This is a genomic window from Shouchella miscanthi, assembly GCF_007725405.1.
Taxonomy (GTDB): Bacteria; Bacillota; Bacilli; order Bacillales; family Bacillaceae_D; genus Shouchella; species Shouchella hunanensis.
The window spans coordinates 2584505-2642175 of sequence record NZ_CP042163.1; the positions used below are offsets into that span (position 1 = coordinate 2584505).

At 40.5% G+C, this 57671-nt stretch carries 62 protein-coding genes (2 of these 62 running past the window's edge); 15 read left to right on the forward strand and 47 right to left on the reverse strand.

Going from position 1 to position 57671, the window contains the following annotated elements; all coding sequences use genetic code 11:
- The 17 genes from sigE to FPV17_RS13075 all read right to left on the reverse strand — a co-directional run.
- On the reverse strand, positions 1-49 hold the 5' end (the start) of the coding sequence (gene sigE, locus FPV17_RS12995; RefSeq protein ID WP_038480945.1) for an RNA polymerase sporulation sigma factor SigE. It extends 665 nt beyond the left edge of the window; 49 of the gene's 714 nt are visible here — the first part of the coding sequence; the start codon lies at positions 47-49; its stop codon lies beyond the left edge, outside the window.
- A 10-nt stretch (positions 50-59) separates the two neighbouring features.
- Complete coding sequence (spoIIGA, locus tag FPV17_RS13000; protein ID WP_144559206.1) at positions 60-944, reverse strand: sigma-E processing peptidase SpoIIGA; 885 nt, start codon at positions 942-944, stop codon at positions 60-62.
- 194 nt (positions 945-1138) lie between these two features.
- Positions 1139-2248: a cell division protein FtsZ gene (gene ftsZ / locus FPV17_RS13005; protein ID WP_060703961.1), complete on the reverse strand. Its 1110-nt coding sequence runs from the start codon at positions 2246-2248 to the stop codon at positions 1139-1141.
- A gap of 42 nt (positions 2249-2290) precedes the next feature.
- The gene (gene ftsA / locus FPV17_RS13010) at positions 2291-3586 is read right to left on the reverse strand and encodes a cell division protein FtsA (RefSeq protein ID WP_144559207.1); all 1296 of its coding nucleotides are present in this window, start codon (positions 3584-3586) and stop codon (positions 2291-2293) included.
- A gap of 296 nt (positions 3587-3882) precedes the next feature.
- Positions 3883-4644: a cell division protein FtsQ/DivIB gene (locus FPV17_RS13015; RefSeq protein ID WP_052007993.1), complete on the reverse strand. Its 762-nt coding sequence runs from the start codon at positions 4642-4644 to the stop codon at positions 3883-3885.
- 232 nt (positions 4645-4876) lie between these two features.
- A complete protein-coding gene (gene spoVE / locus FPV17_RS13020; protein ID WP_035395170.1) occupies positions 4877-5974 on the reverse strand; it encodes a stage V sporulation protein E in 1098 nt (365 codons plus the stop codon).
- 216 nt (positions 5975-6190) lie between these two features.
- Positions 6191-7546: a UDP-N-acetylmuramoyl-L-alanine--D-glutamate ligase gene (gene murD / locus FPV17_RS13025; protein WP_144559208.1), complete on the reverse strand. Its 1356-nt coding sequence runs from the start codon at positions 7544-7546 to the stop codon at positions 6191-6193.
- Entirely contained in the window at positions 7543-8520 is a 978-nt protein-coding gene (mraY, locus tag FPV17_RS13030; RefSeq protein ID WP_144559209.1) for a phospho-N-acetylmuramoyl-pentapeptide-transferase, read from the reverse strand. The genes murD and mraY overlap by 4 nt, the downstream gene beginning before the upstream one ends.
- 3 nt (positions 8521-8523) lie before the next feature.
- Positions 8524-9882, reverse strand: a complete 1359-nt coding sequence (locus FPV17_RS13035; protein WP_144559210.1) for a UDP-N-acetylmuramoyl-tripeptide--D-alanyl-D-alanine ligase — start codon at positions 9880-9882, stop codon at positions 8524-8526.
- Complete coding sequence (locus FPV17_RS13040) at positions 9879-11342, reverse strand: UDP-N-acetylmuramoyl-L-alanyl-D-glutamate--2,6-diaminopimelate ligase (protein ID WP_035395172.1); 1464 nt, start codon at positions 11340-11342, stop codon at positions 9879-9881. The genes FPV17_RS13035 and FPV17_RS13040 overlap by 4 nt, the downstream gene beginning before the upstream one ends.
- 88 nt (positions 11343-11430) lie before the next feature.
- Positions 11431-13365, reverse strand: a complete 1935-nt coding sequence (locus tag FPV17_RS13045; RefSeq protein ID WP_144559211.1) for a stage V sporulation protein D — start codon at positions 13363-13365, stop codon at positions 11431-11433.
- A 162-nt stretch (positions 13366-13527) separates the two neighbouring features.
- A complete protein-coding gene (locus FPV17_RS13050) occupies positions 13528-15720 on the reverse strand; it encodes a penicillin-binding transpeptidase domain-containing protein (protein WP_144559212.1) in 2193 nt (730 codons plus the stop codon).
- A 48-nt stretch (positions 15721-15768) separates the two neighbouring features.
- A complete protein-coding gene (locus tag FPV17_RS13055; protein ID WP_060703954.1) occupies positions 15769-16083 on the reverse strand; it encodes a hypothetical protein in 315 nt (104 codons plus the stop codon).
- A gap of 24 nt (positions 16084-16107) precedes the next feature.
- Positions 16108-17037 (reverse strand): 16S rRNA (cytosine(1402)-N(4))-methyltransferase RsmH, encoded by a 930-nt coding sequence (gene rsmH, locus FPV17_RS13060; RefSeq protein ID WP_035395174.1) that lies wholly within the window; start codon positions 17035-17037, stop codon positions 16108-16110.
- Positions 17038-17073: 36 nt separating this feature from the next.
- Positions 17074-17505, reverse strand: a complete 432-nt coding sequence (gene mraZ / locus FPV17_RS13065) for a division/cell wall cluster transcriptional repressor MraZ (RefSeq protein ID WP_035395175.1) — start codon at positions 17503-17505, stop codon at positions 17074-17076.
- 152 nt (positions 17506-17657) lie between these two features.
- On the reverse strand, positions 17658-19280 hold the full coding sequence (gene bshC / locus FPV17_RS13070; RefSeq protein ID WP_144559213.1) for a bacillithiol biosynthesis cysteine-adding enzyme BshC: 1623 nt from the start codon (positions 19278-19280) through the stop codon (positions 17658-17660).
- Between the two features lie 82 nt (positions 19281-19362).
- Positions 19363-20274: a 2-dehydropantoate 2-reductase gene (locus tag FPV17_RS13075; protein ID WP_035395177.1), complete on the reverse strand. Its 912-nt coding sequence runs from the start codon at positions 20272-20274 to the stop codon at positions 19363-19365.
- A gap of 153 nt (positions 20275-20427) precedes the next feature.
- Here FPV17_RS13075 and FPV17_RS13080 point away from each other — a divergent pair, with 153 nt between their 5' ends.
- Entirely contained in the window at positions 20428-20922 is a 495-nt protein-coding gene (locus tag FPV17_RS13080; protein WP_035395178.1) for an N-acetyltransferase, read from the forward strand.
- 33 nt (positions 20923-20955) lie between these two features.
- On the opposite strand, the gene FPV17_RS13085 is transcribed toward FPV17_RS13080, so the two are convergent.
- From FPV17_RS13085 to FPV17_RS13095, 3 genes are all read right to left on the reverse strand, one after another.
- A complete protein-coding gene (locus FPV17_RS13085) occupies positions 20956-21510 on the reverse strand; it encodes an RsfA family transcriptional regulator (protein ID WP_144559214.1) in 555 nt (184 codons plus the stop codon).
- A 147-nt stretch (positions 21511-21657) separates the two neighbouring features.
- A complete protein-coding gene (gene rpmF, locus FPV17_RS13090; protein ID WP_035395180.1) occupies positions 21658-21831 on the reverse strand; it encodes a 50S ribosomal protein L32 in 174 nt (57 codons plus the stop codon).
- 40 nt (positions 21832-21871) lie between these two features.
- Positions 21872-22387, reverse strand: a complete 516-nt coding sequence (locus FPV17_RS13095) for a YceD family protein (protein WP_035395181.1) — start codon at positions 22385-22387, stop codon at positions 21872-21874.
- Between the two features lie 179 nt (positions 22388-22566).
- Here FPV17_RS13095 and FPV17_RS13100 point away from each other — a divergent pair, with 179 nt between their 5' ends.
- Positions 22567-23787: a nucleotidyltransferase gene (locus FPV17_RS13100; RefSeq protein WP_144559215.1), complete on the forward strand. Its 1221-nt coding sequence runs from the start codon at positions 22567-22569 to the stop codon at positions 23785-23787.
- 23 nt (positions 23788-23810) lie between these two features.
- Here FPV17_RS13100 and FPV17_RS13105 read toward each other — a convergent pair whose 3' ends face one another.
- Together FPV17_RS13105 and FPV17_RS13110 are read right to left on the reverse strand one after the other, a co-directional pair.
- A complete protein-coding gene (locus FPV17_RS13105) occupies positions 23811-24833 on the reverse strand; it encodes a SepM family pheromone-processing serine protease (protein ID WP_035395183.1) in 1023 nt (340 codons plus the stop codon).
- Between the two features lie 3 nt (positions 24834-24836).
- On the reverse strand, positions 24837-25619 hold the full coding sequence (locus FPV17_RS13110; protein WP_035395184.1) for a patatin-like phospholipase family protein: 783 nt from the start codon (positions 25617-25619) through the stop codon (positions 24837-24839).
- A 131-nt stretch (positions 25620-25750) separates the two neighbouring features.
- Here FPV17_RS13110 and spoVV point away from each other — a divergent pair, with 131 nt between their 5' ends.
- Positions 25751-26968, forward strand: a complete 1218-nt coding sequence (gene spoVV, locus FPV17_RS13115; protein WP_144559216.1) for a dipicolinic acid transporter SpoVV — start codon at positions 25751-25753, stop codon at positions 26966-26968.
- On the opposite strand, the gene coaD is transcribed toward spoVV, so the two are convergent.
- Together coaD and rsmD are read right to left on the reverse strand one after the other, a co-directional pair.
- Entirely contained in the window at positions 26965-27450 is a 486-nt protein-coding gene (gene coaD / locus FPV17_RS13120; protein WP_144559217.1) for a pantetheine-phosphate adenylyltransferase, read from the reverse strand. The genes spoVV and coaD overlap by 4 nt on opposite strands.
- Positions 27434-28009, reverse strand: coding sequence for a 16S rRNA (guanine(966)-N(2))-methyltransferase RsmD (rsmD, locus tag FPV17_RS13125; protein WP_144559218.1), 576 nt, complete (start codon positions 28007-28009; stop codon positions 27434-27436). Before rsmD ends, coaD begins: the two co-directional genes overlap by 17 nt.
- A gap of 270 nt (positions 28010-28279) precedes the next feature.
- On the opposite strand from rsmD, the gene FPV17_RS13130 reads away from it, so the two are divergent.
- Entirely contained in the window at positions 28280-28651 is a 372-nt protein-coding gene (locus tag FPV17_RS13130) for a DUF7147 family protein (RefSeq protein ID WP_144559219.1), read from the forward strand.
- 25 nt (positions 28652-28676) lie between these two features.
- On the opposite strand, the gene FPV17_RS13135 is transcribed toward FPV17_RS13130, so the two are convergent.
- Together FPV17_RS13135 and FPV17_RS13140 are read right to left on the reverse strand one after the other, a co-directional pair.
- Complete coding sequence (locus FPV17_RS13135; protein ID WP_060703942.1) at positions 28677-28955, reverse strand: YlbG family protein; 279 nt, start codon at positions 28953-28955, stop codon at positions 28677-28679.
- Positions 28956-29037: 82 nt separating this feature from the next.
- Positions 29038-29478 carry a YlbF/YmcA family competence regulator gene (locus FPV17_RS13140; RefSeq protein WP_035395187.1) on the reverse strand — a complete coding sequence of 147 codons (441 nt, stop codon included), beginning with the start codon at positions 29476-29478 and terminating at the stop codon, positions 29038-29040.
- Positions 29479-29599: 121 nt separating this feature from the next.
- On the opposite strand from FPV17_RS13140, the gene FPV17_RS13145 reads away from it, so the two are divergent.
- Entirely contained in the window at positions 29600-30355 is a 756-nt protein-coding gene (locus FPV17_RS13145) for an ATP-grasp domain-containing protein (RefSeq protein WP_144559220.1), read from the forward strand.
- A 4-nt stretch (positions 30356-30359) separates the two neighbouring features.
- On the opposite strand, the gene FPV17_RS13150 is transcribed toward FPV17_RS13145, so the two are convergent.
- Positions 30360-30626, reverse strand: coding sequence for a YlbE-like family protein (locus FPV17_RS13150; RefSeq protein WP_035395188.1), 267 nt, complete (start codon positions 30624-30626; stop codon positions 30360-30362).
- Between the two features lie 9 nt (positions 30627-30635).
- Positions 30636-31106, reverse strand: a complete 471-nt coding sequence (locus FPV17_RS13155; RefSeq protein WP_035395189.1) for a YlbD family protein — start codon at positions 31104-31106, stop codon at positions 30636-30638.
- 143 nt (positions 31107-31249) lie between these two features.
- Between FPV17_RS13155 and FPV17_RS13160 the strand changes: the two genes are divergently transcribed.
- Positions 31250-31732: a PaaI family thioesterase gene (locus tag FPV17_RS13160; RefSeq protein ID WP_035395190.1), complete on the forward strand. Its 483-nt coding sequence runs from the start codon at positions 31250-31252 to the stop codon at positions 31730-31732.
- 69 nt (positions 31733-31801) lie between these two features.
- On the opposite strand, the gene FPV17_RS13165 is transcribed toward FPV17_RS13160, so the two are convergent.
- Complete coding sequence (locus FPV17_RS13165) at positions 31802-32887, reverse strand: CAP domain-containing protein (protein ID WP_144559221.1); 1086 nt, start codon at positions 32885-32887, stop codon at positions 31802-31804.
- A gap of 178 nt (positions 32888-33065) precedes the next feature.
- On the opposite strand from FPV17_RS13165, the gene FPV17_RS13170 reads away from it, so the two are divergent.
- Complete coding sequence (locus FPV17_RS13170; RefSeq protein ID WP_038481033.1) at positions 33066-33419, forward strand: YugN family protein; 354 nt, start codon at positions 33066-33068, stop codon at positions 33417-33419.
- Positions 33420-33473: 54 nt separating this feature from the next.
- On the opposite strand, the gene FPV17_RS13175 is transcribed toward FPV17_RS13170, so the two are convergent.
- The 6 genes from FPV17_RS13175 to coxB all read right to left on the reverse strand — a co-directional run bounded on the left by FPV17_RS13175 (position 33474) and on the right by coxB (position 38699).
- The gene (locus FPV17_RS13175) at positions 33474-33953 is read right to left on the reverse strand and encodes a TcaA NTF2-like domain-containing protein (protein ID WP_144559222.1); all 480 of its coding nucleotides are present in this window, start codon (positions 33951-33953) and stop codon (positions 33474-33476) included.
- 64 nt (positions 33954-34017) lie between these two features.
- On the reverse strand, positions 34018-34563 hold the full coding sequence (locus FPV17_RS13180; protein WP_035395193.1) for a DUF420 domain-containing protein: 546 nt from the start codon (positions 34561-34563) through the stop codon (positions 34018-34020).
- 223 nt (positions 34564-34786) lie between these two features.
- Positions 34787-35134, reverse strand: coding sequence for a cytochrome C oxidase subunit IV family protein (locus tag FPV17_RS13185; RefSeq protein ID WP_035395194.1), 348 nt, complete (start codon positions 35132-35134; stop codon positions 34787-34789).
- Position 35135: 1 nt separating this feature from the next.
- Positions 35136-35759, reverse strand: a complete 624-nt coding sequence (locus FPV17_RS13190; RefSeq protein ID WP_035395195.1) for a cytochrome c oxidase subunit 3 — start codon at positions 35757-35759, stop codon at positions 35136-35138.
- 1 nt (position 35760) lies between these two features.
- Positions 35761-37635, reverse strand: coding sequence for a cytochrome c oxidase subunit I (ctaD, locus tag FPV17_RS13195; RefSeq protein ID WP_144559223.1), 1875 nt, complete (start codon positions 37633-37635; stop codon positions 35761-35763).
- A gap of 29 nt (positions 37636-37664) precedes the next feature.
- A complete protein-coding gene (coxB, locus tag FPV17_RS13200) occupies positions 37665-38699 on the reverse strand; it encodes a cytochrome c oxidase subunit II (RefSeq protein ID WP_035395196.1) in 1035 nt (344 codons plus the stop codon).
- A gap of 360 nt (positions 38700-39059) precedes the next feature.
- Here coxB and FPV17_RS13205 point away from each other — a divergent pair, with 360 nt between their 5' ends.
- Positions 39060-39977 (forward strand): COX15/CtaA family protein, encoded by a 918-nt coding sequence (locus FPV17_RS13205; RefSeq protein ID WP_349775493.1) that lies wholly within the window; start codon positions 39060-39062, stop codon positions 39975-39977.
- A 36-nt stretch (positions 39978-40013) separates the two neighbouring features.
- Here the strand turns inward: FPV17_RS13205 and pyc are convergent, their stop codons facing one another.
- The gene (pyc, locus tag FPV17_RS13210; protein WP_144559224.1) at positions 40014-43460 is read right to left on the reverse strand and encodes a pyruvate carboxylase; all 3447 of its coding nucleotides are present in this window, start codon (positions 43458-43460) and stop codon (positions 40014-40016) included.
- Between the two features lie 119 nt (positions 43461-43579).
- Positions 43580-43858, reverse strand: coding sequence for an Fpa/YlaN family protein (locus tag FPV17_RS13215; RefSeq protein WP_035398491.1), 279 nt, complete (start codon positions 43856-43858; stop codon positions 43580-43582).
- Positions 43859-44018: 160 nt separating this feature from the next.
- On the opposite strand from FPV17_RS13215, the gene FPV17_RS13220 reads away from it, so the two are divergent.
- Positions 44019-44531 carry a hypothetical protein gene (locus FPV17_RS13220; protein WP_035398493.1) on the forward strand — a complete coding sequence of 171 codons (513 nt, stop codon included), beginning with the start codon at positions 44019-44021 and terminating at the stop codon, positions 44529-44531.
- On the opposite strand, the gene FPV17_RS13225 is transcribed toward FPV17_RS13220, so the two are convergent.
- Positions 44528-45847: a PhoH family protein gene (locus FPV17_RS13225; protein WP_035398512.1), complete on the reverse strand. Its 1320-nt coding sequence runs from the start codon at positions 45845-45847 to the stop codon at positions 44528-44530. The two genes, FPV17_RS13220 and FPV17_RS13225, sit on opposite strands and share 4 nt — an antisense overlap.
- A gap of 217 nt (positions 45848-46064) precedes the next feature.
- On the opposite strand from FPV17_RS13225, the gene FPV17_RS13230 reads away from it, so the two are divergent.
- Positions 46065-46268, forward strand: a complete 204-nt coding sequence (locus FPV17_RS13230; RefSeq protein WP_060703933.1) for a YlaI family protein — start codon at positions 46065-46067, stop codon at positions 46266-46268.
- Here FPV17_RS13230 and FPV17_RS13235 read toward each other — a convergent pair.
- A complete protein-coding gene (locus tag FPV17_RS13235; RefSeq protein WP_038481058.1) occupies positions 46265-46615 on the reverse strand; it encodes a YlaH-like family protein in 351 nt (116 codons plus the stop codon). The genes FPV17_RS13230 and FPV17_RS13235 overlap by 4 nt on opposite strands.
- A gap of 23 nt (positions 46616-46638) precedes the next feature.
- Positions 46639-48477, reverse strand: a complete 1839-nt coding sequence (gene typA, locus FPV17_RS13240) for a translational GTPase TypA (protein ID WP_035398496.1) — start codon at positions 48475-48477, stop codon at positions 46639-46641.
- Between the two features lie 194 nt (positions 48478-48671).
- Here typA and FPV17_RS13245 point away from each other — a divergent pair, with 194 nt between their 5' ends.
- Positions 48672-48854 (forward strand): DUF5325 family protein, encoded by a 183-nt coding sequence (locus tag FPV17_RS13245; RefSeq protein WP_038481064.1) that lies wholly within the window; start codon positions 48672-48674, stop codon positions 48852-48854.
- A gap of 19 nt (positions 48855-48873) precedes the next feature.
- Here the strand turns inward: FPV17_RS13245 and FPV17_RS13250 are convergent, their stop codons facing one another.
- The 3 genes from FPV17_RS13250 to FPV17_RS13260 form a co-directional block, all read right to left on the reverse strand.
- A complete protein-coding gene (locus FPV17_RS13250; RefSeq protein ID WP_144559225.1) occupies positions 48874-49773 on the reverse strand; it encodes an NAD(P)-dependent oxidoreductase in 900 nt (299 codons plus the stop codon).
- The gene (locus FPV17_RS13255; protein ID WP_060703932.1) at positions 49770-50567 is read right to left on the reverse strand and encodes an inositol monophosphatase family protein; all 798 of its coding nucleotides are present in this window, start codon (positions 50565-50567) and stop codon (positions 49770-49772) included. The genes FPV17_RS13250 and FPV17_RS13255 overlap by 4 nt, the downstream gene beginning before the upstream one ends.
- Before the next feature lie 109 nt (positions 50568-50676).
- A complete protein-coding gene (locus FPV17_RS13260; RefSeq protein ID WP_144559226.1) occupies positions 50677-50865 on the reverse strand; it encodes a YkzI domain-containing protein in 189 nt (62 codons plus the stop codon).
- Positions 50866-51026: 161 nt separating this feature from the next.
- On the opposite strand from FPV17_RS13260, the gene FPV17_RS13265 reads away from it, so the two are divergent.
- The gene (locus FPV17_RS13265; protein WP_035398502.1) at positions 51027-51653 is read left to right on the forward strand and encodes a DUF1054 domain-containing protein; all 627 of its coding nucleotides are present in this window, start codon (positions 51027-51029) and stop codon (positions 51651-51653) included.
- Between the two features lie 135 nt (positions 51654-51788).
- Here FPV17_RS13265 and FPV17_RS13270 read toward each other — a convergent pair whose 3' ends face one another.
- A complete protein-coding gene (locus FPV17_RS13270) occupies positions 51789-52046 on the reverse strand; it encodes a UPF0223 family protein (protein ID WP_035398505.1) in 258 nt (85 codons plus the stop codon).
- Positions 52047-52159: 113 nt separating this feature from the next.
- Between FPV17_RS13270 and FPV17_RS13275 the strand changes: the two genes are divergently transcribed.
- The gene (locus FPV17_RS13275) at positions 52160-53638 is read left to right on the forward strand and encodes an aminotransferase class I/II-fold pyridoxal phosphate-dependent enzyme (RefSeq protein ID WP_144559227.1); all 1479 of its coding nucleotides are present in this window, start codon (positions 52160-52162) and stop codon (positions 53636-53638) included.
- A gap of 37 nt (positions 53639-53675) precedes the next feature.
- Here the strand turns inward: FPV17_RS13275 and FPV17_RS13280 are convergent, their stop codons facing one another.
- Both FPV17_RS13280 and FPV17_RS13285 read right to left on the reverse strand, forming a co-directional pair.
- On the reverse strand, positions 53676-53813 hold the full coding sequence (locus tag FPV17_RS13280) for a GapA-binding peptide SR1P (protein ID WP_412766065.1): 138 nt from the start codon (positions 53811-53813) through the stop codon (positions 53676-53678).
- A gap of 281 nt (positions 53814-54094) precedes the next feature.
- Positions 54095-54919, reverse strand: a complete 825-nt coding sequence (locus FPV17_RS13285) for a polysaccharide deacetylase family protein (RefSeq protein ID WP_035398507.1) — start codon at positions 54917-54919, stop codon at positions 54095-54097.
- Positions 54920-55189: 270 nt separating this feature from the next.
- On the opposite strand from FPV17_RS13285, the gene FPV17_RS13290 reads away from it, so the two are divergent.
- Positions 55190-56839 (forward strand): glycine betaine uptake BCCT transporter, encoded by a 1650-nt coding sequence (locus FPV17_RS13290; RefSeq protein WP_144559228.1) that lies wholly within the window; start codon positions 55190-55192, stop codon positions 56837-56839.
- Between the two features lie 218 nt (positions 56840-57057).
- Complete coding sequence (locus tag FPV17_RS13295) at positions 57058-57444, forward strand: thioredoxin domain-containing protein (RefSeq protein WP_035398756.1); 387 nt, start codon at positions 57058-57060, stop codon at positions 57442-57444.
- Between the two features lie 39 nt (positions 57445-57483).
- Here FPV17_RS13295 and opp4C read toward each other — a convergent pair whose 3' ends face one another.
- Positions 57484-57671, reverse strand: partial view of an oligopeptide ABC transporter permease gene (gene opp4C, locus FPV17_RS13300; protein ID WP_035398754.1) — the 3' portion only. The gene runs 724 nt beyond the window's last position; 188 of the gene's 912 nt are visible here — the last part of the coding sequence; the start codon falls outside the window, past its right edge; its stop codon occupies positions 57484-57486.

The following is a 57671-nucleotide window of genomic DNA, read 5'->3' on the forward strand; positions in this document are numbered from 1 at the left end:
ACTTTCTTAATAGGCGATAGATGAACAATCTCCATTTCATTTTTATCATCGCGTCCTCCTTAGCTCACTTGTGATATAACAAGCTGTGGATGAATAATTGTTTGATAATGCCCTTCAGGCGACAATGCTTCCCCATACAGCCCTAACAGCACACGCTTTGTTACGAATTGTTCACCGTCGTAATAGATCGTTACTTGATCAGGTTTAAAAGCTGTTAAGTATGGTTGTTTTTGACCAACAGCCTTAAACGGTACTAATCGAATTCGATGCATAAAGGGATGATTCTCTTTCGTTGACATTGTTAGCATGTCATCTGTTTGTTGTTTACCAAGCAACGGATGCAGAAGATCTGCTTCCATAATCATGACGGGTGTTCTTGTTAACGGATCTTTTAATTGATTTCCAGTGTCGACTAGCCCCCTCGTTTCAAATCTAAAGTCATCAATAACAATTTCCACTGTTGCTAGATCGTTTGCTTGCACTTTCTTTATCTTGAATGTATCAACTTGTTGTTTGCTAAACCAATAAACGAGAGGAAAACCAATCAGAACGAAAGTCCAGCTGATTGTACTTCCACCAAACCCTGGCAGATGACTCGTTAAATCTAATTCACTTTGAAAAAAGTAATGCATGGCAAAAAGCCCGCCACCAGTAACAAAAGTTAGGAAAAAGAAGCCTGCTAGATTTTGAACAAAATAAGTAAAGCGTATGTATCCAAAAGCAATGAATACAATCATACAAGAATAAAAAAACTTTACAATCGGGTTCATAAAAAACGTCACGTACGGCGTAAACATAAAGAAAACAACAATGGACGCAACGAGTGATGCCATGCCTATACGAACATAGTTTTTCTTTCTTTTTAACAATAATGCAGTACCACTAATAAGGAGAAAATCAATGCCTAGATTCAGTAGCCAGATTAAGTCTAGATATACAATCATGATCGTTCCTCCTGTATTCATAAAACTTAGTATAGTAGATAGAAAGAAGGAAGTCTGTCACTTCATGGCAAAGACAAGCCTGTTATTTTGAAAGCTTTTGACAAACGTTGTCCTTTCTCTTTTCACCTTTAAAAAAGGAAAACAAAAAAAGATCCACTACCATATAGGTAGCAGATCTTTTCCAATGCACGCGTTTAGCGATTTCTTCTATTTCGGAGGAATGTTGGAATATCAAGTGTATCTGTTTGTTCCTCTGAATTGGCTTTTTGCTTTGATTCTACTGATTTTGATTCAGCTGGCTTTGACGACGTTGGCTTTTGAGTCGATGGACGTGATTGTGGCTTTCTTTCTGCTTCTTCAAAGCCTGTCGCAATAACCGTTACGACAATCTCATCCTTTAGATTCTCATTAATAACAGAGCCAAAGATCATATTAACCTCTTCGTCACAAGCTTCAGACACAATTTCTGCCGCTTCATGCACTTCGTAAAGGCTTAAGTTCGTTCCACCTGTAATGTTCATTAACACGCCTTGAGCACCATCGACTGATGTTTCAAGCAATGGACTGGAGATCGCTTTTTTTGCTGCCTCTGCAGCACGGTTTTCACCAGTAGCAACACCAATACCCATTAAAGCAGAGCCCTTTTCACTCATAACCGTTTTGACATCAGCAAAGTCAAGGTTAATTAATCCAGGTGTCGCAATCAAGTCAGAAATTCCTTGTACCCCTTGTCGAAGGACGTTATCCGCTTCACGGAACGCTTCAAGCATTGGAGTGTTCTTATCAACAATTTCTAGTAGACGATCGTTTGGTATAACGATTAACGTGTCAACTTTTTCTTTTAATGCGACGATACCAGATAACGCTTGATTTTGACGCTTACGTCCTTCAAACGTAAATGGTCGTGTCACAACACCTACCGTTAGTGCACCAATTTCCTTTGCAACTTCGGCGATAACAGGAGCTGCACCTGTTCCAGTGCCTCCACCCATTCCAGCTGTAATAAATACCATATCTGCGCCATCAAGAACTTCTTCTAACTGTTCACGGCTTTCTTCAGCCGCTTTCTTACCGATATCAGGGTTTGCCCCTGCACCTAGACCTCTCGTAAGCTTTCCACCTAGCTGTAGTTTCTTTTCAGCTTTTGAAAGGTGCAATGCTTGTGCGTCCGTATTCACAGCGATAAATTCTACGCCTTGTAGGCCGTTTTCAATCATTCGATTAACAGCGTTCGAACCGCCGCCACCACATCCAATGACTTTTATTTGTGCTAATTGTTCCATGTCCATTTCAAAATCAAACATTTCGTTGTCCCCCTAACCATACTGGCAGTCAGCTTCTCTTCATTAATCAAAAAATGTCTTAAACCAAGACTTCATCTTGGACTCTTTTTTCTCTTCTTGCGGTTGCTCTACTTCTTTACGCTTGCTTCTTTTCGAAGTTGAAGCTGCGTTTGTTTCTTCTTGATTGACTTCTGACTGGGAAAAAGCTGCTGCAATTTCCTTGCCTTGCACACGTCCATTTTTGTGTGCAAAATGAATTAACCCAATACTTACTGTATAGCGCGGCTCACGCACCCCGATATAATTCGGGATGGCGACTCGAACATTTCCTTCAAGCATGTCTTTCGTTAATTCAAGAACGCCTGGCATCATCACAGCTCCACCAGTCAATACAAAGCCACTTGGGAACTGCTTAAATCCTAACCGAACCAATTCTTTTGCACATAGTTCAATAATTTCTTCTACTCTTGGTTCAATAATGCCTGCTAATTCTTGTTGTGTGATCGTATGTCTTTCATTTGACCCGATTTTTTGGATGGTAATCTGTTCTTCTGTTGATGCTTCTGGTACAAAGGCATGTCCATGTTTGCATTTTACACGTTCTGCCTCTTCTGTTGTGAGCTTTAAACCTACGGCTAAATCGTTTGTAATATGATCGCCGCCGATCGGTAATACAGATAACGCAACAAGTGAACCTTGTTCAAAAACGGATACGGTTGTTGAACCGCCTCCAATCTCAAGCACACAAACACCCAGACTTTTTTCATCTTTTGAAACAGCTACAGATCCTGTCGCTAAGGAATTTAAACTAATCTCAGCTATTGATAGACCAGCACGCTCCACACACCTTAACAAATTATGTAAGACGGTTTTCGAACCTGTAATTAACGTTCCTTCCATTTCAAGACGAACGCCAATCATTCCACGAGGGTCTGTAATCTCATCAAGCCCATCCACGATAAATTGTTTTGGAATCACATCAATCACTTCCCTTTCAGGAGGAATTGACATGACTTGGGATGCATCGATGACTCTACGAACATCCTCTACGTTAATTTCTCGATCTGGACTAGAGACAGCGACGACCCCATGGCAAGGAGTTAATTCAATATGACTGCCATTTACTCCAACCACAACATGTTCAATTTGTATGCCAACCATGCGTTCCGCTTGCTCAACTGCCCGCTTAATTGACTTAACCGTCTCATCTATATCGACGACGGCTCCTTTCTTTATTCCTTCAGAAGGAACACTACCGACACCTAAAATGTTAATTGACCCTCCAGCAATTTCCGAAACAACGACTTTTACTGAAGAAGTTCCAATGTCTAAACTTACATACGTTTCATTACTCACCAATGGCACCTCCTCATCTGCACAATCATGGTGTTCAACTTTAATAGTTTCATTTTTTTATCACACAAGCAGTATTCGACAAGTGTTAATAGAATCCTTTAATTCTCGTAGCATTATGTATGTTTTAAGGCTCTTGCTCTTTAGTCTACACCATGTTCTTACAGGTGAAAAGGCAAAACCTCTAGCAATCCTTTATTAAGAATGTGTTACATAGAGAAATGAAGCTGGTCACGAAAGCTTTTAACCGTAAAAACAGCAGAAACACAAGGAAACAAGAGTAGAAAAATCCATCAAAACTCCTACTCCTGAGCCGTATCATTTTCCCTAAAATAGGGACTCATTTTCATATAGAGGACGCCTTCCTGTGCCCTATCAATTTGTGCATGCACTTGTGGATAAGGCTGCATATACTCTGCAAATGAAGATAAATCCGTACGTACTTCCATTCCATCTGTCATGTATAGTGTTAATTCCTCCGGTGCATCCTCAGTCGGCGTATACATAATTTCTGAGATTCGACTAACGATTTCTGGTGCTGTTTGCATTAATTGTTCGCCGATTGTCTCTCTCAACGACTCTTCAGTAAAGTCTACTAATATTGGTGCGTCTCCAACAAGTTGACTATCATGAACGGTGTCTAAGATTTGTCCGTTTTTTAAAAGGGGCAAATACCCATCATCACTGTACACATATGCAACTCGCGGATACTCCTTTACTTGTATAGAAAGAGAAGATGGCAAGAGACGGTTAATCTCAATTGACTCTACTTCTTTTAATTGTGCAGTTTGCTCAATTCGTGTATTTCGATCGATATTCCAAATATTCATGCCTTCACGTAAACCACTTGCTTCGAGAATCTCTTCATCTGTTAACAGTTGATTACCACTTACTTGTATTGATTTCACTTCACTCAATGGACTTTGGAAGTACACAAGTACCATAATTAAGACAAAGAACAATACGACTATACTTAATAAACGCTTGTTTGCTTTGCGCCGTCGCTTTTCCTGTAGAGTCGGAATTCTCTCGTTTACAGAAATGACTTTCTCATCATGACTCACATTCATTCCTCCAACTACTTCATTCAGCTGATGAGTGAATACAAGCAAATACTTTTTTAATCCCAGACTTGCTTCTATTCCCTATTTAATTTTTTTAAAACCTGTTTTACTCTTGTTTTCTGCATTTTATCATATATTTCCTTTACAATTCTATGAATAATAAATAGAGAGTTCAAAAAAATGAACTCTCTACATGTATCGACACGTTTTAAACAATTGTTTACGTGAGCCTTTAACGATTATGCCTACTTATATTAATTAATAGACCAATGGACATCAACATGAGTGTCAATGACGAACCACCGTAGCTTAAAAGCGGTAACGTAATGCCGGTAACGGGCATTAATCCAGTAACAACGCCGATGTTTATCATCACTTGAATAACGATCATCGTCACAATACCTGCAGCTAAGAAACTACCAAATAAATCTGGAGCTCCTAAAGCGATTCTTACGCCACGCCAGAAAATAATACCAAATAAAAGCAACACAAATAGACCGCCTAAAAACCCTAGTTCCTCAGCTAGAATAGCAAAAATAAAATCCGTTTGCGGCTCTGGCAAATAAAAATATTTTTGCCTACTTTCGCCTAATCCCATACCAAGTAACCCTCCAGGACCAATGGCTAATAGGGACTGAATAATCTGAAAGCCACTTTCCATTGGATCTGCCCACGGGTCTAGAAAAGAAGTAATCCGTTTAATACGGTATGGAGCGCTAATGATTAACACGACAAATCCTGCTACGCCAATTAAAAACAGGCCCATAAAATGCTTGACCCTTGCTCCTGCAATAAAAATCATAGCGACGCATGTCCCTACCATAACAGTACCAGTTCCTAAATCTGGCTGGAGCATAATCATCCCAAAGGCAACCATTACAAAAGCGAGTGCAGGGAGTAATCCTTTTTTAAACAAAACAATCCGCTTTTGATTCATTGCTAAAAAGTTTGCAAGAAAAATAATCATAGCGATTTTCATAAATTCTGATGGTTGAATTGAAAATGCGCCGATCCCTAACCAACTTCTCGCGCCACCTCTTACAAGTCCAACACCAGGAATGAGTACGAGCACAAGCAAAATAAAACAAATGATCAATAGCAGCTTTGAATACGTACGCCACGTCCAGTAATCAACTCGAGATATAAGAAACATCAAGAGGACGCCTACACTCCCAAAGAATAATTGTCTTTTAGCAAAAAACAACGAGTCATTAAAACGATAGGTTGCCCATGCTTCACTTGCACTGTATACCATAATTAAGCCAACGCTAAGCAAGACAATCGTTGCAACAATTAAGATATAATCGGGCGCCTGTCTTTCTTTATTCATTGTTCACCCCCAGCAAGTACCCTACTACCTCACTATATGAATGAGAACAGGAAAACATGTCCAAAACATTTGTACGTGCTTGAAAATGAGGACTTATATCAGTAATCAAAGCCTTCTTTTCTCTTGTTATATGGTTAATAAGGGGGCTGTAACGAATAAAAAAACTCCTTCCAAGAGACAAGACGTCTGCATTGAAAAGAGCTTTACTAGGTTTACTTAATGACTGTTAGTTAGTTGCGTCACCGCAGCTAGAAACGCATCGCCTCGTTCTTCAAACGTCGAATACTGATCCCAGCTTGCACATGCTGGTGAAAGTAAGACAATGTCCCCTATCTTTGAATGTTCAAAGGCTTTTTTAGCTGCATCTTGTACATCAATAGCCTGTACGACTTTAATCCCTAATTCGTTTCCTAAAGCCGTTAGCTTCATTTTTGTTTCACCAAAAACGACTAGCGTTTTTACGTGAGTTAAACTTGGGATCAGCTCATCAAACTCGTTGCCACGATCCAAACCACCTGCGAGCAAAACAACATCTTGATTAAAAGAAGCTAAAGCAGCTTGTGTCGCCAAAATATTCGTCGCTTTTGAATCGTTATACACTTTACGGCCATGTACTTCACCAACAAATTGAAGTCGATGTTTCACACCCGTAAACGTCGTTAGCACGGTTTTTATTTGAGCAGTTGTACCACCAGCTAGTTTAGCTGCTGCAACAGAAGCAAGCATATTTTCAACATTATGAGCTCCTGGTAAAACAATTTCATCGATTGGGCAAATGCGTTCTTCTCGAAAGTAAATCGCATTATCTTTTAAGTAGGCACCTGTTGGCAACTCGACTTTCGTTGAAAAAGGAACAAGGGTCGCCTTTGATTGTTGTACATGCTTCGCGACGATAGGATCATCCGCCGAATAAACAAGGTGGTCTTCTATCGTCATGTTCTCGTACACTTTCGCTTTCGCTTCTATGTACAAGTCCTTTGACCCATGGTAGTCCAAATGAGCATCAAACAAATTCAGCCAGACCGCCACTTTGGGTTTAAATTGCTCCGTGCCCATTAATTGAAAACTCGACAATTCAAGCACCATGACATTCTCATTTGTTGCTTCTAGGGCTACACTTGTTGCAACAGTCCCTATATTACCAGCAATTAAAGGCGCTTTTTCACTATGCTCAAGCATCGCATGAACAAGCGTCGTCGTTGTTGTTTTCCCGTTTGAACCGGTAATCGCAACAATATCTGCTTCTGCGATGCGATAGGCAAGTTCGACTTCCGTCCAAATAGGGATATTTCGATTCATGGCTTCCGCGATTAAAAGGTTGGAATAAGGAATACCAGGATTTTTTATAATTAAACTGGTTGTATCAAGTAAATGAAGTGGATGACCGCCACAAACAACTTCAATCCCTTTTTCCTCTAGCGCATCCACTTCCTTGCTCTCAGCTCTAGGTTTTCCATCGTTTACTGTCACGATAGCTCCTAGCTTATGAAGTGCTAATGCTGCAGCCATGCCGCTTTTCGCTAAGCCGAGCACAAGCACTTGCTTTTTATTTACATGTGGGAAAGGCTTCATGTTAACCACACTCCAATGTAAATACCCATAATGGCAAAGACAACGCCTAGTAGCCAGAATGTGACTACTACACGCCACTCTGACCATCCAACCAATTCATAATGGTGATGAAGCGGACTCATCTTGAAAACACGCTTCCCCGTTGTCTTAAACGAAATAACTTGAATAATAACGGATAAGGTTTCAATCACAAACACGCCACCAATAATGATGAGCATTAACTCCATCTTGGTCAAAATAGCAATACCTGCAATGGCTCCTCCTAATGCTAGCGAACCTGTATCTCCCATAAATACTTTTGCTGGATGGGCATTAAATACGAGAAACCCGAGGAGAGCCCCAGTAATTGCCGTTGAAAATAAAGCTGCATCAATAAAGCCTGTGCTCCAAGCCAATATCGCAAAAGCTGCAAAAGCAATCGCGCCAGTCCCGGACAATAAGCCATCTAAACCGTCTGTTAAGTTTACTGCATTACTTCCAGCAAGCAGCATGACAACAACAAGTACAGCATAAAACCATCCAATATCAAGACCAATGTCTGTTCCAGGAATGGACACTATCGTATCTAATTCAATGTATAGTAACCCTACATAAAATAAGCCCGCGATAATCAGTTGTCCAACTAATTTCTGTTTCGATGTCAGCCCGAGATTATGCTTTCGTGCGACTTTTAAATAGTCATCAAAAAAGCCAACGACTCCGTAGCCGATTGTTACGAGCATAAGTAATAATAACTCTGGTGTAAATTCAAAAAAGACAAAACCAATTAAAAGGGATGTCACTAAAATCGATAAGACAATGACAATTCCGCCCATTGTCGGTGTACCGCTTTTCTTTTGATGTGATTTTGGTCCTTCTTCACGAATGCTTTGACCAAACTTTAACCGCCGTAAAAACGGAATAAAAAGAGGGCAAAGAATGACCGCGAATAAAAAGGATAGGGATAGGACAATAAGTAACGTCCATTCTTCCATTTTCTAAGCGCCTCCTTTGACAGCCGATAACACTTGCTCCAAAGCAAGACGACGTGATGCCTTTAGCAATACAACGGTGTCATGTTTCAAAAGGGGTCGAATTTTCTCAGCTACATCTGCTACTTTCTCAACATGTTCAATAGCAATTGACCCGTTTTGTTGTTTTACTTCATCATAAATCCAATACCCTTTTTCACCGACACAAACAATATTGGTAATCGGTGTATCAATCGCACTTGCCACACTTCTGTGGAGCGCTTGTTCATCTGGTCCAAGTTCATAAATATCACCTAACACAATGATTCGTCTCTTGAATTCAGGTAACGTTTTAATCGTTTCAATTGCCGCTTTCATTGAACTAGGGTTTGCGTTATACGCATCATTAATGAACGTTGACCCATTTGGTCCTGCTACTTTCTCAAGGCGCATGCCTGTAATCGTAACGTGTGCTAGTCGTTCTTTAATTGTTTCCGTTGCTAAGCCTACTTGTCGAGCAATCCATATGGCATAAGCAGCATTCTTCACATTGTGCTCTCCTAATAGAGGCAAATACCAATTCTGTTCGTTTAAAAAGGAAAAAGTAAAGCCATCTGCTTTAGGCTGAAACGTTGCGATCGCTTCCTTATTTTGTTTATTAAACCCAATTGAAACGGTTTGCTCTTGTTGAAATCGATCTAATAAAGGTTCATCGCCATCTAAGACAAGGAAGCCTCCTTGTTTTAACCCATCTAACATTTCCATTTTTGCGTTGGCAATTCCCTGTCTAGAACCTAAATGCTCGATATGGGCTTCGCCGATATTCGTCACAATGGCTAAATCTGGCTTTGCAAGCTTTGAGAGAAGAGAGATTTCCCCAGCGTGATTCATCCCCATCTCCACAACGGCAAATTTACATTCTTTAGGCATTGAAAGCAACGTTAATGGCACACCAATATGATTATTTAAGTTCCCTGCAGTCCGATGGACGAATGGTTCCCCACCAAGAAGCTGGAACACGATGTCTTTTGTTGTTGTTTTTCCGTTTGAACCTGTGATACCAATCACATATGGATTGACTTCATCACGATAGCGCTGAGCCAATTCCTGTAAAGCATGTAACGGGTCATCCACGAAATAAAGCTGAAACGATGCAGGTATGGACATTGGCACAGGCTCGTTCTCTTGCCAAATCGCCGCTATTGCTCCAGACTCAATCGCGGATTCGAGGTAGTGGTGTCCGTTAAAACGTTCACCACTAAGCGGAACGAATAAAGCTGTTTTTGAATCGTTACGCGAGTCGGTTGTTACACTATGAAACGAAACCGGCCCATCCTGTAACCTTGTGCGATTCGCAACAGATTCAACTAATCTTGCTTCAATCATTTTATCCGCTCCTTTAGCGCAGCCCTTGCCACTTCACGATCGTCAAAATGCGTACGTTCTCGACCAACCTCTTGATACGTTTCATGACCTTTACCAGCTATAACAATAATGTCATTTGTTTTTGCTTGTTTCATCGCGTAATGAATCGCTTCTGAACGATCTACAATTAAGCGATATTGATCTTGATCTAATCCAGCCGTCATCTCTTGCAAGATCGTATTCGGATCTTCCGTTCTCGGATTGTCTGAAGTGAAAATGGTTTCGTCCGCGTATTTCACAGCAATTTCTCCCATAATAGGGCGCTTTGTTTTATCCCGGTCTCCACCACAACCAACCACTACTCGTATCTCGTTATTCGCAAAGTCTTGTACGGTTTTCAACACATTCTCTAAGCTATCTGGTGTATGAGCATAGTCTACAATAACAGCAAAATCCTGACCAGAGTCTATCGCCTCAAATCTTCCAGCTATACCCTCGATGTTTTCCAACCCTTGTTGAATGGCTGAAAGTGAGAGATTCGATACATACGCAGCTGATACAGCGGCTAGTACGTTGTATACGTTAAATAGTCCGATCAAGCGTGTTTTGACTTCGATCGACTCACCAAATACGGTCAAGGTAAATGCGGTTCCAGTTGCAGCAGCCCGAATGTTAGACGCCATTACGTCGGCTTGTTTTTTAATGCCGTACGTTATAATATCGGCTGTCGTCATTTGAATCAATTGATCTGCCACTTGATCATCGCCATTAAAGATGGCCGTTTTTCCTTCATAAGTGTTCCCAAGTTGTGAAAACAGTAAACTCTTTGCATACATATAGTGATCCATTGATTGATGGTAATCAATGTGGTCTGGTGACAAGTTTGTAAAGATCGCAATATCAAAGTCACACCCACGTACTCGACCTAAGTGAAGAGCGTGAGATGACACTTCCATCAGTGCCGTATCAACCTGTTTGTCAACCATCTCTTGAAACCGTTGCTGTAAGACGAGTGATTCAGGCGTCGTGTTTTTTGTCTCAATATACACGTCGTCTATTTTTGTATACATCGTCCCAATTAACCCAGTTGTACGATTTTGCCCCTTAAACAATTGTTCTAGAATATGCGTAACCGATGTTTTTCCGTTCGTACCTGTTACACCAATAAGTTGCAATTTTTTAGTCGGATGATCGTAGAAGCGATTTGACAGTTGCGCCATTGTTCGCTTTGTATCACGTACCACAAAAACTGGAATGGGTAAATCTAACGGGCGTTCTGAAACAACAGCAACCGCCCCTTTTTCATACGCACTTTGCGCAAAATCATGACCATCCACAGTATAGCCATTAATGCAGAAAAACAATGTGCCTGGACGGACTTCTCTTGAATCCATCTCAATATGATGAATGTCAACTTTCGCTTCCGTTGCATGTAACGTATTCATGCCTCTTATACCATGAAGCAATTCGCTTAATTTCATTTTTATTGCCTCCAACGTTCAACAATCAATCTTATCCACGTCTATTTGTTTAAAAGATGAATGAGTAATAAAACACACGTCTCCTATTTTAGTCGTTCTCATTCGTTTTGTCACCCATATATACACGGATTGTTGAATCTTTTGGAACCCTCGTACCTGGTTCAGGCGCTTGCCGAGCGACAACCTCCCCTTCACCAGAGGCCGAGAGGCGCAATTCATAATGAGACTCATAAATGTCTCTCTTCGTTCGTCCTAATAAATTAGGAACGTCTACTAACCCTTCTTCATCCCATTTAAGCTCTTTTTCAATTTGATCTTTCCTTTTCTCAACACCCATCGCTTCTAAGCTATCCCCAATAATTTTCCCTGCAATAGGAGCGGAAACTTGCCCCCCGTATTGAACGGCTCCTTTCGCGTTATCAATTGCCACATACACAATAATTTCTGGGTCATCCATTGGCGCTACACCAAGAAAAGACAGGATATAGTTGTTCTCTAAATAGCGACCGTCTTTTGCTTTTTGCGCAGTTCCTGTCTTTCCGCCAACTCGGTAACCGTCGACAAATGCTTTCCCACCTGAACCTTTAGCGACTACGTTTTCCATCGCATAGCGAACTTTTTCAGATGTTTCAGGTGAAACGACTTGGCGTTTCATCACTGGATTGCTTCGTTCAACCACTTCACCAGTTACATCGTCTACCCACTCTTTTGCAATATAAGGTTCGTACAAATAGCCACCATTGACCGCTGCGGCGACTGCCGCTACTTGTTGAATAGGCGTGACTGCAACCCCTTGACCAAAGGCCGTTGTTGCTTGCTCTAACGGGCCAACACGTTCACGATTAAACAAAATGCCTTTCGCTTCACCTTGTAAATCAACACCGGTTTTTTGACCGAACCCAAAGTCTTCAATATAATCAAACAACCGATCAGTACCTAAGCGTTGACCGAGTTCAACAAACCCAGGGTTGCATGAATTTTGCACAACCTCTAAAAAGGTTTGTGAGCCGTGTCCACCTCGTTTCCAACAGTGGAGCTTTGTACCAGCTACATCTATGTAGCCAGGGTCATAGAAATGATCATTGTCTAAATCAACGACATCTTCTTCTAAAGCAGCTGCAAGGGTAATTAATTTAAAAGTCGAACCAGGTTCATACTGCATCCAGACAGGCTTGTTTTGATTGTATATTTCAGCTGGAACATCCCGATAGTTTTCAGGGTTAAAGTGCGGTCGGCTGCTCATTGCTAGAATTTCACCATTTTTCGGATTCATCGCGATTGCAATCGCTCCATCTGGATTATACTTGGCTTCTGCAATATCTAATTCCCGTTCCACAATCGTTTGAACACGACTATCAATAGTTAATTTTAAATTTAAGCCATTAATTGGAGCTGTATATTCATCAGCCAAATTCGGCATTTTCGTATTTTTGGCAGTAGAATAAAACGACACATACCCTTCTGTTCCTTTTAACTTTTCATCGTAGACAAATTCTAAACCTGTTAGACCTTGATTATCGATCCCTGCAAATCCAAGTACATGAGATAGATAACTACCAAAGGGATAGTGACGCTTGGAGTCCTCTGCTATATAAATGCCTTCTATATTTAAACTTCGCACCTCTTGCGCCGTTTGTTGGTCCATTTTCTGACCTTCTGGGCGAATGTACACTTTACTTTCTTTTTTTGTTAAATCTTCGTATACCTCGTTCTTATTCGCTTTTAACACAGATGCTAATCTTTCTGCTGCATCTGCTGGATCTTTTATTTGCCTTGGGAAAACAATAATAGAAGGTGTACTAATATTCGTTGCTAACTCGACGCCATTCCGGTCTAGTATATCGCCTCGCTTAGGTTCAAACGGGATATCTCGTCCCCAAGAATCTTCTGCTTTTTCTGTAAGCCACAAACCTTGTCCGAACTGAACATACCCTAAACGTGCTCCAATGACTGTAAACACGACAATTCCTACAGCAAATAGCAATAGCAGCCGTTTTCTGACTGTTACATTTGAAACGCGCACGGCTCTCCCCCACTTTCGTTTAATCAGCATCCTGTCCTATGGTTAACCCTATGAACAGAGACAACCATTTAGAACAAGCTAGGGAGAGGCTCCATTTAGATGCAACACAAAACAAAGAAGGCTTAACGATCGTTAAGCCTTCTTTGTTTTCTTTATTTATTCTTAAGAGTCGCCTTCTGTCTCCGTTTCTTGTTCTTGTTCTTCTTCTGTACTATCCGTTTCATCTCCATCTTCTGGGACTGTCGATTCCAAGTGGACTTGCAGTGTTTCCCCTTCCGAAATGGGTGTTCCAGCTACGGGGCTTTGTTGGACCACATAGCCATTGCCTGAATAATCAAGCTCTAAGTCGAGGATATTGGTCATTTTTAATACATCTCGTCGTGACCAACCACGCATATCAGGTAACGCTCGGCTTTCCCCATCTGTAATTAATAGAATAGGCTCATCGTTCAGTACACGCACACCTTCTGCTGGTTCTTGATAGGCAATGCGATCACCTTCACCGACAACAATCACTTCTTTATCCTCTAAAAGCTCGGTTGCATAGGTTGTTCGTTCACCTACGACATCTGCCATGTCAAAGCCACTGTCCTCTGCCTCCTCCAGCAATTCCTCTTCATTTGGTTCTAAATCCAAATACGCCATACTGCTTTGCATTACTGCATTAAATATCATAGACACCGGATCATTTCCTGATTGCTCAGTTGTTAAATTTGGCTTCGTTACTGATACATAAACAACAATCTCAGGATCCTCATAAGGCGCCATGCCTAAAAAGGAGTATAAATATTGCCCATGGCCATTTAAATAACCGCCTTTCTCAGCTATTTGCGCCGTCCCGGTTTTTCCGAGAACATCTACACCCTGAATATCGTATTTACGTCCTGTACCATATTCTTCTGTCACGACACCGCGCAGTAGATCTCGAACATGGGCTGCTGTTTCTGCTGAGATGGGCTCACCAACCACTTCACTGGCACCTTCTTGAAGGATTTCCCCTTCATCATCGACGATTTCTTGTACGATATACGGCTTCATCATCTTTCCACCGTTTGCGATGGCGGTAGCCGCTTGCACAAGCTGAACAGGGGTCATGGTCGACGTCTGACCAAAGGCCGTTCTTGCTGCATCTGAGCGTCTACCTTTTTCAAGTCGACCGGTACTCTCTTGACTTAAATCAATCCCTGTAAGCTTAGAGAAACCAAAATCTTCTAGATACTGATAAAAAGGCTCGATTCCTAGGTCTTCTAACACGAGTTTGGACATCAATACATTTGAAGAACGATGAACACCCTCTTCATAAGAAATTTCTCCCCAACCTTCTGGATTCACATCTCTAACAGGATTACTATGCAAATCAATTTCATATTCACCTGATTGAAAGTGCTTATCGTCTTGAAAATAGCCTTCTTCAATGGCGGCTGCCACTGTAAACATTTTCAACGTTGAACCAGGTTCCACTGCATCTGCAACTGCATAATTTAAATAGTTTTCAATTTGTCCGTGTTGATTTGGATTAAAACTTGGTCGATTCGACATTGCCAAGATTTCACCTGTTTTTGCATCAGCGGCAATAGCCGTCATCTTTTCAGGACTAAACTCTAATTCAACTTGCGACATCGCTTGCTCCATAGATGCTTGAATTCGTGTATCTAAGGTTAATTGCACAGAAGCACCATCTGATGGAAGCGTAATATTTTCAGCTGGAGAATTTAAACGCCCTAAACGACTATATTCGATTGAGCCATCCGTTGAAGCTAAAAACTCGTCAAGGCGACCTTCTAAACCGATACTTCCAACGTCTTCGTTAATGCTTTTTTGACCAATGACATGCGATGCAAACGTTTGGTTCGGATAATAACGGCGTGTTGCTTCTTCAAGCTGGATGCCCGGCAGCTTCAAATCTTGAATCGACTCTTTCGTTTCAAACGATAGATAGCGAGAAGTAGGCCCTAATTCGATTTGATAGCGACCTTCATTTTTTCCATCTGTGAGCATACTCGTTAATTCTTCTACTTCTAGTTGGATCATCGGCGCAAGTTGTTCAGCTGTTCGTTCAATATCTTCTATATAGTTGCCTTTACCTTGATTTTCAGAAAGCACGGCCAGAACATGGTAAGCAGGAATATCTTCAGCTAGCACACTCCCATGACGATCCGAAATGCTTCCTCTTTCACTAGGTAATATTTCTGATCGTGAGTAGCGTTCTTCTGCCATAGCGACAAGATCATTTCCTTTGACCTCTTTCGTTATTTGTATGTAGGCAATTCGTCCAACTAAAACAACAAAGACAGCTAAGAAAAGAAATAGCAAGACGACAGCTCGCTTATTTGTCACGGCGCGTTTAATTTCCACTTCATTCCCTCCTTTTCGCTTCTAAAGAAAAAACTAGTTCATAGTGAACTAGTTCATCCCTTGTTCTTTCGCTCGACGCATAACGTTCTCTGGCGCACTTTCTTCTGCTAGAATGGTTTTAAGCCCGTCATTTTCAACAGTGATCTCGTTCACTTTAATTTGTTCGGTTTGCACAGATGTACTCAATCCATAAAGGCTGGAATAATTATGTACAATGAGGCAGAGCACAGCAAAAAGTACGATAGCTAGAAATGTCGCAATGACTTTTTCTCCTAATGTAATCCTTGCTCGGTAACGAATCACTTGTTTTTCTTTTTGCATCGGCCGTTCTTGCGGCTGTGTATACGATTGTCTAGCTAACATACTTTATCCTCCTTTTAATGAAGCCTACAATTTTTCTATAACGCGTAGCTTAGCTGAACGCGAGCGATTGTTTTCTTCTAGTTCGTTGTCTGAAGCAACGATTGGCTTTCTTGTAACTAAGGCGAAAGGGGCTTTTTTATCATCTGGTATAATTGGCAACCCTTTCGGAAGATCTGGAATGGTTGTTTTTTCTTTAAATACTTGTTTGCACAAACGGTCCTCTAAAGAATGAAAGGTGATAACGGCGAGTCGCCCACGTTCATTTAACAGCTCTAATGCATCTAGCAACCCATCTTCAAATGCGCCCAGTTCATCATTAACAGCAATCCGAATCGCTTGAAACGTACGCTTAGCTGGATGACCGCCGGCACGACGAGCTGGTGCAGGAATGACGTCTTTTATAATTTCGACTAACTCCGCTGTTGTTTCAATCGGTTTCTTTACTCGTTCACTTTCAATTTTTCGGGCTATTTGTTTGGCAAACTTCTCTTCTCCATACCTCGAAATTATTGAAAGCAGCTTTTGAAACGACCATTCGTTTACCACTTCTTTTGCCGTTAATGCAGCACGCTGATCCATTCTCATATCAAGTGGCGCATCCTGATGATAACTAAACCCTCTTTCCGCCTCATCTAGCTGAGGCGATGACACGCCTAAGTCAAACAACACGCCATCCACTTTCGTTACTCCATGGGCAGCTAATTCTTCTTTTAAATAGCGAAAATTACTTCGAATAAACGTTACGTTATGTAGATGATCCTTCAATACTTCTTTTGCGTGATTTAAAGCCACTTCGTCTTGGTCAAATGCGTATAAATGACCTGTTTCAAGTTGCTCTGCAATTCGCTTTGAATGACCTGCTCCACCTAATGTACAATCAACATAAATGCCGTCTTTCTTTATATTCAATTGTTGGACTGATTCTTCTTTTAATACGGTTGTATGTAGAAACATCTTGCACCTAATTCCTTTTTTCAATTTACGTTAAAGCTATAAGTCAAAGTCAACGAGGTTTTCTGCAATTTCAGCGAAAGAGTCTTCAGAATCTGATACATACTCTTCCCAAAGAGTCTTACTCCATACTTCAACACGACTCGATACACCAATGACTACACACTCTTTTTCTAATTTAGCATATTCTCTTAAGTGATTTGGGACATTTATTCTTCCTTGTTTATCCAATTCACATTCTGCTGCTCCTGAAAAAAAGAATCGTGTAAATGCACGGGCATCTTTTTTTGTAAATGGGAGTTCTTTTAATTGCCCTTCAAGCTTGTCCCACTCAGACTTCGGATACACAAACAAACAGTGATCTAAGCCTCTCGTTACAACAAATGAAGGACCAAGTGGCTCTCTAAATTTGGCAGGAACGATCATGCGGCCTTTATCATCTATAGAATGCCGATACTCGCCTAAAAACATACTCTGCCAACCTCCCACCACTTTGTACCCTAAACTTACCACAAACCCCCACTTTGTACCACTCTGATCTTCTCATTTCCACAGAATAAAAAAAAATCCTGCATTCCTGCAGGATTTTCCGTAGATTTTTTTATTGACAAAGGCAGACAGCATTAGATGTAAATCAAAAGATGACGACGTGGTTGCTGCTCTAATTCATTTAGTAATCGTTGAATCGTGTCGCTACCTGTTAAGTTTAGAAGAACGATTGGGTTTAAAATTCGTTCTTGGGGACTCGATTGTGGTCGTAACCAGCAAATCGCTTCATCATACTTTTTTAATTCTGTTTCATATCTTCGCTTAATCTCTTTTGTCATGAACGTCTCAAGACGTGTTAATTGATCATGGATAAACGCTTTGTTTTTTAAACTAATGTCATAAAGCGTCTCATTCATTTCTTTGGCAAGCTCTCGCAACGGCTGGTGAGCGTGCTCCATCTGCTCTTTCGCCCGCTCAATGTGCTTTTTAACTTCAAATGAGTGCTGATTATCAAGCCATTGCTGCTTTAAGATTTCACCGTTTCCTTCTATATACGAACCTGGATCTTCGCCTCGTTCAATCAAGTGCTTTTCAACTTGACGTGGAACAATGGTTGCCGACATACGTTGAATAACAGGTGTTACCTGGAAATGAAATAAAGAGAAGCTCTCTTTTAGCGTTCCCCAATAGGCTAATTCGCCTGGGCCTGCCACAAACGCAACAGTCGGTAACAACCATTCCTGCATTAACGGGCGAGTGACAACGTTATTGCTAAACCTACTAGGATGCTTTTCTAACTCCTCTATTAACTCATCCTTAGTAAATGTGAATGGGTGATCTGCCATATAGAACACACCGTCGCTATAATTTAAACGGTACCGCTTCCCATCCACTGTATAAAAAAGATGCGCATTTTCTGGATCCGTTCCTATCGGTTTCCCGTATCCTTGTTTGGCAAAGCGCGCCTCTCCCTCTACTTGGGCAGCCTGCAGCTCCTCCACTTGTAAAATAAGCGATTTGAAAAATGGTTTTTCTATTTCTCTTAAGAGATCGTCGTCGCTATCTAGATAAAGCAATCCTTCCTCAGCAAACAAATCATGCATCACACCCATAAAGAAATCAACGTATGTCTTTGATTCAGTTGCACATGCCTCTACCTTTGCTTTTAATTCAGCTGTATAGGAAGTTTCTGGTAAAGATGAAAATAGTTCCTTTGTAAAAGCTTGCAATTCACTTTGCGGCAAATGCTTTTTTGATGCTGATGTTCCGTCCACTTCGTCTGTAAGCAAACGTTTTTTCCACTTGTTTTCCTCTTTTTTATAGATTGTCCGCACTTCATCCAGATCATGGTCTTCTCCTGCAATCCAAAACAGCGGGACAACAGGTCGTTGTAATTCTCTTTCATACGTTTTGGCAAGCATAATGATCGACATAGCTTTATATACACTGTATAAAGGACCCGTAAATAGCCCTGCCTGCTGTCCACCGACGACAACAAGTGCATCATCTTGTTTTAGTTTATGTAAATTTTCCTCTAGTTTTTTTCGATTGCGTAATCCTTTTGTCCGATTTTCCACATACGTAACGAGCTCTTGTTTATGAGAAAAACGACGTTCACGTAAATCTTGACATCGTTTTTGTAGCCACTGCGTATCCGATGGCATGTAAGAAAAAAAGTCTTTGATTGGCTCTTGATCCTTTTCGTAATCGGCAGCAAAGCCTTTTAACGTCTCCTTACTAAGCTCCTCCATTTTCATCGCTTAAATTCTCCTCACCATGCATTTTCCATATCCGCTTTCCATCATAGCAAAAACAACAAGTACAACCAAATAAGTTGCTTCAAGAATTTTTATTCGTACTCTTTTGTTTCCCTTCCAGCATCGTATAAACGAGCTGAAGAGTCGGCATCGGAATGCCACGTGCTTCCCCTCTTTTTAAAATGTAGCCAACAATGGCGTCTAATTCAAGCGGGCGATTATGAATAAGGTCGGTTAACATGGACGATTGATTCTCTTTTGTATCGTTACAGACGCGTTCAACTTCCTTCCATTTCTCTTCCTGATCGTGCCGCCCTAGCGCCTCCATTATTTCCGCAAAACAGGAGCGCATCGCTTGGTTATAGTGCTTATTCTTTAAGAGCTCTCCGTTTCTCGCATGTAATAAAGCGGTTAATGGATTTATACATGCGTTAAGGATTAACTTTGATTCAAGCATTTCCTGATAGTCTTCTCTCCACAAAACAGTCCATACATCCTGATTGAAAACTGACTCCCACTCGGCTTTTCCTATAGAGGATGTTCCACGAAAAGGAGCAATTTTTATCCTTCCTTCCCCTTTAACAGACACTCGATTGCTTGTTCCTCTTTCTTTTAACAGACCATACTCTACAACACCGACATAAGTCGGTTGAGTCATCTTCTCAATCCACTTTAAATGCCCCATTCCATTTTGAAGAAATACCCATTTTGTTTGTCGATGCCCTACGTGTTGGTAATCATTTAAAACCTGTTCTACTTGATACGACTTCACACATACGATGACACCATCAAAATCGGTTGTATGAGTCGGGTTTATTTGTACGTCGTTTATGATCGTCTCTTGATTCCGTTTATTAAGATGAATACCATCGTTTTCAAATAACGATTGATCTTGTAGATTCTTAAGATAGAGAGATACTTCCTCTCCTTGTTTTTTTAAAGATGCAGCGACGAATAATCCTACTGCACCAGCTCCGATAACGGCCACCTTCATCGTTCACACCACCAGTACATTCAATAACGTCTATTATACGTGTTCTTAAAGGTTTGTAAAATCAGCTCATCACGGTATTTTTTAATGCGCTTTCATTCGATTTATAGTAAAATAGTAGATGAAATCATCAGTGGAGCAGGAGGATTATACACAATGATTAAAGTAGAACGATTGCTAATTAATTATAAGACGTTAGAAGAGTTTACGAATTTTCGTGACTATGGTGCAGCTGAGCTATCAATGAAAGACGATCTTAATCAGAGCATCGTCGAAAATGATAGCGAGTCTCCTTTTTATGGTATTTACTATGGCAAAAAGCTTGTTGCTCGTATGAGCCTCTATCAAATTGATGGAGACTTTGATCAGTATTTTGATCCTCCGCAAGATTATTTAGAATTATGGAAGTTAGAAGTATTAGAGCCATACCGTGGTAAAGGATACGGAAGAGCACTTGTTGATTTTGCTAAAAGCTTTGAAATTCCAGTTAAGACAAATGCCCGCCAAAGTACAGGTGATTTTTGGTCAAAGCTAGGATTTGAACCTATTACGTACAGAGAAGAACGTGACAGAGGCGAGAGCCCTTACGTATGGTTTCCTTCAGGCGTCTATGAGCAAAAGAAGCCGAAAGAAAAACAATCACAGGAATAAGAAAAAACAGCCGCGTGTATGCACGTGGCTGTTTTATAATGATTTTTCAAGTAACGTATGATTGGTCAGCTTTCGAGCACGATCCATAATTTCAAGCAGAGAGCGGTAATCTTGTGTAATAACGCTCTTCTCCTTTTCTACTCTTTCTAGTTGCTCTTTTAACTTTTCATTTTCTGCTTTTAATACACTCGCTTCATAAACAGCTTCTTGCTTGTCTTTCATTGATTGTAGGTAATCAATAACCGCCTCTAAGTCTAACGTTTGATCAGATGTATCTTGTTGCGCTTGTTGGAGTGTTTCGGCTGGTTTTTCCTCTTCTTGCTGTAGCACGAAGCTAGACTCCGATTTGGCCTTTTCCTTCTTTAGCACCGTTCGTTTTTTCTTTGCCATATTGACTTCAGCTGTGTATTTTTTTCGAATGGTTGAATTCCATCTAAACCCACAAGCCGCACTTGTACGTGAGAGCGCTTCTGCTACTTCTTCAAACGCTGCTAGCTGCGTACTTCCTTCTCTAATATGACGCAAAACAGTGTCAGCTAAAAGTAAATCATCTTCATGCGACCAGGCATCTTGACGATTTGCCGTCATGTTTAGCCCCTCCCTTTCCTAATCCTCTTAAACCGTAATAAAGTGTATGCTTCCATTTAGCAAAATAGACGTTTCTATTAAAACATCATCTCCAAGTCTACTCCTGCTTATACAAAAAAAAAGAAAGCCATCGGAATGGCTTTCTTTTTATTTTGAAGCTACTTTTTCACCTTTGTAAGAACCACACGCTTTGCAGACACGGTGAGATAGTTTATACTCTCCGCAATCTGGGCATTCTACCATACCTGGTACTTCTAATTTAAGATGTGTACGACGCTTATTTTTTCTCGTTTTAGATGTTCTTCTAAATGGAACTGCCATGTTTGTTACACCTCCTTAAAATTAAATCGAAGAAAAGCGATTATTTTTCATCGAAGAATTTCGCCAAGTCAGCAAGTCTTGGGTCAATTTGGTCACTGTTCTTCTCGTCTGAAACCAATTCCCAATCCTTCCCAGAAGAAGGAGCCGGTGTTTCGGTTGGTTTATCAGCGAACACTTGCATAGGAATTTCTACAAGAATACGCTCTTGTATCATATGAGATAAATCAATCACATCACCAGAATACGTAAAGACATCTTCTTCATTTAAATGAGAAGGTGGCATTTCACCTTCTGGTACATAGTGAGCTTGACCCTTTATTTCATATGGCCATTCGACGTCCGCTAACGTTCGGGAACAAGGTAAAACCAAATGCCCCTTTACGACAAACTGAAATGTAAACACATTTCTATTTGCGGTTGCTATCCCTTTTAAGGAAACAAGACTTGCGGCACGAACATCCTGGTGTTCTTTTAGTTGATCTTCCAACAGTACATTTTCATCAAAATGAAGCGATTCATATCGCGCTTGTTGAAGAGCTTGAACGGTCCATTTCATGTATCCTCACCTCATAGGCAACAAAAATTATTATAAGTCTCAACGACTGGAATGTCAACCTTATTTCTTTACAGTAAAAGCCGTTTATTCCGAGCCATTATTCTTGTATAATGTAGCCAAACACGCCTACTATGTAGTGTATCATGTGAATGTTTTCTATGCAAAAAAGGAGGAATGTCATGAAAGCTGTTGGTCTTGTCGTTGAATACAACCCGTTTCATAACGGTCATCTCCATCATGTCATCAAAGCAAAAGAGGACTCTGAAGCGGATGTAGTGATTGCCGTTATGAGTGGCTCGTTTTTACAGAGAGGAGAACCTGCTCTCGTTTCAAAACGAGTCCGTGCAGAAATGGCGCTTCAAGCTGGGGTTGACATTGTCGTTGAACTTCCTTATGGCTATGCCGTTCAGACTGCTCCATATTTTGCAGAAGGGGCGGTTCGCCTATTAACCGCACTACAATGTGCGACCCTTCATTTCGGCAGTGAGGAAGGTGACATTGACCGATTTCTTCAACTTAACGCTTTTATGAAGAAAAACGATCATGATTATCAGCAACAAATAAAAGCGTTTCTAAAAAAAGGCTATGCTTACCCGAGAGCGAGCGCTGAAGCCTTTGCTTTTCTTCACGAGGCTCGTACGCAGCTACCTTTAAGTGAGCCAAATAATATTTTAGGCTACCATTATGTTCAACAAATTGATGCTCAAGCGTCTCCCATGGAACCATTAACAACCTTACGTATTGCGGCTAACTACCATGATGAGGATATGGGAGAAGGAACCATCGCTAGCGCAACGAGCATACGTAAGGCATTATTACATAAAAAAGAGGTTGATCACGTCCTTCCTGCATCAACAGCAAGGTTACTCGACTACTATAAACAAACTCACGGACACGTCCACTTTTGGGAGAACTACTATTCTTACTTAAAGTATCAAATCCTCACGCGAACACCTGCGGAGCTGGAACAAATTGCAGAGTGTGAGGAAGGGTTAGAATATCGATTAATTGAAACAGGCTTGCAAGCTACTTCCTTTTCAGATTGGCTAACGCGATTAAAAACAAAACGGTATACGAAAACGAGGCTTCAACGCTTATTTGTTCATTTATTGACGAACACGACGAAAGAAGAAATGGCTACTGTTCGGAGTAATAGGGAAAATGATTATATTCGCTTGTTAGGTATGAGCGAAACAGGAAAAAGTTATTTGAATCAATACAAGAAGGCTTTCTCCCTTCCGGTGGTGACACGAGAAGCAGAACTGAGACATTATGGAGCATTAGCTTCATTAGATCAGCGAGCAACAGCCTGTTATTGGTTAACGAAACCAGGTGCTCTTCATTCCGAGGCGATGAAACAAGAGTTTCAAGCCACACCTCTTTTCCTAAAAAACAGCTAGCATAAGGATGCTAGCTGTTTGTTTTATTCATTCTGTAACGTTTCAAGAAAGGCTATCGCCTCTTCAAACGTTTCGATTGGAACAATTTCCATATCGGTATTGATCGATTCAGCTGCTGCTAGTGCATCCTCATAGTTATGACCACTTCTTGGTACTAAGAAATAGTCAGCACCTGCGCGTTCAGAAGCAACCACTTTTTGATTAGCGCCCCCAATTGCACCGACTTCTCCGTCCTCATTAATCGTACCAGTTCCAGCAATGTGTAACCCACTTGTTAGATCAATTTCCTCTAGCTGACTATAGATTTCTAGCGCGAAAATTAAACCCGCTGACGGGCCACCAATGGCTCCAGCAGTGATCTCGACTTCTGGTGTGAACGTCGCTGTCCGAACAGTCTCCACAGAGACACCGACTCCCACACGTTCATCACCTAAGTTTAGCTCATCAGGAAAAGTCGAAAAAGCTAAATTTTTCACTAGTGTTTCATCATCACGTTCAAATGTCATCGTAACAATATCACCATCAGAATAAGCAGCTAATAAGTCAATGAGCGCTTCACTTGTTCCTACTTCTTCTCCATCGACATGAGTAATAATGTCACCTGGTTCTAGTTGATCAGCTGCCGACATCCCCTCTGTTGTGCCGACGACATAGACACCAGTATAGTCAATCTGTACATCGCCCTTATTCGATGCACGGAATGCAGCAATTTTTGCATCGTCCTGTGAATTGGCCATTAACAATTGCTGTCTCTGATTGTATTCTTCATCCGTCATTCCGGAAGGAGCTGGATTTAACGATCGAAACTCGCTAAACAAAGACCAGAATAGTAACGCCGGAGTCGCTTTCGCACTCCGAACTGTCGTTAACATAAACGTGCCTTCATCGTCTTTTATCCCACCTTCAACTGTCACCATCTCTTCCACTGATTCTGCCATTCCCGGCTGACTATAATAGTAAGGAAGCTCAAAACGAACAATCAAAAAGAATACAATAATTAAAACGACCCACTTAATCCATGGAAACGACTTTCGTTTTTGTTCCATTCTTTACCTCCACTGTTTCATTCTTTCTAAGATGTCGGGTATGAGCGCTCGACATGCTCGTTCACCTTGTTCAATTAATCGTTCGGTTTCTGAAAAATCAAGAGGTGATGAGTGTTTAATAATTGGACGAACCATAACATCTCCCTGTTCCTTTTGCTTACTAGCTAACTCTCTACCCATTATGTCCATTGTTTGCATGACAATTTCATGAATAGAAGGAGATTGTAAATGTGAACGAAAAAAAGATACATCAACACCAAGGACAATATCGGCTCCCATTTCACGGACTACTGATACAGGTACCCTTTCTACGACGCCTCCATCTACAAGAAGTTGATCTCCCCATTTTACTGGAACGAAAATGCCTGGAATGGACATACTCGCGCGAATCGCTCTTGCTACATCTCCAGTATCAATCACCACTCTATTCCCTGTTAACAAATCCGTGGCGACAACGCGGACTTCTTTATGTAGTTGATGAAAATGCATCTTTTTTGCTAAAAGCCGCACGAGACTTTCAATTCGATCGCCGGCGATTAACCCTTGGCGTGATACGGTAAAATCTAAATAAAACTTATTTTTAAATAGCCTTGCAAACCGTTCCATATGTTCAATTGAATGACCGACCCCATACATAGTAGCAACAAGAGCCCCCATACTGCTTCCTGCCAAGTAGTCCACTTCAATCCCTGCATCTTCCAACGCACGAAGGACGCCAATATGCGCAAATCCCCGTGCTCCACCAGAGCCTAAAGCAAGTCCAATTTTAGGGCGTTTTGCTTTCAAAAATGCTCCTCCTTCACTTGTAAACGAACACGGATATACGTTTTAATCTTATGGTCTAAACCTACGTGTTATGCGTATATTTAAAAGGACATGCTTTTATCTGCTAGTTACTATAAAGGAGTCCTGAATGCATGCTTGATGCGCGAAATTCATCTCAACTAAAATCAGCATTATTTGCAATAGCAACGATAGTTCTCGCTTTATCTCTCGTGTTTTTCCCAAAAGAAGCGCTAGAAGCATCAACGAGAGGATTGGATATGTGGTGGAACGTTGTCTTTCCTTCTTTACTTCCCTTTTTTATCGTCTCTGAGCTTTTAATCGGATTTGGAGTTGTCGCTTTCTTAGGCGTGCTTCTTGAGCCACTTATGCGTCCTCTTTTTAAAGTTCCAGGTATCGGTGGGTTTGTATGGGCAATGGGTCTTGCTAGCGGAAACCCAGCTGGTGCAAAACTAGCCGTTCAAATGCGAAAACTAGGGAAGATTTCACAGATTGAAGGAGAGCGTTTAGCCGGGTTTACCAACTCATCTAATCCATTATTTATTTTCGGCGCCATTGCTGTCGGTTTTTTTCATAATCCTGCTTTAGGAATGATTTTGGCACTCGCCCATTATATTGGCAACATCGTCGTTGGTTTCCTCTTTCGTTTTCACGGCAAAAACTCGGAAGAAATGCACCTCAGCCGTGGGCAATCACCACTAAAGATCATTGACGCTTTTTCCGCCATGCACCAAGAGCGATTAAATGACGGCCGCACGTTTGGCAAATTAATCGGCGATGCCGTTCGCTCTTCCATTGAGACCTTACTTTTAATAGGCGGGTTTATTATTTTATTTTCTGTATTAAATCAGCTACTAAGTCTTCTTGGTATTCTTTCGCTTATAGCTGTTAGTGTTAGTACGTGTTTTGCCTTAATTGGACTTTCACCAGAATTGGCGTACCCGTTTATTTCTGGCTTATTTGAAATCACCATTGGCGCTCAAATGATTAGTCAAACAACTGAAGCGAGCTTCTTATCACAACTCATCGTTGTTTCCTTTATTCTTGGATTTGGTGGTTTTTCGATTCAAGCGCAAGTAGCAAGCATCTTAGCCGAATCAGATATTCGCTTTCGTCCGTTTCTATTGGCTCGCTTTCTCCAAGGGCTAACGGCGGCTTGCCTCGTTATTCCACTGTACTATCTTTTCTACGAGCCACTTACAGATGAAGTGAGTAGTGGCGGCGTTCGTATTCCGGCATCTATCGAACAAGGTTGGCACTTTTTCCTTGAGATCTCACCCTACATCACGTTTAGCTTTCTCTGTTTGTTTATTTTACTAAAAACCATGCATATAAAGAAAAGATTCGTTTAGCCGTTAACGGCATACACTTTTTTCAAGGCTTGTGCGACTGGTTCTGGTACGAGGCTCGATACGTCGCTACCATAACTCGCGGCTTCTTTAACGATGCTTGAGCTTACGAAGCTATATTGCGGCTTAGTCATAAAAAAAAGTGTATCGACTTCCGGAACAAGCGTTTTGTTCATAGCTGCAATATTTTCTTCATAATCATAATCCGTACTAGAACGTAATCCTCGTATAATAGCAGAAGCACCATTCGTCTTCGCATACTCAACTAGTAAACCTGTAAATGGTTCAACAACGATATTTGGAATGTGCGCCGTCGCTTGTTTTAAAAGAGCGACTCGCTCTTCTAATGAGAAAAGTGGACTCTTTTTATTATTAACAGAAACAACAACGATTAATTCGTCAAACTGATTAGCAGCTCGTTCAAATAAATCAACATGCCCATTTGTCACCGGATCGAAACTACCTGAACTAACAGCTCGTCTCATGTCCACTCACCCTTTCATAAATCGTTATTTTTGTCTCTCCGTATTGCTCCGTTCGAATGATTTGAAGTGATGAAAAGGAGGCTAGTTCACTTGAGGAAGCTGTTTCGCACACAATTAGCCCACCTTCTTCGAGTACGGAACTTTCATCAATCTTTGCTAGCGCTTCTTTTATGTACAGCTCGGCCTTTGCATATGGCGGATCGATAAGCAGTAATTGGAACGTTTCCCCCTTGCCTATTAATACTTGGAGGCCCCTTAAACTATCATTTTTAAAAACAGACGCTCGTTCACTTAGTTTCGCATGGCTTAAATTTTGACGTATTGTTTGAATAGCTGGATGTTGGGCTTCAATAAAAATACACCGATCCATACCTCGGCTCAACGCTTCAATTCCTAAAGCACCGCTCCCTGCAAACAAATCAAGTACTTGACCGCCATCAAAATACGGACCAATCATATTAAAGATCGACTCTTTTACTTTATCTGTTGTCGGTCTTGTCTGTTTCCCTGGAACAGGCTTCAGTCTTAGCCCACCTTGTTGCCCAGAAATCACTCTCATATTCTCACCTTACCCTATGAATTAATGAATACATGTATAAAGCACGCAGCTAGCGTACATACTAAGTCTAGCAACACAGTACGTGTTGCGACAACCGCGGAGAAGACTTACATTTCCCCATAAGATCTTCCTCCGGTTTCTCCTCTCCCATTGCCATGTGAGATCATGGCAAGGCATTCTTCCTTGTGAAGAATGCCTTTTTTTGTCGACACACAGCAAAAGTCATGATATGATGCAATCGATTCTTTCAGAAGGAAGTAGGAAAAGCAAATGAACCAACGCGTCATAAAATTAGGCAATGGTTACGCTGATTTTTTTGAATTGATGGAACTTGCTATGACCAATCAATCTCGTTTGATTGCTTGTTTCCAGTTACAAACATTAGATGGACGGCATTCACTTGGCATCGTTTTAAAACCGGCTAAGCATCCTTCAACGTTTATGCCGATCTACCTTTGTCTAGAGGGCTTTAAACCTGATAGTAAAAGAGTACACCAATTTCAAGACTTTGCAAATCAAGAAGGTCATACGTTACATACAATTGCCGTTAAGTCTTTGGATCTTTTCTATGATGAAGACCAGTACACGCGCTACCTAATCGGCCTGCTTCGTTCTCAACGGGTCATTCCACCGATGGCTTAAAAAATAAACCAGACGATCGTCTGGTTTAAATGCCTAGCTTATAATCGTATTCTTTTGCTTTATCTGGTTTAGCATCTTCAAACTCTGTATTTACAAATGGACGCATTGACGGCTTCACATCGGTTACAAAATGAAACGATTGTAGTTTATTTATAATGTCATCTACTTTTTCTAGATCGCAGTAAAACACAACATATTTCATTTTTTTTGATACATATTGAACATGGCCAAAGCGCCGTAACTGCCTTGCATACTTCAGTGATGTAAGCCAAACAACAATCCCTTGACGACTTGGACTTATCATTTTCCATACCCCTCTTTTAAAAGTTCATCCAGCCTTATTTTACCACAATTTTCTTTTTTTATGCAAAAAGAATGTAGCTGCGTTATCCGCAACTACATCCACCACCAGAACCACAGCCACCACTACAAGACATCGAGTCAAAGAATGGATTTCCGGTTGGTACTTTTATAGATGGCGAAACCGTAGACGCTAAGACACCACTTAATTCATTTAGTAAGTCTTCAAGCTCGGTCTCTGCTTTTTTAAATTGAACGATAGATTCGTCCCGATCAAGCTCTCTTTTGGCAACTCGTATATCCGCTGAAACTGTCTTAAAGTCAGGATGATACTTACCAAACCGCTGTACTTCCTCATGAGACACTTTCAAGGTTGTAAACCGTTCAATCTTATATTGTGCTTCTTTATCTTGATTAAGGCGATCACGCGCTTCAATATACTGGGAGAACAGTTCTGATTGAAGAATAATAGAAGCCAGTTCATCAGAAGCATTTAATAGTTCTACCGTATCTAATGTTGCAATCACGGCTGCACCTCCTCCACTTTATTGTATCATGGGTATTTAGTAAATCGAAAGGTTTTTTTCTAATTGACAAGAACGATCAACTTCCCTATAATTCTTTCGACACATACTGGAGGACGCTTACATGAATCTCATTACTTTCAACCCTTTCCGCACGATAGGGATGCCTGGCATCGACTATGTGAAGCCAGAAAATATGTTTAAAGAACAAAGCCGCATCGAGCAAGCTGACCTTTGTCTTTTCCCAGAAAATTGGCAAGTGAATAGTCTTGTTTATGGGCTGAAAAAAAAGATTTTTCCAAGCATCGAGAGCATTCATCTCGGCTACAACAAAATTGAAATGACAAGGGCGATGTGGACGGTTTGTCCTAATCATGTGCCGTATACACTTATTCTAGGTTCAACCCCGAAAACCATACAAGACGTTCTAGAGACATTTCCGTTTCCATTCGTGGCAAAAACAACCCGCTCTTCGATGGGAAGAGGCGTATTCCTTATTCAAAATGAAGCGGATTTCCATTCATATGCTACTAACCACGACGTTCTTTATGTGCAGGAATACATCGAATCACACCGAGATTTACGTCTCTGTTTAATCGGCAATAAAGTTGTGAACAGCTATTGGCGAGAAAGCAGTGGTTTTAAGAACAATGTAGCACAAGGTGGCGTCATGACTTTTACAGACATTCCGCAAGCAGCGATTACACTTGTAGAGGATGTGGCCAGCCGCCTTTCTCTTGATCACGTCGGTTTTGATGTCATTGAACGAAATGGACAGTATTATATTCTTGAATTCAATACATTGTTTGGCAACCAAGGCTTTCTCGCACAAGGCATCCGTGTAGAGGATTTCATTTTTGATCACATAAAAAGTCTGTAACGAGTTAACTCGTTACAGACTGCACAGTTTCAGACACGGTATTTTGACCCATTTTTATCATTTCCATTAACATCACCATCATACTGACGTTATTTTGCATTCTTTCTACCCGTTGAGGAAATGTTTTTCCATAAAAATAATTGGACTCTTTCTCCATTTCTGCTAAACGCTCTGGATTTCGAGATAAATGGCGATACCACTCTGGATGATAACGCATAAACTCACGTATCTTTTGGTCTTGCATCATTTTTGCTCGAATGTCTGCTCTCATAACAACTCCTTAATCCCGTCGAAACGAAAACGGGGAGTCACTTTCTGAACGACGAGTAGGTTCCTGAGGTTTTTGGAACGTTTGCATTAGATTCTGTACATTCCCAAGCACAGAGCTAAATTGCGTTAAATGCGATTGCAAATCTTGCACATTCATCTTTTTTACCAATCCCATTAGTTGGCCGATGAATTCTCCTGTACCTACCGAACTTGCCTCTTCACTTGTATCGTTTGTAGATTGGTTTGTTTCAGCAGTTTCTTGTTCTTCTTGTTGACTTTCCACTACCTGCTCTTGCTGAACCTCTTCCGTATACAAGAATGGCTGCCATTGCTCATGTTCTTCTCCTAATATCGACCATTCTTCATAGATGTCTTGCAACGTACGCTTGCCATCCTTCACTTCGGTTACTAAACCGGGATGGTTTTTCACAAATACTTTAAACTGCCGAACTGAAGGATGCAGATTGGTCGGATTCGTCATCTGTTTCATCCCCTTATTTAGACTTCTGTATGATTAGTGTATACAACAGTCTGGTCCAATGTTCATGTTTTTTTGCTATTTAATCATGAGATTTGATAAACTAAGACGTGTGCGTAATCTAATGAAGTGAAAAGGTGAAAATAGTGACAGTAGAAGAAAAAATCCAAGCATTTTTGAACGAAGCATCTACAGAGGAAAAAAACGTTTTTGAACAAGTTGTTGATGGCTTTATCGCCAAACAACGAAAACAACAATTAACTTATTTATCGGGTATAACACAAGCAGAAGCATCGATTCCTTCAAAGGATACATTCTCCATTCGTGTTCCCATCACACCATTAATTCATAACCCTCTATCGATTGTTCATGGCGGTATGACAGCAACGCTACTTGACTCTACAATGGGTGGAGCTGCAATGGAAGCGTTACCGGATGATTTAACTGCCGTAACGTCTCAATTAAATATCCATTATATGCGACCTGGTGTTGGGGAATACCTTGAATGCTTTGCAACAGTCGTTCATTCCGGTAAACAATTAATTATTGTAGAAGGAAACGCTTATAATAATGAAAAGAAACTAATTGCAAAAGCAACCGGGACGTTTTATGTGATCCCGAGAAAATAATACACATGCATTTTATTCCTTACGATGCAGTAAGAAAAACGTCTTAGCTAACGCTGAGACGTTTTTTCCTTAACCTTCAAACAAAAAGTTCTGTGTGTAATACGCGTGGTGTACACCGACACCGAGATGGGTAAATTTGTCGTGAAGCAGTACAATTCGATGGCTGTCGCTGTTTAACCATCCTTCTACCGCTGCTATTCCGTCTACATAGTTATAGGCGATATTTTCACCTGCATCAGTAAACGGAACGCTCCCTGCTAGAAAGCGGTCAGACAATGTACCAAATGTGGGCGATACATGATCGAAATAATCATCTGTATACATATCTTTGCTATGATCATACGCAACTTTTGCTACTTCGTCAGACCAAGCAAACGGCTCCAATTCAAAGCTTGAGCGAATTGCGTTTGTGAGCTCAAAAATTTGTTTTTCATTCGCTTTATCTATCGCTGCAAGCTCAGAAGGGTTTAATGCTTGTTTTTCCGGGAGCTCATTCGTATACCCGAATGAATAAGGTTGTTGGCTTAAAAGAACTTCATTTGATAGGAGACGAACGCTTGATAGCTGGTTCGTATGTACATCCATATAGAACTGTATCCAATAGTCACCAATCTGCGCTAAAGGACGCATCTCCATATCCTGCTCAGATAATTGAAACGTAAACAAACCTTGGTCCATTTCTAAAGGTATTCGATCTTCAAACAAAAACATTCGGTTTAACGCTTCATAGCTATGTTGCTGTTCGCCTAAAAAGCGCTGTATCGGCGCACCATTTGCTACAACCGTTGTCACGTTCCCATCTTCAACACCAACAGTTAGATACCCATCGTTAATCGTATTATACACCCACGTATCGTAGCCAAATGCAGATGGATCAATGCGGCCCGGTTCCCCTAACCACTCTAGAACCTCTTCCTCACTAGCTCCCATTAGCAAACCAATGTGCTGATCAAATGGAAGATCTGTTTCCTTCACGACTTCATCATCCGTTAGTAAAGCAGGTGTTACCCGCGCCGCGTAGTCCATATGCAAGGACGGTTGCTTTGTTGTAAGAAACTGACCAGCTACCGGCTCTGGAGGAATTTGCCTGTAGTAATAAATCAGGATCACCAACATAACCGTTAAAACCATTAAAAGACTAAGACGCTTATTCATATCCACTGCTCCCTCCTATTCTATCGTATGTTCCTATGCTAGCTATGCATTCACCTTATTCAACTAAACCTTTCACTGTTTGAACAGACCTTCTGAAAAAGTCTGTTTAAACGTTGCATAAGAAAGCGTTTCATACTATGATTAAGAAGTGTGAAACAGCAGTTAAGGAGGAATACTTTTGAAATTCACCGAAACAGGACTAGAAAATCATCAAATTAAATTTACACTTGTACATGACTCAGCAGAATCAGTTGGCTTCGTCCACGCCGATCAATGGGATTACGAGCGCGCTATGTTTGACTACAAAATGGTGCATCACGAAGGCACATTTTACTTGCGAGTTCCCGTTTATGCCGTAAAAGGCGATATTCCTGCTCAATCCACTATCGTTCAAATTATGACTCCTATTCTAGGAAAGCATTATTATCCACATGGTGTTGAATACGAAGGGGAAACATACCCAGATGCAATTGTAGAGAAATCGAAGAAAAAGCTAGAACTATTAGCGCAACGAATTGAAAACGAACTATAAAAAGAGCTGTCCCTTGTGACGGCTCTTTTATTAATAGAATCGACTTCCTTCGTTTTAATCTCTTTCTTCATTGACGTTAATAATGGTGTAAAGTCGGTATGTACCGTCTGAACCTTCAACTGTATGAAAGCGAACCTCCCGCTCTATATCTTCCACCGCATCTCCAGTCACCACACGTACATGCTCATGTGCTTCGACAAAGTAATCGCCTTCTTCTGGGTCATACCATACATCGTGAACATCTAGCGAAATGAGCTCCTTTTGTGCATTGCTTTTTTGTAAATCATCCTTTAATCGATGAAGTGCATGATAGAAAGATGTATTCGGTATCAAAAAATCATTTTCTAGACGCTCTGTTTGATTTTCGTTAATGGCAAGCAGCATCTCCGCTTTATAATCATGCACAAAAGTGGATAGCTTTTCAATCACTTCTTCATCGGTAACTTCTTCCAACTGTTCCGGTTCATTGTATCCACATGCCGCTAATACAATAAATAGAAGGAACAATGGAAGCGTTCGAATAAGTGTCCGCACAACAAACCCTTCCTGTTCGCCTGTCCTTCATTAGTATACAAAAATCCTAAAAAAAGAGGAACCTTTAATAGTAAGGTGAAATCAAGATGTAAACTAATACACCTGTAAAGCTTACGTAAAGCCAAATGGGCATTGTCCATCGTGCAATCTTTTTATGGCGCGCATTTTCGCCATTCCATGCTCTTGCAACACTTGTCAATGCAAGCGGCACAATGACAGCTGCTAACACAATATGTGTAATTAAAATGAAATAATAAAAATACTTCAAGAAGCCATCATCACCAAATGCCGTTGATTCTGCTAAAAAGTGATGCGCTACATAGGTAAAGAGAAAGAAAGTGGTTGTGACAAAAGCGGCATAAATAAACCGTTTATGGATGCGTACCTTCCCTTTTATAATCGCAATGAATGCACATACTAAAAAAAGAAACGTAAATGTATTAAAGATGGCATTCATAAGCGGAAGAATAGTGACATCAAAAGCATCAAATCCCTCTACACCCGGTAATCCTGCTAGAATGCCAATCGCACCAATAAGCACGACAGAAATAATAATAATAGCAGGCTTGTAATTTCGTTTTTTTATTGGTTTGTTAAAACCGTTGTCCATCCTTGTCACTCCTTAAACGTTCATCTGTTTATACTAGTAGTATACTACATATGAAACCCATCCCACACTAGCTCTAGTATTTACAATCTAGTGAACATTAAACATAAGACAATTTGTCTTATCAAACTGTCACATTTAAACGTACTTGTATAGAGCCAAAAAGAAAAACGAGTATGGCGTAACATCCATACCCGCTTTCCTTTAACAGTACATCATTTTCTCTCTAGTATTTTACAACACCGATTAGCAGCATTAATGCAACAATGGTCGGCATAGTGACAAATATACCAGTGATCATAAAGACAGTTGCCCAAGCATGATCTTTATCTTTCATATGCATAAAAAACAGTAGCTGTAAAAGCAATTGAACGATCGCAAGAATTAAAATGAATGGCACTGCAAAATTATTTGGGATTAAGTCTGCACCTACAGCGACAAACGCGAGAACTGTTAAGAATAATAGTAAGATAAACACGACAAATTGTTTCTTAATATCTCGCTTCATCTCACGTTTTTCAGCTTCCGTAAGTGAACTCTTTTCAAACGGTTTGCTTAAGTGGTCATCAGCCATATTAATAACCTCCTGCTCCCATTAAGTAAACGACGGTAAAGATGAATACCCACACGACGTCGATAAAGTGCCAGTAAAGACTTGCCACATAAAACTTAGGAGCATTTGTCAACGTAATCCCTTTGCCCCAATTTCGGATAATAAGCAACGTGATCCAGCAAAGACCAAATAATACGTGAGCCCCGTGTAGTCCAACAAGTGTATAGAAGGCAGATGAGAAAGCACTTGTAGTAAAGCCAAATTCATAATCATGTACATAGTGCTGGAACTCATAGATCTCTAGACCTAAGAACACCAAACCAAGAAGGACTGTAATAATCATCCATGTCATCATTTTTTTGAACTGGTTTTTCTTCATCGCAAACATTGCCATTACACTTGTCATTGAACTTGTTAAAAGAATCATTGTCATAATAAAGACAAGCGGTAACGTAAAGAGTTCATCAGAAGCTGGTCCGCTTCCAACACCGTTACGTAATCCTAAGTACGTTCCAAAAAAAGTGGCAAACATGATGGTTTCTCCACCAAGAAAGAACCAAAAGCCTAGAAATTTATTTTTCCCTTCAAGGGTAGCTCGCTCCGGATGAGACGGTAAGCCTTTTGATGTATCGACTGCACCAGCCATATTATTTGCCACCTCCTAGCTTTTTAAGATCCGCTTTAACAACGCTCTTTGGAATATGATAGCCATGATCATCTTTCAATGAACGCATTGCCATACCACCGAATGTTAACAAGCCACCAAGAGCAACAACAATCCATGGACTCACAATCGGCTCAGCCATTTCTAGCATAATCAAACCAAAGCCTAGGAAATATAAACCGATTGAAATGATAACAGGCAGAATAGAGCCATTCGGCATATGAATATCATCGACTGGTTCAGCCGGTTTCATTGTGCCGTCCCCGTGTACTTTTTCGTAAAACAATGGATCAAGTGAACGGATTTGTGGCGTTTGAGCAAAGTTATACTCTGGGACAGGTGTTGGTGTTGCCCATTCTAACGTACGTGCATCCCATGGATCATTAATCCCAATAACGCGCTCACCTTTAATAGCTGAGTAAACAATATTAATGACAAGTACAATCACTGCAGCAGACATAAAGAATGTTCCAATTGTACTAATCATGTTGAATTCATCAAGACCTTGACCGCCTAAATATGTATAAACTCGGCGAGGCATTCCCATTAAACCAAGGAAGTGTTGAACAAAGAATGTTAAATGGAAACCAATCGTGAAAAGAATAAAGAACACGACTCCTAATTTTTCATTTAACTTATGGTTAAACATTTTCGGATACCAGTAAAATAAACCGGCAAACAGCGCTAACACGATTCCACCGACAATAATGTAGTGGAAATGCGCTACAACAAAGTACGTATCATGGTACAAGTAATCAACAGGTGCCATTGCTAGCATAACCCCTGTTACGCCTCCAAGAACGAACGTTGGAACGAACGAAGAAGCAAATAACATTGCCGTATTAAACGTAATTTTACCGCCCCACATCGTGAAGAGCCAGTTAAAGATCTTAATTCCTGTTGGTACAGCAATCGTCATTGTTGCAATCGCAAAGATTGAGTTGGCTACTGGGCCAATTCCTACTGTAAACATATGGTGAGCCCATACCATGAATCCAAGAAAGGCAATAATCATTGTTGCGAAAACCATTGCAGTATAACCGAATAGACGCTTTCTTGAGAATGCCGGAATAACCTCTGATATAATTCCAAATGCCGGTAAAACAAGAATGTACACTTCAGGGTGACCAAAAATCCAGAAAATATGTTGCCAAATGACAACGTTTCCTCCTGCTGCCGGGTTAAAGAACTGGGCATCAAAAATCCGCTCTAGCATAAGAAGCGCAAGTCCTGCCGCAAGTGGCGTAAATGCAAAGAGAATGAGTGTCGATGTGACAAACGATGTCCACACAAAAAGTGGTAAGCGCATCATCGTCATTCCTGGCGCACGCATATTAATGATTGTCACTAAAAAGTTAATGGCTGAAATCAATGTACCGATACCAGAAACCTGTAAACCAAGTACATAAAAATCAAGACCAAGCTGTTCTTCATTTAATGATAAAGGAACATAAGCAGTCCATCCTGCATCTGGGCCTCCACCAAAAAACCAGCTTGTTGATAGTAATAAACCACCTGATAAGAATATCCAGAACCCTAACGCATTGACGAATGGAAACGCAACATCTCGAGCACCGATTTGAAGCGGAATCACAAAGTTCATAAATGCAAATAAGAGCGGGGTGGCTGCGAGGAACAACATGATCGTTCCGTGCATCGTAATAAATTCGTTAAACGTTTGCCCGGTTAAAAAGCTATTTTCAGGCATGATAAGCTGAATTCGCATAAAAACAGCCATCAAACCGGCTTTTAAGAAGAAAAGCGTCCCGGCAATTAAGTACATGATGCCGAGCTTTTTATGGTCAACCGTTGTTAGCCAGTCCCAAACGACGCCTTTTTCTTTTTTATAACTAGCCAATCAAGACCCTCCTTTACCCAATCTTCCTTTTAATAATCCGCATCTGCTGGACGTACTTGTAATGAACGTAAGTACGCAATTAAATCTTCCATGTCATCATCACTAATATCATGTGGTGGCATGTTGTTGCCTTGCTTTAACTCTTCAGGATTTCGAATCCAATTCGCAAGTTCTTCATCATCATCGATGTCGTATACACCTGCAAATTTTTGACGGTCACCGAAGTTTGTCAAAGTTGGGCCAGTTGCCATACCTTCTCCACCGATTGCATGACAATTAATACATGCATTTTCTTGGAATACTTCATAACCCGCTTCAGCATTTGCAGCAGTTTCTTCCGCTTCAACAGCAAGCATATCATCTACCCATTGGTCGTATTCATCACGCTCAAGGGCAATGACTTTGAAATCCATCAGCGCATGGGAAGGTCCGCATAATTCTGCACATTTCCCTAAATAGACACCTGGTTCTTCAGCTTGTAGCCATAAAGCATTTGATACACCAGGGATGTTGTCAATTTTACCACCTAACGCAGGAACCCAAAAAGAGTGAATAACATCTTCTGCATTAAGCTCAAATACCACACGCTCTCCAACAGGAATATACACTTCTTGACCTGCTGTAAAGCCTTCCTCGTAATCAAACTGCCACCAGTACTGGTGGCCAGTCACGTTTATGTATACTGCATCTTCATGTTCAGCTGGATCAGCATCAACATGGAATTCAAACGTTCCTGTTACGGTTGGAATAAATAAAATAATAAGCAATAGTACAGGAATAACAGTCCATGTAATTTCCATTGCTGTATTTCCGTGAACTTGCTTCGGTAGTTCATCATCGCCTTCTTTGCGGCGGAACTTCACGACGATAATGAAGAATATGGCAAACACAATCACTGATACAAGTGTCATAATAACTAATGACAAGATCATGTTGTCATAGATCCATTGTGCCGCTTCTCCCTTTGGATCAAGCGCAGTCAAGTTCTCTTCACCAAGACAGCCTGATAAAAAAACAAGCACTAGAGCTGCAGGTGTTAAGCGCCACAGTAGGTTTTTTAACATGTTCGATTCCCTCTCTTTCTATGTAGTTGTCTTGGTCTTCTCAAACAGCGGCGTGAATGATAAAATGGCTAGTCCGTCTATGAAACTCGAAAACGGATACAACCCTTCTTAAGCTTGACGGAATATGAGGATCATTGCTCACACATATTCTTACATTCTCCCACATTATCGATTATAACCGAAAATGTGGGCGGTTTCATCAAATTCCTTTTGTTCACATGATTTTCACATTTACAATCTTCAAAAATTGTTCGCAGCTGAAAAATTGACTTTACCCTGTACGTTTTCTTATCATGGAGAAAGTACATTATAAGACCCAATACTAACTTTATCATACTTTTTAACAAGTTTATAGAAGGAATGGTGAAACGATTGCATAAAGGACTAAAAAGATTTGGCGTATTCACCTCACTAGGTGTTCTCCTTGTTCTCATTCAAGGAGCAGTAGTTACAAATACGGGCTCAGGCGAGGGATGTGGTCAAACGTGGCCGCTCTGTTTTGGTCAAGTTATCCCACTTGATCCACCACCAGAAACGGTTATCGAATTCTCTCATCGCTTAATCGCAGGTATTGTAGGGATGCTCGTCATTATCATGGCCATCTGGTCATGGCGAACATTAAAGCATTTATCGGAAACGAAATTTTTAGCGATTATTTCTGTTTTTATGATCATTTTTCAAGGATTACTTGGAGCAGGCGCCGTTGTATTCGGTCAATCAGACCTCATTATGGCATTACACTTTGGTTTTTCAGCTCTCTCTTTTGCATCCGTCGTATTATTAACAAGACTTGCATTTGAAGACAGCAATCCTAAAAGACATTATGTACCAATTGTTTCAAAGTCATACAAGTGGTTTGTGATTGGTACAACGATTTATTCCTATTTAGCTATTTATACTGGGGCTTACGTAAAGCATCGAGATGCAACCCTTGCTTGTTCTGGTTTTCCATTGTGTAATGGTGAATTAATCCCAACTGTGTTTCACGATGCGATTGCTGTACAACTGCTACACCGAGCAGCCGCATTGATTCTTGTCACTTTACTTCTTATCTTATTTATTTGGACATTAAAAGCTTATAAAAAACAATCCGTTTTAGTTTTTTGTTCCGTACTCACGATTATTCTCGTTGCTGGACAAGCCGCTTCTGGAATTGCCGTTGTATTTACTCAAAATTCCACCTTAACGATTGGCATTTTCCATGCGCTTTTAATTTCCCTCCTCTTCACCGTACTTTGTTACATGGTCATGCTTGTCAATCGACACAAGCAGAACTAAAAAGCCGCCCTTGGGCGGCTTTTTTTCATGGTATGATTACTCTATTTCGATTAATAGATCACCAGTGGAAATGGCTTCTCCGTCTCTTGCATGAATTTTAGTCACAACTCCATTTTTTGCAGCTTGAACCGTTGTTTCCATTTTCATCGCTTCGGTAATCATAAGGTGATCACCTTTTTTCACTTCATCACCTTCAGAAACGAGTGCTTTTACAACGGTGCCAGGCATCGATGCACCAATATGATTTAAATTGTTTTTCTCAGCCTTTGGCCGTAATACTGCATCTGACTTAATATCTAAATCTAAAATGTTCACTTCACGAGGCTGACCATTTAATTCAAAATAAACAATTCTTGTACCATCTCGCTGTGGGTCAGAAATGGAGATTAATTTTACAATTAACGTTTTCCCTTGTTCGATTTCAATCTCTACCTCTTCTCCGAGATGCAACCCGTAAAAGAATGTTGGTGTATCAAGAACAGATACGTCACCAAAGCGTTCACTAAACTCTTCATATTCTTTGAACACTTTTGGATACAGTAAATAAGACAGAACATCATGACTTGTCACTTGACGATCAAGCTCTTTAAATAGTTGCTCGCCAACTTCTTTAAAATCAACAGGCTCAAGGGCTGCACCAGGACGACCTTCAATTGGGGTTTTCCCTTTTAGTATAATACGTTGAAGTTCCTGTGGAAAACCTTGATATGGTTTACCAAGCTGCCCTTGGAAGAACTCAACTACTGAATCAGGAAAATCTAAGCTTGACCCTTTTTCATAAAGATCTTCTTCCGTCAACTCATTTTGTACCATATAAAGCGCCATGTCTCCTACAACCTTAGAAGAAGGTGTTACTTTCACAATGTCTCCGAACATGTCATTGACTGTGCGGTACATTTTCTTCACTTCATTCCATTTCTCATACAAACCAACCGCTTTTGCTTGCTGCTGTAAGTTACTGTATTGACCACCAGGCATTTCGTGTTCGTACACTTCTGTATGTGGTGCATTCATGCCGCTTTCAAACCCACTATAAAACTTCCGTGTATCATACCAGAACTGATCAAGCTTCTCATATGTCTCAATATTCATTTTCGGCTGACGATCGGTTCCCGCGAGCGCATAATACAGGCTGTTTGCACTTGGTTGTGACGTCAATCCAGCCATTGAACTAACAGCAACGTCAACAATGTCAACACCAGCTTCTACAGCGCGTGCATAAGAAAACACACCGTTGCCGCTTGTATCGTGCATATGCAAATGAATGGGAATATCAATGGTCCCTTTTAACTCACTGACAAGCTGATACGCTGCTTCTGGTTTTAACAATCCTGCCATATCTTTAATCGCTAAAATATGGGCACCAGATGCTTCTAGTTCTTTCGCCATCTTTTTGTAGTAAGGTAAATCGTATTTTGTTTTATTTTTGTCTAAAATATCTCCTGTGTAGCAAACGGCTACTTCTGCGACTTTACCACTTTCACGAACTGCTTCAATAGCTGGCTTCATTGCTTCAACCCAGTTCAAGCTATCAAAGATTCGAAATACGTCAATTCCTGCTTCAGCTGACTTTTGAACAAAATCATAAACAACATTATCTGGATAGCTAGTGTACCCAACTGCATTAGAAGCACGTAGCAACATCTGGAATAAAATGTTTGGTGCTTTTTCCCGTAAAACGAGCAGCCGCTCCCAAGGATTTTCGTGTAAGAAGCGCATCGCTACATCAAAAGTGGCACCGCCCCACATTTCAAGTGAAAATAAATCAGGCAATAGATGGGCTGTTGGCTCCGCAACTTTTTTCAAGTCATGTGTTCGCACCCGAGTAGCAAGTAAAGATTGATGTGCATCTCGGAATGTTGTATCCGTTAATAGAACGTCTTTCTGTTCATTAACCCACTTAATCAACCCTTCAGGCCCTTTTTCATCCAATAGTTGTTTCGTTCCTGGCTTCACTTCTTCTAGACGATTATAGGCAGGCAAGACTGGCGCATCAAAGAGCGGCTTCTCTCCTTTTTGTAAGCCCGGATACCCGTTCACAACTGTTTCTCCAATAAAAGATAGCATTTTCGTTCCTCGGTCTTTGACCTTTGGAAACACAAATAATTCTGGCGTTTGATCAATAAAGCCTGTATTATATTCCCCATTTAAAAACTTCTTATGGGTCACAACATTCTCTAAAAAGGCAATATTCGTTTTAATACCTCGGATACGAAATTCACGAAGATTACGCACCATTTTTAATGCCGCATCTTCAAACGTCAATGCCCACGTAGACACTTTTACAAGTAGGGAATCATAGTGAGGACTAATGACCGCACCTTGGAAGCCATTTCCTGCATCTAGACGTACACCAAAACCACCACTAGAACGATACGCATTAATCCGCCCTGTATCTGGCATAAAGCCATTAGCTGGGTCTTCTGTTGTCACACGTGACTGTATCGCATATCCGAAGAGATGAATATCTTTCTGAGCCGGAATGTTTATCTCTTTTTCATGCAATTTGTAACCTGCTGTTATCTTCAGTTGAGATTGTACAATATCAATTCCAGTTACCATTTCCGTAATGGTATGCTCAACTTGTACACGAGGATTTACTTCAATGAAGTAAAACGCTCCATCATCTGTCACAAGGAATTCTACCGTTCCAGCATTCACATACTGTATATTTTCCATCAGCTGAACCGCCGCTTGGCAAATATTATTTCGTACTTCATCCGTTAACGACACACTCGGTGCGATCTCCACTACTTTTTGATGTCGGCGTTGTACTGAACAATCTCTTTCATGTAAATGAACAATATTGCCATGCTTGTCCGCTAAAATTTGAACTTCAATATGTTTAGGGCGCTCGACAAACTTCTCTACATATACTTCGTCGTTCCCGAAAGCAGATTTCGCTTCTGATTTAGCCCGATCATATGCTTCTTTTAATTCTTCTTCAGCGCGAACAATCCTCATTCCTCGTCCACCGCCTCCTAAAGAGGCTTTAATAATAAACGGATAGCCATGTTCTGCTGCAAAAGCTTTCACTTCATTTAAATCATTAACCGGTCCATCGCTACCAGGAATAACAGGTAAGCCAGCTTTAAGAGCTTGTTCTCTGGCTTGGATCTTGTCACCAAACATCTCTAAATGTTCAAGCTCTGGACCCACGAATAAAATGCCTTCTTCTTTACAACGTCTGGCGAATTCAATATTCTCTGACAAAAAGCCATAGCCTGGATGAATGGCATCGACATCATTTGCTTTCGCTGTCGCAATAATATCTTCAATATCTAAGTATGCATCAATTGGTTTTTTTCCTTTACCAACTAAATACGCTTCATCTGCTTTGTAGCGATGAAAAGCTCCTGTATCTTCTTTCGAATAAATGGCAACCGTGCGAATGTTTAATTCTGAGCATGCCCGAAAAATTCGAATGGCGATTTCTCCACGGTTTGCTACAAGAACTTTCTTAATTGTATGTAATCCATTCATCTCGCTATTCCCTCTCTCCGTTTTTTCTCTTAACTTTGACTGATTTCTCTAAATTTCGCAACTAATATGCACAAAATTGATTTCAGAAAAACCGGGCGCATGTGCGTCCCGGTTTTATGTTACTTTAGAGAAGAATCATGAAGTAAAGCTAGTTTTCGTTCTAACTCACTCAAGATTCCCTTCCCTTTTTCTTCTTCAACAAGCCCAAGTCGAATGGCAAAATCAATTTCTCTTGATAAACCAAACATTCTTGTATCTAAAACCTCTTCGTAGAGGGGGCATTGCGGCATTGTCAAGTTTTCAAGCTGAACCTCAATTAGCTGACGGATTTTTTCCGCATCCTCTTGAAGTAAACTATATGCTTTTTCACTTTGGCTTGTCACAGCATGTAACGTCAAATTATCCCCTCCTCGTCTGAGTTCATATCCTACTTCCCATAGTATAGATATTTGACGGAAATTGCAATCATTTTCATTGTACAGATAAGTTTCCAATCGTGACAAATGTTAAATGAAGGCGTATACTTTTCTCTATCGTACATAGTTTTGGAGGGATTTCATGCAAGAATTTGTATTTTTCATTTCTGGTAAAGTAAAGAAGCCACTTACAATTGATCCTACCGTTTGGATTTTTGACGAACGAAAGATTGATTTAACAACGTTCTTTGAATCAGATATGCAACTAGAACAAGAGAATGATTTAATTCATTATACGCAAAAGATCTCTCAACAATTTGATAAAGAAATGCTTGAAGGATCCGAGCCGCCTAATCCGAATCGAGATTCGAACCGTATTAAATATAACCGCCAAGAGCTAATAAACGGTTCTTTCGGAATGCCTTTACGCTCGTTCATCCGTAATGCCGCTCCCTACGAGGATGTTCAATCCATTATCGTTGAAACAACGGAAAATCAACACGTGACACTTCCAATAGAGAAAGCCGATTATTTAATTGCTGCATTCTCTGATAATGGCAAGCCTCTACATAAAGATGGACCTGTACACCTTTATGTAGCTGACGGTGTAAGTCAGACAGCGATTAAACGAGTAAAGCAGCTGTCATTCGTTTAAAGTAAATCGGCTGCAAGCTGCGCAAGCGCTGAGCGTTCCCCTTTTATTAACTTAATATGGCCGCTCAGCGCTTCATTTTTAAACGTTTCCACTGCGTACGTTAACCCATTTGTATATTCATCAAGATACGGATGATCAATTTGCTGAGGATCTCCCATTAATACAACCTTGCTTCGTTCACCGACACGAGTCAGTATTGTTTTCACCTCATGTTTTGTTAGATTCTGCGCTTCATCAATAATGATATATTGATCGGGTATGCTTCTCCCTCTAATATACGTTAATGCTTCCACTTGGATGGAACCAAGGCCAGCAAGGATTCGATCAAGCTCTCCAGGCTTTTTCGTATCAAACAAAAACTCCAGATTGTCGTAAATTGGTTGCATCCATGGTTTTAACTTCTCTTCTTTTTCTCCTGGTAAATAGCCGATATCTTTACCAAGGGGTACAATAGGTCTTGCAACAACTAGTTTTTTATAAAGATGTAAGTCTTCCGTTTGTAATAGCCCGGCTGCCAGTGACAGCAACGTTTTACCTGTACCCGCTTTTCCTACTAACGTGACAAGCGGTAAGTCATTCCGAAGCAAGAGTTCAAAGGCCATTTTTTGCTGTGCATTTCGTGGCTTTATCCCCCATATATGTTCATACTCACCGATTAACGGTTTGATTTTCTTACCAAGTAAATCGACTCTACCAATCGCGGAACTCGAAGCTTGAGAATAATCCTTTAAAATGACAAACTGATTTGGGTAGAGATGATCTACCTCCAATTCATCCACTGCAATTTCACCGTTTTTATAAAAAGCAGTAATGACTTCTTGATTTGTATAGCAATCCTTATAGCCGCTATAGCCTTCGTCACTTTCAATAACTCGATCATTCAGAAAATCTTCCGTCAGCAAATCAAAAGAATCCGCTTTTACCCGTACAAGAGCATCTTTACTTACAAGCACGACATCTCGTCCGTTCGCTTTTTCCTTTTCTTCATTTTGCAAATTAAGCGCAACCGCAATAATACGGTTATCATTTGTCATATCCGCAAAGACATGCTTTAAATGTTGAAAGGAACGATGATTTAGTTCAACCCGAACGGTACCTCCTTCGTGTAGCTGCACTCCTTTATGAAGCTTTCCGCCTTCTCTTAATTGGTCAATAATACGAGCAATCATTCGTGCATTCCGGCCCACTTCATCCATATTTTTCTTTTTAGAATCGACTTCTTCAAGAACAATTGCTGGAATAATAACTTCGTGCGGCTGAAACTGATAGATCGAATAAGGATCTTGTAACAATACATTTGTATCAAGAACATACATTTTCTTGGCATTAGTCAAAAAAACGCCTCCTAAGTAAGTGCGTTAAGAATTTGCCTTTCAGTAGAAGCAAGCTTCCTCTCTTCTTAATCGTATGAAAAAAGCGCACAACTTAGACGAAGGATTATTGATTATTATAGGAGTTTCTTTTTGCTCTATTATTCGATACACTAGATATACCATATGGGTAAAGTGAGGTGTACGTCTTTAAGACGACAAAATGAAAGTACAATGCGTTATATGCGACTGTATTGAAGATATTGATGACTATAGCGTTATCGCCAAGAAACTACGAAACCGACCAATTCACACGTACATGTGTAGCAGCTGTCAACAACGAATTGCAAAACGTACAGATGAACGTAAAGCGACTGGCAGTTTCTCCGTTCCACATACACAAAAAGAAGAGAGCGATTGGCCTTAACCAACGCTCCCTCCATTTTCTTCCGATCTTGCTTTTTCTTTTCGGTGCATAAACAACCGAAATCGATAAATCCCTAGCACGAGTGCTGAAATAGCTAAAACGGCCATAATCGGCGCCCCAAACACAAATTCCAGAAACCATAATCCAAAGCTTCCAATGATCAGCATCACATAGACAACAATCATTTTGAGAACAGGTAATTTTCGTGCAAACCCTAAATTGAAAACGAGAACTGTGAGCAACGTCGTAGCGATAAATGCGACAAAGCCAATCCACGGTTGCTCATAAGTAGCCTGCATAAGCCAAGATAGGTTTTCAACAGGTACCATCTCTTCACCGTTTCGCATAATCCTGGCCCCCTTCGTTCATCTTAAGATTTCGAAGCTAGCTTACGACGTTTTTCTTCTCTTTCACGCTCTGATTTAACCAAAATTTTCTTCCGTAAGCGAATCGATTCAGGTGTCATTTCACAATACTCATCGTCATTTAAATATTCCAATGCTTCTTCAAGGGTTAATATTCTTGGACGTTTCATTGTAACGGTCTGATCTTTCGTTGCCGAACGAACGTTTGTTTGTTGCTTCATTTTTGTAATATTAACAGTCAAATCATTTTCACGGGTATGCTCACCAACAATCATACCTTCGTAAATTTCTGTACCGGCATCAAGGAAAATCGTTCCACGATCTTCAACACCCATAATACCGTATTGGGTTGCTTTCCCTGTTTCCATTGACACAAGCACACCTTGACGACGACCACCAACGTGACCCGCAACCATTGGTTGGTACGAATCAAAAGAGTGGTTAATAATGCCGTAGCCACGTGTTTGTGTTAAGAATTCAGTTGTATAACCGATTAATCCACGAGCAGGAACTAAGAAGTCCAATCGAACTTGTCCCGTTCCAGTGTTTGTCATGTTAACAAGTTCACCTTTACGCTCACCAATTGATTGCATAACCGCACCTTGATACTCTTCTGGTACATCAATTTGTACACGTTCAACAGGCTCACTTCGAACCCCATCAATGTCACGAATAATGACTTCTGGTTTAGACACTTGAAGCTCGTAACCTTCACGACGCATATTTTCAATAAGGATGGATAAGTGAAGTTCGCCACGACCAGAAACTACCCATACATCTGGTGAATCTGTGTCTTCCACACGTAGGCTCACATCCGTCTCTAATTCAGATTTCAGACGTTCTTCTAGCTTACGGCTCGTCACGAATTTCCCTTCTCTTCCAGCAAAAGGTGAGTTATTTACTAAAAAGGTCATTTGCAATGTTGGTTCATCAATTCTAAGGGTAGGAAGAGCATCTTGATGATCAATCGGACAAACCGTTTCACCAACATTAATTTCTTCCATTCCTGAGACAGCGATAAGATCGCCTGCTTTTGCTTCTTCAATTTCAACACGCTTTAAACCAAGGAAACCAAATAATTTCGTTACACGGAAGTGTTTAACCGAACCATCGAGTTTCATCAACGCAACTTGCTCGCCGACTTTCATCGTTCCTCTAAAGATTCGTCCAATTCCGATACGACCAACATAGTCGTTGTAATCTAGTAACGTAATTTGGAATTGAAGTGGCTCATCGCTATTATCAACAGGTGCAGGAATCGATTCAATAATAGTATTAAACAAATCTTTCATTGAGTCTTCTTGTTTATCAGGCGTTAAAGAAGACGTTCCATTAATAGCTGATGCATATACAACTGGAAAATCAAGCTGATCTTCATCTGCACCTAAATCAATAAATAAGTCAACCACTTCATCAACTACCTCGGCTGCTCTTGCTGCCGGACGGTCAATTTTGTTTACAACAACAATAGGCGTTAACTTTTGCTCAAGCGCTTTTTTCAGAACAAAGCGCGTTTGAGGCATACAGCCCTCATACGCATCAACGACGAGCAATACACCGTCAACCATTTTCATGATACGCTCTACTTCACCACCAAAATCAGCGTGACCAGGTGTATCCATGATATTTATGCGCTTATCCGCGTAGTTGATCGCGGTATTCTTTGCTAAAATGGTAATGCCTCGCTCTTTTTCCAAAGCATTTGAATCCATCGCGCGCTCTTGCACTGTTTCGTGCTGCTGGAATGTTCCAGATTGTTTTAACAATTCGTCAACCAAGGTTGTTTTTCCGTGGTCAACGTGAGCGATAATCGCAATATTTCTTATATCTTCACGTACATTCATTCTATTCTCTCCTTTATTTCCTCCATAGAGATGTTCAACTGTCTAAGTATAGCATAAAGTTGTTTCAGTTCCTATTTTATTTCAAAAACAGTATTTCACCAAAAAATGTTTCCCATTTTGTCACACGTAACCCTTTCCCTCGAAGCAAGAAAGCGGTACACTATTTAATAGTGAATAGAGGGGGTAAGACGATTTTGAATAAAGAAAATGTGATATTCCTAACACTATCCATTATAACGGTATTGTGTATTATGGGGATTGGCGTCGCTGTTGCAGAACGTAGTCTTCTAATTGCTGTTGTCTCAATCGTTGGAATCGTTGTCTCCATGGGACTAGGATTTGGATTAAGAAAAAAAAACGTGAATAGCCAAAATTAAAATGTAAAAAGGAGAGCCATTAATGGTTCTCCTTTGTTCGTCTTTTTACAATACTATTCGTTGCCTCTTCCAAAGGACGAATAATTGCACTCACATCTTGATGCCCGTATTTTTCTTTGGCATGAGCTACTTTTTGCGCTCCTACTTTCACAACATCAAGAGGCATATTAAGCTCTTCTGCTAATCCTAAAGCAAGCTTAATATCTTTATCTAACAAATTAATCGAGAATCTGGCATCAAAGTTTCGATCAAGAATTGCATCAACGGCCCAATCCATACTTTTTGAAAATCCAGCACTTCGCTTGATGACGTCATACGCAATAGCAGGGTCTACTCCTGCCTTTTCGGCCATTACATAACATTCTGCTAAAGCCGACTGATGTACACCAATTAACATATTGTTTAATAGCTTTACCGTTGTTCCACTTCCGATTTGACCAACCCGAATGATATACTCACCAAATGCTTCAAGAACAGGTTGTACTGCCGGAAAAACTTCTTCATCACACCCACACATAATCGTTAATGTACCAGCTTCTGCCCCCATTGGACCTCCACTAATTGGCGCATCCACAAAAGCTGTTCCATTCTTTGCGCTTTCTTGATAGCACCACTCATTCGTAGCAGGATTAACAGTGGAATGATCAATGATGACTTTCCCTCTCGAAGCCCCGGCAAGCAAACCTGTTTCCCCATCATATACGTCTTTAATTGAATCAGGTGTTGGTAAACAAGTCATAACAACGTCAACTGTTTCTATTAATGATTTGGGGGTTTCTTTTTCAAACGCTCCAAAAGCAACGGCTGTTTCAATCGGACCTCTACTTCGACTTACAACATACGTTTCATACCCTGCTTCAACGAGGTGTCTAGCCATCGGTAGCCCCATCGTACCGAGTCCAATAAACCCTACCTTCATTCCGATCCCTCCTGCAACTGCTGAACTAATGTTTCATGCAATTGTTTCTTTGCAGCGATTACCGTACCTTTCTCTAGAAACGAAAGTTCTTCATTATTAAATCGAGTCGCTTTACAGCCTGCTTCTTTTAACAGCACCGCTCCACCTGCATAATCCCACGGTGATAAATTAAAGCTTATGTAAGCGTCCATGCGATCAACTGCAACATACGCCATTTCAAGGGCAGCTGAACCGTAGGACCTTGTACCGCGACATTTTTGAGCAATCCTCACTAATTCCGGTTGATATGCTCGATCTTCAAGAAGCCAGTTTGAATTTACGCCAAGTATTGCCTCATGAAGTGGTCTCTCTGTTTGTTTAGTCAATTTTACCCCATCTACAAACAAACCCTCTTTATCGATTGCGTGAAATAACTCACCTTTCATGACATCGTAAACGATTCCAATCTTGCCAATACCGTTTTCATATATGCCAATTGAAATGGCAAAGTTTTGCTTCTGATGGACAAAATTCATCGTCCCGTCAATGGGATCAACAATCCAGACGATTCCTTTTAAATCCTCAATGGCTTCACTTACCCCTTCTTCCCCTAGGAAACGGTGGTTAGGAAATGTACGTTTAATTTGGTTATATAGAAATGCTTCTGTCGATTTATCAACATCTGTTACAAGATCATCAGGATTTGATTTTGTATTAATTTGAAAAGATCCTTCTAATGCTTCTTTAATGGACTCTCCTGCTTCCACGACCCACTCTTTTGCTTGCTGTTCAATTTCTTTCCACGTTGGTTGCATCTCGACCTCCTGCATGCTTCATTCCTCTCTATTATCGCACAAACAAATTTGAATACAAAGTTCTGCACCTTCAAAAAAAGAAAAAGTACAGTGTTGTACTTTTTCTTTGCTATTTTTCTAGACTCAGCCATTCTTGTCTATATTCATCTAATAACGCTTTACTATCATTAATCTTGTCACTATCTTCCGCCACTAGTGCATCATACAATGTCATTAATTGGTAATCGATTTCAAGGCGCAAGACGGACAAACGATTTTCAGGTTCAAATGAATGAAAGGACGGAAGAACTTGTTTCATCTGCGACTCTCCTTTTGTACATAAGGTACATGTTTTTAATTTTCAGATATTATAACATAAAATGGCTGTATCGACTAGTAATTTCTTAAAATCACTAACAATTGATCTTTCAGAAAAAATTCGCTAAGCTTACGGTAAAGATGATAAAAGGAGCCTTTCTCATGACAAAAGTCGGTTTTTCTACTGAAGATTTTAAAACATTTACAATAGAGGGGCTAGAACCCCGTATGGAAGCGATTCGTTCTTCGATCCAGCCAAAATTTCAGCTTATCGGTGAAGAACTTCGTTTGTATATCGAAACGTTACTTAATCAAGATATGCATTTGCACATCGCTCAACATGCAAGACGGACAACAAATCCACCAAAAGACACTTGGCTCGCGGTTGCAGCAAATAAACGTGGTTACAAAAAGCACCCTCATTTTCAAGTAGGTTTATTTGACGATCACCTCTTTGTTTGGCTTGCTTACATTTATGAACTACCAGGTAAACAAGACATTGCAAAACTCTTTCTTGAAAATGAACACGACATTAAGGAGACGGTTCCCAATTCTTATATGGTGTCTCTTGACCATACAAAGAAACAGGCTGAACCATTTCAAACTCTTGACCTTACCGCCTCACTTGAGCGTTTTCGAGACGTAAAAAAAGCAGAGTGGCTTGTCGGCCGTCACTTCTCTGCTACTGACCCCCTTGTACAAGATGGAGAAGCACTTATGAATGAACTGAAAAGTACAGTACAAACACTGCTTCCTCTCTACAAGCTGTCGTACACAGCGCTTCAATGATCCCTTTCGCTTTGTTTTGTCAGGATGACACGTTTAAAAGACATCGGCTTAGTAGCCGATGTCTTTTCTTCTAGCGAAACGAATAAGCACTACATATTAAGTACATGCACAGATGCTGTTAACCAGCTAAGTTGGTCAAGTTCGAACGGTCCCATCTTGCTCATTTGCCTGCTTTACCACCTTATAGCAAGATAAGCCTAATTGCTCATCTATTTCTTTAAACAGCTGTTTCTCTTCTGCTTTTGACGGGACGACACGTTTAAAAGCTTGGTAAGCACTTTGGAGCACACGAGCATCTACGCCCTTTTCTTGGGTTTGTGCAATGAGATCAAAAAACTCCGCTACTACAACAATTTCTTCCTGACTCCATTCATAACGAATTGGAATATTCATTCTTTCTCACCCTTTCAATTTTTCAATAGGCAAATCTGGATTCATTTGCTATACTCTTCTTGTTTGCGTAAATCAGAAACGCATACGTGCATAAGAAATGAGGTGTTCGTTTCATGGAACTTGATCAACAAAAAACGCCATTATTCACAGGGCTTAAACAATATGCAAGTAAAAACCCAACGCCATTTCACATTCCAGGTCATAAAAAAGGTCAGGGAATGGACCCTTCCTATCGGGAATTTATAGGTGACAATGCGTTGTCAATTGATTTAATTAATATAGCACCTCTTGATGACCTTCATCATCCACATGGCTTTATCCATGAAGCTCAGCAACTCGCTGCTCATGCTTTCGGTGCAGATTATACCTTTTTTTCTGTTCAAGGCACAAGCGGTGCGATTATGACGATGATTATGAGCGTATGCAAACCAGGAGACAAAATTATTGTTCCCCGTAACGTTCATAAATCCATTATGTCTGCCATTATTTTTTCTGGAGCGCTTCCGATTTTCGTTCACCCAGTAATCGATCGAACTCATGGCATTGCTCACGGTGTTACGACTGAATCCATTCAACGGGCGATTGAAGCCCACCCGGACGCTAAAGCCGTTCTCGTTATAAATCCAACCTATTATGGTTTTACATGTGATTTAAAAGAAATTGTAGCTATTGCTCATGCCGCTGCTATCCCAGTTCTTGTTGACGAAGCACATGGGGTTCATACTCATTTTTCCAAACAACTACCTATCAGTGCTATGGAAGCAGGCGCTGACATGGCAGCAACGAGTGTTCATAAGCTTGGAGGGTCTCTGACACAGAGCTCCGTTTTAAATGTAAAATCTGGACTTGTCTCAGTTGATCATACCACTGCCATTATGAGCATGTTAACGACCACGTCCACATCTTATATCTTACTTGCCTCACTAGATGCTGCCCGTAAGCATCTAGCAATAGAAGGCGAAAAAGAACTTAAACGAGTCATTGCTTTAGCTCATTCTGCTCGTAAACAATTAAATGAAATAAATGGACTTCATTGCATTGGCGAAGAGTGTTTAACGTCCTCCGCTACGTTTGCCCATGATCCTACTAAGCTGTTCATTTCTTTAAATGAACTCTCGATTAGTGGCTACGAAGCGGAAGTGTGGTTACGGGACCGTTACGGTATTGAAGTAGAACTGTCCGATTTATACAATATTCTCTGCATTATCACGCTAGGCGATGATCAATCAAAAATTGATCTATTAATAAAAGCTATGACCGAACTTGCTGCGTCTTTTCAACAGACAGACAAACAATCCATTTCCTTGTCTGTAAAAGTTCCGGATATTCCAACTCTCGCCATTTCACCCCGTGATGCATTTTATTCACAAACGGAATTTGTTTCATTTGATCAATCAGCCGGGCGCATCATTGCGGAATTTATTATGGTTTATCCACCTGGGATTCCAATCCTTAGTCCAGGAGAATTAATCACGCAAGAAAATCTGGAGTACGTAAAAGAAAATATGGAAGCAGGCTTACCTGTACAAGGCCCGGAAGATCAAACGCTTGCTTTTCTAAAGGTTATTAAGGAACAGTCTGCTATTCAATAAAAAACAACGTAGCGCAAGCGCTACGTTGTTTTGTTATTTATTTTTGAGAAGAAGCTTTTGCGGTTTTGGATTCACAGTGCGTACAGTTTGATACAGAATAAAGACGGCTCACTTTCTCTCCCTCAAAGTGTCCCAACGCCTGACTGCAAACTTGACAAATAAATGTTCCCACCATACATCCTCCTCGTAATTTGTAATCGCTTACGTTTTCGTATTTCTATAATAGTATGTATTATTATAGTCGTCAAGGGGTAATTAGTGTGACATAATTATTTTTAAATGTTGACATATTTATAGATTTAATCGCATACACTTAACCTTTAGGCATTATTTTGATCAGGACATACTGTTTAATCCGTTTGTAATTTTTTTATGTATTCGCTAGCAATCATTTAGCTTTTATCTATTCTTTTTATTAAAAAGCTCCCACTACATGAGTAGTGGGAGCTTTTCTTTTCATTTCAATTGATCTGGATCAACAAGTCCATACCCTTTATCACGTAAACCGTTCACAATCTCTTCAAGACCATCATTTGTCCACTCACGGTCATGCATTAATAGATTTCCACCATTGCCTAGCTCTGGCGCATTCACCATAATATCTGCAATCGATTCCGCAGTCATATAGTTACTATCCCAATCATATCCATACGTCCAGTTCATTAACGTCATGCCTTCTTCTTCAACGAGCTCTTTTGTATAATCGGTATTCACCCCAAATGGTGCTCGAAAAAATCTTGGACGTTCTCCAATGATTTCTTCTATCCGATCATTTAAGCCAACAATTTCTTCTCTTTGCTGCTCTTCTGAAATCTCACCTAAATTAGGATGGGACATCGTATGATTCCCAATTTCAAAGCCCATCTCATGAATTTGCACTAATTGCTCTGCTTTTTCGTCTGTATTAATAAAATGCCCGTTTACAAAAAAGATCGCTGGAGCATCTAACTCTTTTAACGTTTCCGCCATTTCAACTCCATGCTTGTCTGGTGCATCATCTATTGTTAATAAGACAACTTCCGGGTCTGCTTCAGTTCCTTCCATCGGTTCAACTGTCCACATAGTTGGATTAATCTCATAAACAACCTCAACGTCTTCACTCTCAGGCTCTTCTAAAGCCTCGTTTTCTTCTTCATCCTCTTGCACTTCATCAACTGTTTCATTGTCTTCTACTTGTTCATTCTCATCTGCATTGGTATTTTCAGTCGAGCCTTCCTCATTTGAACCGCAAGCCGAAAGTGCGATTAAACTTACAGCAGGTACCAAAAGCCACTTCTTCATATCATGGACCCCTCTCAACAATATCTTGTCCCATCGTAACATTTTCTTCCTTATTTCGACAGCATAAAAAGGGGAAAGATAAATTTTCATCAAATCGTCAAATGCATAAAATAATTTTCTTCTCTTATACTAAAAAGGCGTTTATGACTAGCTGTGACAGGGTACTAATAATTGTTGTTACAATCAAGGCTACTGGCACATTAAAAAAATGTATGCTATGATTTTGTCTTGCTTAAAAATGAAATTTCTTTGGAAAGGTAGACAATCACTATGAAGCAAACAACGTCCGTATTTTATATTTCAGTCATTGTTGCACTTGCATTCATTTTTTGGGGTGTTGTTTTTCCAGAAAATATGTTAAGTGTAACCGAAAGTATTCAAGGATTTATATCAACTGAGCTTGGATGGTTTTATTTACTTTCAGCAACGTTCTATGTAGCTGTCGGTATTTACCTAATCGTAAGCCCATTCGGCAGTATCCGCTTAGGGAAACCTGATGAGAAACCAGAATATACATATTTAACTTGGTTCGCATTTCTATTTACTGCTGGTATGGGAATTGGACTTGTCTTTTGGGGGTCCGCAGAGCCATTATCTCACTATTTCACACCTGCCTCTGCTGATCCAGCTACACAGCAAGCCGCAGCTGAAGCGATGCGCTATTCCATTTTTCACTGGGGCATCCACCCTTGGGCCATCTATGCTGTTGTCGCGTTAACCCTTGCTTATTTCCAATATCGAAAAGATGAACCAGCACTCTTTAGTTCAACCTTTCGCCCCCTAATTGGACACCGTGTTACTGGTCCAATCGGGAAAACGATTGACGTTTTTGTTGTTTTTGCAACGATCTTTGGAACAGCTACATCCTTAGGATTCGGAGCTGCACAAATTACAGCAGGTCTTATTTATTTATTCCCATCTCTAGAAAATATCAACTACAATTTATTTCAAATTGTCGTGATTGTCATTGTAACCATCCTCTTCTCAATATCGGCTATGACTGGAATTGATAAAGGGATTCGAATCTTAAGTAATCTGAATGTACGTCTTGCCATTTTACTGATGGCTTTTGTACTTCTACTTGGACCCACTAGCTATATTATGGGTGTGTTCACACAAGGTATCGGAAGCTATGTACAAAACTTCTTTGGTATGAGCTTTAGTATGGATGTTTATGATCCAGAGTCTTCTTGGGTACAAGACTGGACATTATTCTACTGGGCTTGGTGGATTTCTTGGTCACCATTTGTCGGGGCGTTTATTGCGCGGGTCTCCCGCGGAAGAACCATCCGCGAATTCGTCATTGGCGTTATTGCATTGCCTTCACTTTTTGGGGCATTTTGGTTTAGCGTATTCGGTGGTTCAAGTATCTACTTTGAAAATCGCGGTGGCGGCCTTTATGAGCAAATGGACGCAGGCGGCACGGAAATGGCTTTATTTGCTTTACTTGAACAATTTCCACTCACCTTCTTTGTTGCATTAATTACCGTTCTATTAATTGCATCCTTTTTTATAACATCAGCGGACTCAGCAACTGTTGTACTAGGTATGCAAACAACCGGTGGTAATTTAAATCCTCCAAATGCGGTAAAATTAATTTGGGGTCTGATTATTGCTGGTACAGCTGGCGTACTCCTCGTGACAAGTGAAGAAGGTTTAGATGCGCTACAAACCGCATCCATTATCGGGGCGTTTCCATTTGCGATTATTATCATCCTCATGATTGTTTCGCTATTTAAGGAACTACGAAATGAAAAAGAAACGTTGAATGTTAACCGAGAACGATTACGCCAAGAACGTCTTGCACTGCGTAACGATCGCGAGCGTGTTAAACGTGAACAGCAACTATTAAAAAAAGAACGTCGTCGTCTTCAAAAGAACAATGACGAGATGGAATCGAGCAAGAAAAAGAAAGACTAGTTTCGGAAAACGAGCCGTCTTAAAAGATCATATTCTTGATCTTTTAAGACGGCTTTTTCTATGTATGCATCATTGCTTTTAGGCATCGTATAACATAAACTCCCGCTCTTTTCTCTTCCTTATCTAAATCGTAACGAGCCAGATAATTTGACGTTTTTTTCCTACAGTTGTTGGGTAAAGAGTAAAAATGGAAATGATTGATAAAGGAGTCTGGGAGAATGAAGACACATCACCTCTTATTTGCTATCTCGTTTAGCGCCATCATCCTTTTAATTATTCTGACATCGACTTCTTTTTTAACGAGTGGAAAATCCCATTCGATTGCCCATGACGAAATAACCCTCATTTTATTCTCGGATACAAATCAGCTTTCTAATGAGCGTAATTATTATCGTGCTATTCAGTATTCACAAGAGAAAGAAGGCTTTTCTTTTCAAGAATTTATTTTTAAAGATTCTACGGATACGCGCTCCATTTCTTATTACAATATAGAAAACTTTCCAAGCTTACTCATCTATAAAGGGGAAAAGGAGCTATTACGGATATCTGGTAAACAAGATCTTGAACAGCTTGTTTTCGCTATTACCGATGCCGTAACAAAGTAAAAAGATAAGTCCCATCACTTATCTTTTTACCCCTTTAGCTTATGCTTTTGAGTCAAACGCGTCCCGTAAGCCATCACCGATGAAATTAATAGCCAATACGGTGAACAAGATGCATAATCCCGGTGGTAGCCACGCTTCCGGATTATTACGCAACAATCGAACGCTCTGTGCTTCCGTTAACATATTCCCCCACGTTGGTGTTGGTTGTGGTATGCCAAACCCAATAA

Excerpts from the sequence above, each read along its gene's own strand:
- spoIIGA (WP_144559206.1), bottom strand. The coding sequence starts at position 944 with ATGATTGTATATCTAGACTTAATCTGGCTACTGAATCTAGGCATTGAT.
- ftsZ (WP_060703961.1), bottom strand. The coding sequence starts at position 2,248 with ATGTTTGATTTTGAAATGGACATGGAACAATTAGCACAAATAAAAGTC.
- spoVE (WP_035395170.1), bottom strand. The coding sequence starts at position 5,974 with ATGAATAAAGAAAGACAGGCGCCCGATTATATCTTAATTGTTGCAACG.
- murD (WP_144559208.1), bottom strand. The coding sequence starts at position 7,546 with ATGAAGCCTTTCCCACATGTAAATAAAAAGCAAGTGCTTGTGCTCGGC.
- mraY (WP_144559209.1), bottom strand. The coding sequence starts at position 8,520 with ATGGAAGAATGGACGTTACTTATTGTCCTATCCCTATCCTTTTTATTC.
- FPV17_RS13035 (WP_144559210.1), bottom strand. The coding sequence starts at position 9,882 with ATGATTGAAGCAAGATTAGTTGAATCTGTTGCGAATCGCACAAGGTTA.
- FPV17_RS13040 (WP_035395172.1), bottom strand. The coding sequence starts at position 11,342 with ATGAAATTAAGCGAATTGCTTCATGGTATAAGAGGCATGAATACGTTA.
- FPV17_RS13055 (WP_060703954.1), bottom strand. The coding sequence starts at position 16,083 with ATGTTAGCTAGACAATCGTATACACAGCCGCAAGAACGGCCGATGCAA.
- rsmH (WP_035395174.1), bottom strand. The coding sequence starts at position 17,037 with ATGTTTCTACATACAACCGTATTAAAAGAAGAATCAGTCCAACAATTG.
- mraZ (WP_035395175.1), bottom strand. The coding sequence starts at position 17,505 with ATGTTTTTAGGCGAGTATCGGCATTCTATAGATGATAAAGGCCGCATG.
- bshC (WP_144559213.1), bottom strand. The coding sequence starts at position 19,280 with ATGAAAATGGAGGAGCTTAGTAAGGAGACGTTAAAAGGCTTTGCTGCC.
- FPV17_RS13075 (WP_035395177.1), bottom strand. The coding sequence starts at position 20,274 with ATGAAGGTGGCCGTTATCGGAGCTGGTGCAGTAGGATTATTCGTCGCT.
- FPV17_RS13080 (WP_035395178.1), top strand. The coding sequence starts at position 20,428 with ATGATTAAAGTAGAACGATTGCTAATTAATTATAAGACGTTAGAAGAG.
- FPV17_RS13085 (WP_144559214.1), bottom strand. The coding sequence starts at position 21,510 with ATGACGGCAAATCGTCAAGATGCCTGGTCGCATGAAGATGATTTACTT.
- rpmF (WP_035395180.1), bottom strand. The coding sequence starts at position 21,831 with ATGGCAGTTCCATTTAGAAGAACATCTAAAACGAGAAAAAATAAGCGT.
- FPV17_RS13095 (WP_035395181.1), bottom strand. The coding sequence starts at position 22,387 with ATGAAATGGACCGTTCAAGCTCTTCAACAAGCGCGATATGAATCGCTT.
- FPV17_RS13100 (WP_144559215.1), top strand. The coding sequence starts at position 22,567 with ATGAAAGCTGTTGGTCTTGTCGTTGAATACAACCCGTTTCATAACGGT.
- FPV17_RS13105 (WP_035395183.1), bottom strand. The coding sequence starts at position 24,833 with ATGGAACAAAAACGAAAGTCGTTTCCATGGATTAAGTGGGTCGTTTTA.
- spoVV (WP_144559216.1), top strand. The coding sequence starts at position 25,751 with ATGCTTGATGCGCGAAATTCATCTCAACTAAAATCAGCATTATTTGCA.
- coaD (WP_144559217.1), bottom strand. The coding sequence starts at position 27,450 with ATGAGACGAGCTGTTAGTTCAGGTAGTTTCGATCCGGTGACAAATGGG.
- rsmD (WP_144559218.1), bottom strand. The coding sequence starts at position 28,009 with ATGAGAGTGATTTCTGGGCAACAAGGTGGGCTAAGACTGAAGCCTGTT.
- FPV17_RS13130 (WP_144559219.1), top strand. The coding sequence starts at position 28,280 with ATGAACCAACGCGTCATAAAATTAGGCAATGGTTACGCTGATTTTTTT.
- FPV17_RS13135 (WP_060703942.1), bottom strand. The coding sequence starts at position 28,955 with ATGATAAGTCCAAGTCGTCAAGGGATTGTTGTTTGGCTTACATCACTG.
- FPV17_RS13145 (WP_144559220.1), top strand. The coding sequence starts at position 29,600 with ATGAATCTCATTACTTTCAACCCTTTCCGCACGATAGGGATGCCTGGC.
- FPV17_RS13150 (WP_035395188.1), bottom strand. The coding sequence starts at position 30,626 with ATGAGAGCAGACATTCGAGCAAAAATGATGCAAGACCAAAAGATACGT.
- FPV17_RS13155 (WP_035395189.1), bottom strand. The coding sequence starts at position 31,106 with ATGACGAATCCGACCAATCTGCATCCTTCAGTTCGGCAGTTTAAAGTA.
- FPV17_RS13165 (WP_144559221.1), bottom strand. The coding sequence starts at position 32,887 with ATGAATAAGCGTCTTAGTCTTTTAATGGTTTTAACGGTTATGTTGGTG.
- FPV17_RS13180 (WP_035395193.1), bottom strand. The coding sequence starts at position 34,563 with ATGGACAACGGTTTTAACAAACCAATAAAAAAACGAAATTACAAGCCT.
- FPV17_RS13185 (WP_035395194.1), bottom strand. The coding sequence starts at position 35,134 with ATGGCTGATGACCACTTAAGCAAACCGTTTGAAAAGAGTTCACTTACG.
- FPV17_RS13190 (WP_035395195.1), bottom strand. The coding sequence starts at position 35,759 with ATGGCTGGTGCAGTCGATACATCAAAAGGCTTACCGTCTCATCCGGAG.
- coxB (WP_035395196.1), bottom strand. The coding sequence starts at position 38,699 with ATGTTAAAAAACCTACTGTGGCGCTTAACACCTGCAGCTCTAGTGCTT.
- FPV17_RS13205 (WP_349775493.1), top strand. The coding sequence starts at position 39,060 with ATGGTGAAACGATTGCATAAAGGACTAAAAAGATTTGGCGTATTCACC.
- pyc (WP_144559224.1), bottom strand. The coding sequence starts at position 43,460 with ATGAATGGATTACATACAATTAAGAAAGTTCTTGTAGCAAACCGTGGA.
- FPV17_RS13220 (WP_035398493.1), top strand. The coding sequence starts at position 44,019 with ATGCAAGAATTTGTATTTTTCATTTCTGGTAAAGTAAAGAAGCCACTT.
- FPV17_RS13225 (WP_035398512.1), bottom strand. The coding sequence starts at position 45,847 with ATGTATGTTCTTGATACAAATGTATTGTTACAAGATCCTTATTCGATC.
- FPV17_RS13230 (WP_060703933.1), top strand. The coding sequence starts at position 46,065 with ATGAAAGTACAATGCGTTATATGCGACTGTATTGAAGATATTGATGAC.
- FPV17_RS13235 (WP_038481058.1), bottom strand. The coding sequence starts at position 46,615 with ATGCGAAACGGTGAAGAGATGGTACCTGTTGAAAACCTATCTTGGCTT.
- typA (WP_035398496.1), bottom strand. The coding sequence starts at position 48,477 with ATGAATGTACGTGAAGATATAAGAAATATTGCGATTATCGCTCACGTT.
- FPV17_RS13250 (WP_144559225.1), bottom strand. The coding sequence starts at position 49,773 with ATGAAGGTAGGGTTTATTGGACTCGGTACGATGGGGCTACCGATGGCT.
- FPV17_RS13255 (WP_060703932.1), bottom strand. The coding sequence starts at position 50,567 with ATGCAACCAACGTGGAAAGAAATTGAACAGCAAGCAAAAGAGTGGGTC.
- FPV17_RS13260 (WP_144559226.1), bottom strand. The coding sequence starts at position 50,865 with ATGAAACAAGTTCTTCCGTCCTTTCATTCATTTGAACCTGAAAATCGT.
- FPV17_RS13265 (WP_035398502.1), top strand. The coding sequence starts at position 51,027 with ATGACAAAAGTCGGTTTTTCTACTGAAGATTTTAAAACATTTACAATA.
- FPV17_RS13270 (WP_035398505.1), bottom strand. The coding sequence starts at position 52,046 with ATGAATATTCCAATTCGTTATGAATGGAGTCAGGAAGAAATTGTTGTA.
- FPV17_RS13275 (WP_144559227.1), top strand. The coding sequence starts at position 52,160 with ATGGAACTTGATCAACAAAAAACGCCATTATTCACAGGGCTTAAACAA.
- FPV17_RS13280 (WP_412766065.1), bottom strand. The coding sequence starts at position 53,813 with ATGGTGGGAACATTTATTTGTCAAGTTTGCAGTCAGGCGTTGGGACAC.
- FPV17_RS13285 (WP_035398507.1), bottom strand. The coding sequence starts at position 54,919 with ATGAAGAAGTGGCTTTTGGTACCTGCTGTAAGTTTAATCGCACTTTCG.
- FPV17_RS13290 (WP_144559228.1), top strand. The coding sequence starts at position 55,190 with ATGAAGCAAACAACGTCCGTATTTTATATTTCAGTCATTGTTGCACTT.
- FPV17_RS13295 (WP_035398756.1), top strand. The coding sequence starts at position 57,058 with ATGAAGACACATCACCTCTTATTTGCTATCTCGTTTAGCGCCATCATC.